This is a genomic window from Bacteroidales bacterium (assembly GCA_021157585.1).
Lineage (GTDB): Bacteria > Bacteroidota > Bacteroidia > Bacteroidales > UBA12170 > UBA12170.
In genome coordinates this window covers 1-57,671 of sequence record JAGGWH010000103.1, presented here as the reverse complement: position 1 = coordinate 57,671, position 57,671 = coordinate 1, and the positions used below count along the sequence as shown (strand labels likewise).

The 57,671-nt window shown below is 34.0% G+C and carries 44 protein-coding genes and 3 tRNA genes (1 of these 47 running past the window's edge); 42 read left to right on the top strand and 5 right to left on the bottom strand.

Annotated features, from left to right (window positions below; all coding sequences use genetic code 11):
- From J7K39_07175 to J7K39_07110, 14 genes are all read left to right on the top strand, one after another.
- A protein-coding gene (locus tag J7K39_07175; protein ID MCD6179668.1) for a transpeptidase family protein crosses the window boundary here: on the top strand, positions 1 to 1,278 show its 3' portion. 822 nt of this gene lie to the left of the window's left edge; the window shows 1,278 of its 2,100 coding nt (coding positions 823-2,100); the start codon falls outside the window, past its left edge; its stop codon occupies positions 1,276 to 1,278.
- 1 nt (position 1,279) lies between these two features.
- Complete coding sequence (locus J7K39_07170; protein MCD6179667.1) at positions 1,280 to 2,740, top strand: UDP-N-acetylmuramoyl-L-alanyl-D-glutamate--2,6-diaminopimelate ligase; 1,461 nt, start codon at positions 1,280 to 1,282, stop codon at positions 2,738 to 2,740.
- A 3-nt stretch (positions 2,741 to 2,743) separates the two neighbouring features.
- Positions 2,744 to 4,000 (top strand): phospho-N-acetylmuramoyl-pentapeptide-transferase, encoded by a 1,257-nt coding sequence (locus J7K39_07165; GenBank protein MCD6179666.1) that lies wholly within the window; start codon positions 2,744 to 2,746, stop codon positions 3,998 to 4,000.
- Positions 4,001 to 5,338 carry a UDP-N-acetylmuramoyl-L-alanine--D-glutamate ligase gene (gene murD, locus J7K39_07160; GenBank protein ID MCD6179665.1) on the top strand — a complete coding sequence of 446 codons (1,338 nt, stop codon included), beginning with the start codon at positions 4,001 to 4,003 and terminating at the stop codon, positions 5,336 to 5,338. It abuts the gene before it with no gap.
- Between the two features lie 3 nt (positions 5,339 to 5,341).
- Entirely contained in the window at positions 5,342 to 6,520 is a 1,179-nt protein-coding gene (locus J7K39_07155; protein MCD6179664.1) for an FtsW/RodA/SpoVE family cell cycle protein, read from the top strand.
- Positions 6,517 to 7,629: an undecaprenyldiphospho-muramoylpentapeptide beta-N-acetylglucosaminyltransferase gene (gene murG / locus J7K39_07150; GenBank protein MCD6179663.1), complete on the top strand. Its 1,113-nt coding sequence runs from the start codon at positions 6,517 to 6,519 to the stop codon at positions 7,627 to 7,629. The genes J7K39_07155 and murG overlap by 4 nt, the downstream gene beginning before the upstream one ends.
- Positions 7,626 to 8,993, top strand: a complete 1,368-nt coding sequence (locus J7K39_07145; protein ID MCD6179662.1) for a UDP-N-acetylmuramate--L-alanine ligase — start codon at positions 7,626 to 7,628, stop codon at positions 8,991 to 8,993. Before murG ends, J7K39_07145 begins: the two co-directional genes overlap by 4 nt.
- Positions 8,990 to 9,775, top strand: a complete 786-nt coding sequence (locus J7K39_07140) for a hypothetical protein (GenBank protein MCD6179661.1) — start codon at positions 8,990 to 8,992, stop codon at positions 9,773 to 9,775. The genes J7K39_07145 and J7K39_07140 overlap by 4 nt, the downstream gene beginning before the upstream one ends.
- A gap of 4 nt (positions 9,776 to 9,779) precedes the next feature.
- The gene (ftsA, locus tag J7K39_07135; protein ID MCD6179660.1) at positions 9,780 to 11,066 is read left to right on the top strand and encodes a cell division protein FtsA; all 1,287 of its coding nucleotides are present in this window, start codon (positions 9,780 to 9,782) and stop codon (positions 11,064 to 11,066) included.
- A gap of 148 nt (positions 11,067 to 11,214) precedes the next feature.
- On the top strand, positions 11,215 to 12,765 hold the full coding sequence (gene ftsZ, locus J7K39_07130) for a cell division protein FtsZ (GenBank protein ID MCD6179659.1): 1,551 nt from the start codon (positions 11,215 to 11,217) through the stop codon (positions 12,763 to 12,765).
- Between the two features lie 75 nt (positions 12,766 to 12,840).
- Positions 12,841 to 13,290, top strand: coding sequence for a GatB/YqeY domain-containing protein (locus tag J7K39_07125; protein ID MCD6179658.1), 450 nt, complete (start codon positions 12,841 to 12,843; stop codon positions 13,288 to 13,290).
- Between the two features lie 73 nt (positions 13,291 to 13,363).
- Positions 13,364 to 13,436, top strand: a tRNA-Pro gene (locus J7K39_07120).
- A 111-nt stretch (positions 13,437 to 13,547) separates the two neighbouring features.
- Complete coding sequence (locus tag J7K39_07115) at positions 13,548 to 14,996, top strand: sodium/proline symporter (GenBank protein MCD6179657.1); 1,449 nt, start codon at positions 13,548 to 13,550, stop codon at positions 14,994 to 14,996.
- A 10-nt stretch (positions 14,997 to 15,006) separates the two neighbouring features.
- The gene (locus J7K39_07110; GenBank protein ID MCD6179656.1) at positions 15,007 to 16,620 is read left to right on the top strand and encodes a hypothetical protein; all 1,614 of its coding nucleotides are present in this window, start codon (positions 15,007 to 15,009) and stop codon (positions 16,618 to 16,620) included.
- A 148-nt stretch (positions 16,621 to 16,768) separates the two neighbouring features.
- On the opposite strand, the gene J7K39_07105 is transcribed toward J7K39_07110, so the two are convergent.
- Together J7K39_07105 and J7K39_07100 are read right to left on the bottom strand one after the other, a co-directional pair.
- A complete protein-coding gene (locus tag J7K39_07105) occupies positions 16,769 to 17,716 on the bottom strand; it encodes an MCE family protein (GenBank protein ID MCD6179655.1) in 948 nt (315 codons plus the stop codon).
- A gap of 125 nt (positions 17,717 to 17,841) precedes the next feature.
- A complete protein-coding gene (locus J7K39_07100) occupies positions 17,842 to 18,942 on the bottom strand; it encodes an N-acetylmuramoyl-L-alanine amidase (GenBank protein MCD6179654.1) in 1,101 nt (366 codons plus the stop codon).
- Positions 18,943 to 19,080: 138 nt separating this feature from the next.
- Here J7K39_07100 and J7K39_07095 point away from each other — a divergent pair, with 138 nt between their 5' ends.
- From J7K39_07095 to J7K39_07085, 3 genes are all read left to right on the top strand, one after another.
- Positions 19,081 to 21,789, top strand: a complete 2,709-nt coding sequence (locus J7K39_07095) for an LPS-assembly protein LptD (protein ID MCD6179653.1) — start codon at positions 19,081 to 19,083, stop codon at positions 21,787 to 21,789.
- A 76-nt stretch (positions 21,790 to 21,865) separates the two neighbouring features.
- Positions 21,866 to 22,255, top strand: a complete 390-nt coding sequence (locus J7K39_07090) for a RidA family protein (protein ID MCD6179652.1) — start codon at positions 21,866 to 21,868, stop codon at positions 22,253 to 22,255.
- A 169-nt stretch (positions 22,256 to 22,424) separates the two neighbouring features.
- Positions 22,425 to 24,587, top strand: a complete 2,163-nt coding sequence (locus J7K39_07085; GenBank protein MCD6179651.1) for a S46 family peptidase — start codon at positions 22,425 to 22,427, stop codon at positions 24,585 to 24,587.
- Between the two features lie 116 nt (positions 24,588 to 24,703).
- Here the strand turns inward: J7K39_07085 and J7K39_07080 are convergent, their stop codons facing one another.
- Positions 24,704 to 25,591 carry a YitT family protein gene (locus J7K39_07080; GenBank protein MCD6179650.1) on the bottom strand — a complete coding sequence of 296 codons (888 nt, stop codon included), beginning with the start codon at positions 25,589 to 25,591 and terminating at the stop codon, positions 24,704 to 24,706.
- A 317-nt stretch (positions 25,592 to 25,908) separates the two neighbouring features.
- Here J7K39_07080 and J7K39_07075 point away from each other — a divergent pair, with 317 nt between their 5' ends.
- The 21 genes from J7K39_07075 to J7K39_06975 all read left to right on the top strand — a co-directional run bounded on the left by J7K39_07075 (position 25,909) and on the right by J7K39_06975 (position 51,388).
- A complete protein-coding gene (locus J7K39_07075) occupies positions 25,909 to 26,835 on the top strand; it encodes a type IX secretion system membrane protein PorP/SprF (GenBank protein ID MCD6179649.1) in 927 nt (308 codons plus the stop codon).
- Positions 26,836 to 26,907: 72 nt separating this feature from the next.
- On the top strand, positions 26,908 to 28,347 hold the full coding sequence (locus tag J7K39_07070) for an SUMF1/EgtB/PvdO family nonheme iron enzyme (protein MCD6179648.1): 1,440 nt from the start codon (positions 26,908 to 26,910) through the stop codon (positions 28,345 to 28,347).
- A gap of 35 nt (positions 28,348 to 28,382) precedes the next feature.
- On the top strand, positions 28,383 to 29,444 hold the full coding sequence (gene gldL / locus J7K39_07065; protein ID MCD6179647.1) for a gliding motility protein GldL: 1,062 nt from the start codon (positions 28,383 to 28,385) through the stop codon (positions 29,442 to 29,444).
- A 36-nt stretch (positions 29,445 to 29,480) separates the two neighbouring features.
- Entirely contained in the window at positions 29,481 to 31,124 is a 1,644-nt protein-coding gene (gene gldM, locus J7K39_07060) for a gliding motility protein GldM (GenBank protein MCD6179646.1), read from the top strand.
- An 8-nt stretch (positions 31,125 to 31,132) separates the two neighbouring features.
- Complete coding sequence (gene gldN, locus J7K39_07055; GenBank protein ID MCD6179645.1) at positions 31,133 to 32,008, top strand: gliding motility protein GldN; 876 nt, start codon at positions 31,133 to 31,135, stop codon at positions 32,006 to 32,008.
- 79 nt (positions 32,009 to 32,087) lie between these two features.
- Positions 32,088 to 34,193, top strand: a complete 2,106-nt coding sequence (recG, locus tag J7K39_07050) for an ATP-dependent DNA helicase RecG (protein MCD6179644.1) — start codon at positions 32,088 to 32,090, stop codon at positions 34,191 to 34,193.
- 163 nt (positions 34,194 to 34,356) lie between these two features.
- On the top strand, positions 34,357 to 36,816 hold the full coding sequence (locus J7K39_07045; GenBank protein MCD6179643.1) for a phenylalanine--tRNA ligase subunit beta: 2,460 nt from the start codon (positions 34,357 to 34,359) through the stop codon (positions 36,814 to 36,816).
- Between the two features lie 66 nt (positions 36,817 to 36,882).
- A complete protein-coding gene (locus J7K39_07040; GenBank protein MCD6179642.1) occupies positions 36,883 to 38,136 on the top strand; it encodes a sigma-54-dependent Fis family transcriptional regulator in 1,254 nt (417 codons plus the stop codon).
- 5 nt (positions 38,137 to 38,141) lie between these two features.
- Positions 38,142 to 38,648: an LptE family protein gene (locus tag J7K39_07035; protein MCD6179641.1), complete on the top strand. Its 507-nt coding sequence runs from the start codon at positions 38,142 to 38,144 to the stop codon at positions 38,646 to 38,648.
- A gap of 2 nt (positions 38,649 to 38,650) precedes the next feature.
- Positions 38,651 to 39,514 carry a hypothetical protein gene (locus J7K39_07030; GenBank protein MCD6179640.1) on the top strand — a complete coding sequence of 288 codons (864 nt, stop codon included), beginning with the start codon at positions 38,651 to 38,653 and terminating at the stop codon, positions 39,512 to 39,514.
- A gap of 18 nt (positions 39,515 to 39,532) precedes the next feature.
- Positions 39,533 to 39,859 carry a preprotein translocase subunit SecG gene (secG, locus tag J7K39_07025; GenBank protein ID MCD6179639.1) on the top strand — a complete coding sequence of 109 codons (327 nt, stop codon included), beginning with the start codon at positions 39,533 to 39,535 and terminating at the stop codon, positions 39,857 to 39,859.
- A 120-nt stretch (positions 39,860 to 39,979) separates the two neighbouring features.
- Positions 39,980 to 40,249 carry a co-chaperone GroES gene (locus tag J7K39_07020; GenBank protein ID MCD6179638.1) on the top strand — a complete coding sequence of 90 codons (270 nt, stop codon included), beginning with the start codon at positions 39,980 to 39,982 and terminating at the stop codon, positions 40,247 to 40,249.
- Positions 40,250 to 40,285: 36 nt separating this feature from the next.
- Positions 40,286 to 41,932 (top strand): chaperonin GroEL, encoded by a 1,647-nt coding sequence (gene groL / locus J7K39_07015; GenBank protein MCD6179637.1) that lies wholly within the window; start codon positions 40,286 to 40,288, stop codon positions 41,930 to 41,932.
- 259 nt (positions 41,933 to 42,191) lie between these two features.
- Complete coding sequence (locus J7K39_07010; GenBank protein MCD6179636.1) at positions 42,192 to 43,181, top strand: type 2 isopentenyl-diphosphate Delta-isomerase; 990 nt, start codon at positions 42,192 to 42,194, stop codon at positions 43,179 to 43,181.
- On the top strand, positions 43,181 to 44,497 hold the full coding sequence (locus tag J7K39_07005; GenBank protein ID MCD6179635.1) for a hydroxymethylglutaryl-CoA reductase, degradative: 1,317 nt from the start codon (positions 43,181 to 43,183) through the stop codon (positions 44,495 to 44,497). The genes J7K39_07010 and J7K39_07005 overlap by 1 nt, the downstream gene beginning before the upstream one ends.
- Before the next feature lie 5 nt (positions 44,498 to 44,502).
- Entirely contained in the window at positions 44,503 to 45,423 is a 921-nt protein-coding gene (locus J7K39_07000; protein MCD6179634.1) for a hypothetical protein, read from the top strand.
- A gap of 229 nt (positions 45,424 to 45,652) precedes the next feature.
- Positions 45,653 to 46,390 (top strand): dipeptidase PepE, encoded by a 738-nt coding sequence (pepE, locus tag J7K39_06995; protein ID MCD6179633.1) that lies wholly within the window; start codon positions 45,653 to 45,655, stop codon positions 46,388 to 46,390.
- Positions 46,391 to 46,475: 85 nt separating this feature from the next.
- Positions 46,476 to 46,567, top strand: a tRNA-Ser gene (locus J7K39_06990).
- Positions 46,568 to 46,599: 32 nt separating this feature from the next.
- A tRNA-Pro gene (locus J7K39_06985) sits at positions 46,600 to 46,674 on the top strand.
- A 715-nt stretch (positions 46,675 to 47,389) separates the two neighbouring features.
- A complete protein-coding gene (locus J7K39_06980; protein ID MCD6179632.1) occupies positions 47,390 to 49,384 on the top strand; it encodes a hypothetical protein in 1,995 nt (664 codons plus the stop codon).
- A 39-nt stretch (positions 49,385 to 49,423) separates the two neighbouring features.
- Positions 49,424 to 51,388, top strand: coding sequence for a glycoside hydrolase family 97 protein (locus J7K39_06975; protein MCD6179631.1), 1,965 nt, complete (start codon positions 49,424 to 49,426; stop codon positions 51,386 to 51,388).
- A 35-nt stretch (positions 51,389 to 51,423) separates the two neighbouring features.
- Here the strand turns inward: J7K39_06975 and J7K39_06970 are convergent, their stop codons facing one another.
- Together J7K39_06970 and J7K39_06965 are read right to left on the bottom strand one after the other, a co-directional pair.
- A complete protein-coding gene (locus J7K39_06970; GenBank protein ID MCD6179630.1) occupies positions 51,424 to 52,428 on the bottom strand; it encodes a 4Fe-4S binding protein in 1,005 nt (334 codons plus the stop codon).
- Positions 52,429 to 52,470: 42 nt separating this feature from the next.
- On the bottom strand, positions 52,471 to 54,483 hold the full coding sequence (locus J7K39_06965) for a tetratricopeptide repeat protein (protein ID MCD6179629.1): 2,013 nt from the start codon (positions 54,481 to 54,483) through the stop codon (positions 52,471 to 52,473).
- A 29-nt stretch (positions 54,484 to 54,512) separates the two neighbouring features.
- On the opposite strand from J7K39_06965, the gene J7K39_06960 reads away from it, so the two are divergent.
- The 4 genes from J7K39_06960 to J7K39_06945 form a co-directional block, all read left to right on the top strand.
- Positions 54,513 to 55,472 (top strand): DMT family transporter, encoded by a 960-nt coding sequence (locus J7K39_06960; protein ID MCD6179628.1) that lies wholly within the window; start codon positions 54,513 to 54,515, stop codon positions 55,470 to 55,472.
- Positions 55,469 to 56,746 carry a hypothetical protein gene (locus tag J7K39_06955; protein ID MCD6179627.1) on the top strand — a complete coding sequence of 426 codons (1,278 nt, stop codon included), beginning with the start codon at positions 55,469 to 55,471 and terminating at the stop codon, positions 56,744 to 56,746. The genes J7K39_06960 and J7K39_06955 overlap by 4 nt, the downstream gene beginning before the upstream one ends.
- 132 nt (positions 56,747 to 56,878) lie before the next feature.
- Positions 56,879 to 57,277 (top strand): thioesterase family protein, encoded by a 399-nt coding sequence (locus tag J7K39_06950; GenBank protein ID MCD6179626.1) that lies wholly within the window; start codon positions 56,879 to 56,881, stop codon positions 57,275 to 57,277.
- Between the two features lie 6 nt (positions 57,278 to 57,283).
- Positions 57,284 to 57,671: hypothetical protein (locus J7K39_06945; GenBank protein ID MCD6179625.1), on the top strand; the 388-nt coding region annotated here is incomplete at its 3' end.

The following is a 57,671-nucleotide window of genomic DNA, read 5'->3' as shown; positions in this document are numbered from 1 at the left end:
CTTGCTATTGCCAATTTAGGTGTAGATGCTAATGGGAATTATTATGAGGATTATAATTATGCTATTGGAGAAAGCTCTGAGCCGGGATCAACATTTAAGCTTGCTTCAATATTAGTTGCTTTAGAAGACGGTGTTATAGATGTTAATGATACCATAGATACCGAAAATGGAATAATCCATTATTATAATCAAACAATTCGTGATGCGCATAGAATTAAAGACGGAGTTATTAGTGTTAAAGAAGTAATTGAAGAGTCGTCAAATGTAGGAATGGCTAAAATAATTACCGAAAATTATCAAAAAAATCCACAGAAATTTATTGACGGATTATATAAAATTGGTTTAAACAAACCTTTAGGCATTCCAATTAAAGGCGAAGGCAAACCCTATATAAAAAATACTAGTGATAAATCTTGGTCTGGGGTAACATTGCCTTGGATGGCTCACGGATACGAGTTACAAATAACTCCTTTACAAACACTTGCGTTTTATAATGCCATTGCTAATGATGGAAAAATGATGAAGCCGATGTTCATCAAGGAGATAAGAAACCTAAACCAAAGTATAAAAGAATTCCCTCCGGAAGTATTAAACGAAAAAATAGCATCGAAAGAAACTATTGATATTCTTCAAGAAATGTTAGAAGGAGTTGTTCTTCGTGGAACGGCAAGAAATATTCGGAATAACTCATACACTATCGCCGGAAAAACAGGGACGGCACAGATTGCTCAAAATAATCAAGGCTATAATAAAAGTAATTATAAAGCTTCTTTTGCAGGATATTTTCCGGCATCTAATCCTAAGTTTTCTTGTATAGTTGTAATTAACGATCCCAAAGAAAAAAGTTATTACGGTAGTGCTGTTGCTGCACCAGTTTTTAAAGAAATTTCCGATAAAATTTTTGCTTCTAATATTGATTTAGTCGAGGATGTTGATGTCGCTAAAAACGTAACGCTTCCTCGTCCTCATACCGGATATAAAACAGATTATAACACCATTTTTAAGGAAATGAGTGTGGCAACTAATAACAATCTTGATGCGGAATGGGTTGTTTGTCTATCTGCTCAAGATACTATCAAGTTTGGTCGTAGAATTATACGTCAGAAAACCGTTCCTCGCCTTATTGGAATGACAGCCAAAGACGCCTTATTTATTCTTGATAATATCGGTTTGAATTGTCAGATTAAAGGTAAAGGCTTTGTTGTAGAACAGTCGGTTAAAGCCGGAACAAAGGTTAATAAAAAAGATATTATCACACTCACTTTATCAGCTTCATAATATGAAAAATCTAAAAAACATATTATCGGGAATAAAGCCAATAAAAGTGATAGGAGATAAAAATTTATCCCTTTTAGGTTTAGCCTTCGATTCAAGAAAAGTTGAAAAAGACTTTTTATTTGTTGCCATGCGGGGGACTCAGGTTGATGGGCATAATTTTATTTTAAAGGCTATTGAAAGAGGGGCTAATAGTATTGTTTGCGAAGAAGTACCCCAAAAAATAAATCCTGATATATGCTATATCCTGGTAAATGATAGTCAGGAAAGTTTAGGACTATTAGCTTCAAAATGGTATAATAATCCTTCTAAGAAATTAAAGTTGGTTGGCGTTACCGGTACTAATGGTAAAACCACTACTGCCAGCCTTTTACATAGTCTTTTTACTGATTTGGGTTATGGTTGCGGACTTTTATCAACCATAGAAAATAAAATCGAGAATAAGATTTTTAAAGCTACTCACACTACGGCAGATGCTCTTCAGATAAATGCTTTGTTAGCCAAAATGGTAGATGCAAACTGTTCTCATTGTTTTATGGAGGTTAGTAGTCATGCTTTAGCACAAAAACGTATTGCAGGTTTAGAATTTGATGGAGGAATTTTCACTAATCTAACTCACGACCATCTCGATTTTCATAAAACTGTTGCCGAATATATAAAAGCCAAGAAATCATTTTTTGATGGTTTAGCAAAATCTGCTTTTGCATTGACTAATGTCGATGATAAGAATGGAATGATAATGCTTCAGAATTGTAAGGCACAAAAGCGAACTTATAGTATAAAACAGCTTGCCGATTTTAAAGCTAGGATAATAGAAAATCAGATTAGTGGTTTGCATATGCAAATAGATGGGCAGGATATTTATTGCCGTTTGGTTGGTAAATTCAATGCTTATAATCTTTTAGCCATTTACGGTACGGCACGTCTTTTAGGCGAAAGTGAAGAAGAAATCCTCCCTGCCTTATCTAATTTAGAATCCGTAGCAGGACGCTTTGACTATCAACAATCTCCTGAAGGGATTATTGCAATAGTAGATTATGCACATACTCCTGATGCTTTAGAAAATGTACTCGAAACCATTAATCAATTACAAAGCGAGGATGGTAAAATAATAACCGTTGTTGGTGCCGGTGGCGATCGTGATAAAAGTAAAAGACCGGAAATGGCAAGAATAGCAGCTCAGTTGAGCAATCGCTTGATTCTGACTTCGGACAATCCGCGTTCTGAAAATCCTGAAACAATATTGGCAGATATGCAAACAGGATTAAATGAAGAGCAAAAAAAACGAAGCCTTCAAATAACAAATCGTGAGGAAGCCATTAAAACAGCATTTTTTCTATCACAAAAAGGAGACGTCATTCTAATAGCAGGTAAAGGACACGAGAATTACCAAGAAATAAACGGCGTTCGCCATCATTTTGACGATAAAGAAATTATAAACAAACTATTTAAAAAAACGCACTAAGTTATGTTGTATTATTTATTTGAATATCTGAATAGTGAGTTTAATTTACCTGGAGCCGGAGTTTTCCAATATATCTCTTTCCGAGCTGCTATGTCTGCCATAACTTCTCTGATAATTACCATCATATTTGGCAGAAGCCTGATAGATTATTTGCAAAAAAAACAAGTTGGCGAAAGTATTCGCGATTTGGGATTAGATGGGCAGATGGAGAAAAAAGGCACTCCAACTATGGGTGGTCTTATAATTATTGCAGCCATTTTAATTCCCGTATTACTTTTTACTAAACTCGACAATATCTATATCATTTTAATGATATTTTCTACTGTTTGGCTTGGATTTATTGGCTTTCTCGACGATTACATCAAAGTATTTAAGAAAAATAAAGAAGGTCTTGCCGGAAGATTCAAAATTATTGGTCAAGTAAGTTTAGGGATAGTTATTGGATTAACTATGTTTTTCCATCCCGATATTACTATTAGAGAACAGCTTCCTGCTTCATCAATAGAAGATAGACTTGTAGTTCAGAATCAGGTAAATGCCTATAATATTAACACGACTAAAATAACTACAAAGCCCATACATTCCACTCAAACAACTATTCCGTTTTTTAAAAATAATAATTTCGATTACGCTTTACTTATTGCTTGGGTAGGAGAAAAAGCAAATAAATGGGCTTGGTTAATTTTTATTCCAATCGTAATTTTAATAATAACCGCAGTTTCTAATGGTGCAAATCTTACCGATGGTATAGATGGATTAGCAACGGGAACTTCTGCCATTGTAGGATCAACATTGGGCTTGTTGGCTTGGGTAAGCGGTAATGTGATTTTCTCTAATTATCTCGACATAATGTATATCCCAAATGTGGGAGAACTTACAATTTTCATTAGTGCTTTTGTTGGTGCTACTATTGGCTTTTTGTGGTATAACACTTACCCCGCACAAGTTTTTATGGGTGATACCGGAAGCCTGACTATCGGAGGAATAATTGCTGTTTTTGCCATTCTGATACGCAAGGAATTTCTTATCCCAATAATGGCCGGCATTTTCTTAATGGAGAATTTGTCTGTTATGATTCAGGTGGCTTATTTCAAATATACAAGGAAAAGATTTGGTGAAGGAAAGAGAGTCTTTCTAATGTCTCCACTTCATCATCATTATCAAAAAAAGGGTTATGCAGAGCCCAAAATAGTTATGCGATTTTTCATCATAGGAATGCTGTTAGCCTTGATGAGTATAATCACATTAAAACTGAGGTAGATGAAAAGAGTTGTTGTTCTAGGCGGAGGCGAAAGCGGAACAGGAGCAGCAATATTAGCAGCAAAACAAGGCTATGAAGTCTTTTTAAGTGATAAAAACTTAATTGGCGATAGTTACAAAAAAGTTCTTAAAAATCATGAAATCAGATTCGAAGAGGAGCAACATACTCTTTCGGAGATATTAAGTGCCGATGAGGTGATAAAAAGCCCGGGCATAGCAGATCATATTTCGTTGATTAAAATAATTCGCGAAAATAAGATTCCGATTATCTCTGAAATTGAATTTGCAGCTCGTTTTACTAATGCTAAATTGATTTGTATTACAGGAAGTAACGGAAAAACAACTACTACACTTTTAATCCATCACATCCTAAAGAATGCAGGTAAAAATGTAGGTTTAGCAGGGAATATTGGAAAAAGCTTTGCTTGGCAAGTAGCTGAAAACGATTTCGATACTTACGTATTGGAAATCAGTAGTTTTCAACTCGATGGAATGTTTGAATTTAAAGCCGACATAGCCGTACTTACCAATATCACACCCGATCATTTGGATAGATACAATAATAGTTTTGAAAACTATACACAATCTAAATTCCGAATAATTCAAAATATGACATCCTCTGATTTTCTGATATACAATGCTGACGATACTGTGATTATGCAGGAGTTAGCAAAACGAAAATTGAATATTAAGCTTATCCCATTTACACTTCGGGAAAAGGTGTTTGATGAAGGAGCTTATTTAAAAAATGAGAAAGTAAATATTAACATAACTAAGGACAAATTGACTATGACATTAAAAGAACTAGCATTACAGGGAAAACACAACATCTATAATTCCATGGCGGCAGGTGTTGTTGGGAAATTGCAAGACATTAGAAATAAAAGCATTAAGGATTCTTTGAGCGAATTCCAAAATGTTGGTCACCGCATGCAATCAGTTGCTACCATTGGCGGAGTTGAATATATTAACGATTCAAAGGCTACTAATGTAAACAGTACTTATTTTGCGCTCGACAGCATTAGAAGACCTATAATTTGGATTGCAGGAGGTAAAGACAAAGGCAATGATTATAGCTCTCTTGATGAGTTGGTGCAAAATCGTGTAAAAGCCATTATCTGCTTAGGGTTGGATAATCAGAAGATTATGCAACATTTTGGAAAATTTGTTCCAAATATTATCCAAACGTATAGCGCATCGGAAGCCGTTGAAGAAGCACAAAAGATTGCTGAAGTCGGAGAGGTTGTTCTTCTTTCTCCAGCCTGTGCCAGCTTCGATCTTTTTGAAGATTATGAAGAGCGTGGAAACAGATTTATTGATGCGGTAAACGAACTGTAAAAGATGAGTAAATTAAGCCTACAGCTTAAAGGTGATAAGGTTATATGGGGAATATATATAGCCCTCTCTATGATCTCACTTGCTGTTGTTTATAGTGCTTCGGGTAACCTTGCTTATAAACAAACAGAAGGTAATGCCTTGCATTATTTGTTTAAACAAGTAGGCATTATTGTAATAGGTTTTGTAGTTATGTATCTGATGCATAAGATAAAATATTCCTTTTTCAGCATTGGAAGTAAATTAGGAATTTGGTTAGTGATTCCAATTTTATTTCTCACTATTATCTTGGGAACCAATATCAATAATGCCAGTCGTTGGCTAATGATTCCGGGTATAAATATAAGCTTTCAAAGTTCTGACTTTGCTAAAATTGTATTGCTTACGTATTTAGCAAGAACATTGAGTAAACTCCCTGAAAAATATCGTGAAAATAAAAATATCCTTAATTATGTGTTGTTTCAGGTATTTGCCCCTACACTCATTGTTAGTTTACTCATTTTACAATCTAACCTTTCAACTGCCGCATTAATTTTTGTATCTGCTTTTTTTATGATGATTTTAGGCAGTGTTAAAGTAAAATATCTTTTAACTCTTGCCGGAAGTGGAATAATTATTGCAGCTTTTCTATTTCTTCTTGTTAAATATAATTCCAATATATTACCCAGATTTGACACTTGGGTAAGCAGAATAGAAAATTTTAGAACAGATGATCCTGATGCCGATTATCAAGTTATTCAAGCAAAAATTGCAATTGCTTCTAACCCCATTGTTGGAAAACTTCCCGGAAAAAGTAGTCAGCGTGCTTTTTTGCCTTCGGCACAGTCTGATTTTATTTATGCTATAGTTATAGAAGAGTATGGTACTTTTGTGGGGTTTTTTATAATTATTCTATATGTATCGCTTTTTTTCAGAGCCTTGGTTATTGCAAAACATAGTCAAACAATATTTGGTTCTTTATTAGCCGTTGGTTTAATGTTTAGTATTGTTTTTCAGGCACTTGTGAATATGGGCGTTGCGGTAAATCTACTTCCTGTAACTGGCCAACCCTTGCCTCTCTTAAGTTCGGGAGGAACTTCGTTTGTGTTTACTTCCATGGCTTTAGGAATGATTCAGAGTGTGAAAGCTAATGCAGATATGAAACTTGTTGAGCCGACTCCAATTAATACTATTGAAGAAAAATGATAGCGGAAAATAAAAATATAAAAGTCTTGATTAGTGGTGGCGGAACAGGCGGTCATATATTTCCTGCTATCGCGATAGCTCAAGCTATAAAAAAAATACATCCGCAAAGCGAATTCTTGTTTATTGGAGCAAAAGACAAGATGGAAATGGAAAAAGTTCCTGCTGCCGGATTTGAAATTAAAGGATTATGGATTAGTGGCTTTCAGCGTAGTCTAAGTCTTAAAAACTTAATGTTTCCTTTTAAATTAATTAGTAGTCTATGGAAAGCTGCACGGATAATTAAAAAATTTAAACCCGATGTAACTGTCGGAGTTGGTGGCTTTGCTAGCGGCCCAACATTATATATGTCCAGTCGCTTTGGTATTCCGGCACTTATTCAAGAGCAAAATTCTTATCCGGGTATTACCAACAAATTATTAGCAAATAAAGCTAAAAGTATTTGTGTAGCTTACCCTCAGATGGAACGTTTCTTTCCTGCTGATAAAATTATTGAAACAGGCAATCCTATTCGTAAGCATATTATTCAGATTGAAGGTAAAAAAGAAAAGGCTTTAACTCATTTTGACCTTTCGACCGATAAAAAAACTATTCTGCTTGTAGGTGGTAGTTTAGGAGCACGCTCGGTTAATCAAGCCATTTTATTAAATTTTGATTTATGGGCAAAAGCCGATTTTCAGTTGATTTGGCAAACAGGGATTACCGGTATTGACGATGCGCAGAATAAAATATCAGAAACAGCTGTTAAACATATTAAAGCATATAAATTCATAAGCGAAATGGATTTAGCTTATGCCGCTGCCGATTTGGTAATTTCACGTGCAGGAGCTATTGCCATTTCAGAATTATGTGCTACCGCAAAAGCAAGCATTTTTATTCCGCTTCCTTCGGCTGCGGAAGACCATCAAACAAAAAATGCAAGGAGTTTAGCCGATAAAAAGGCAGCAATTTTAATTCCTAATGATGAGGCTGAAGATAAGCTTTTTGAAAGCTGTAAAGCTTTGCTGAAAAATGAAGGAGAATTAAAATCTTTGAGTAATAACATAAAGCAGTTTGCCAAACCGGAGGCAGATATTGAAATTGCTAATGAAGTTTTGAAATTAATACAATGAATCTAAATAGGTTTACACATATCTACCTTATTGGTATCGGTGGCATAGGAATGAGTGCTCTATCAAGGTATTTTATGGCAAACAATAAAGTTGTAGCCGGTTATGATCGTATGCCTTCTCCTTTAACAGAAAAGCTTGAAGAAGAGGGTGCTGAGATTCATTTTGAAGATGATATTAATCAAATACTACCAAGCTTTTTAAACAAAGAGAACACCTTAGTTATCTTCACTCCTGCAATTCCTGCTGAGCATAAAGAGCTGAACTTTTTCAGGGAACAAGAATATGTTTTGCTTAAACGTAGTCAGGTTTTAGGCTTAATTAGTCGTGATAAATATTGCCTTGCTATTGCCGGAACTCATGGTAAAACTACTGTAAGTAGTATGACAGCACATATTTTACATCAAGGAGAAATGGGATGCAATGCTTTTCTGGGAGGAATTGCAAGCAACTACAATAGTAACTTAATTATAAATGAAGATAGTGAGAATTTAGTCGTAGAAGCCGATGAATTTGATCGTTCATTTTTACAGCTTTCTCCGGATCTGGCAGTAATAACCTCTATGGATGCCGATCATTTGGATATTTACTCTAATCATCAGGCTTTGCAGAAAAGCTTTCAGGAATTTGTAAATCTACTTCCTCCTAAAGGAAAGCTTTTAGTGAAATTAGGCTTAGAAAAAGATATTCAAACAGAAGTAGATGTTTATACCTATTCTTTAGAAGATGATAGAGCTGATTTTAGAATAGCTGATCTTTGGTTAAAAGAAGGGCGTTACAATTTTACAATTATAGGACCGGATTTGAAAATTGAGAATGTACAATTAGAAATGCCCGGAAAACTAAATGTTGAAAACGCTTTGGCAGCATCGGCTTTAGCTTATTTGTGCGATGAGAATCCAGAGATAATTAAGAATGCACTCTATAACTTCCGAGGTGTTAAGAGAAGAATGGAGTATATTATTAAACGAGAAGATTTAATATATTTAGATGATTATGCCCATCATCCTACAGAACTTAAAGCAAGTATTCAGTCGGTTAAAGCATTGTTCCCCGACAAAAAAATAACAGGTATTTTTCAGCCTCATTTATATAGCAGAACGCGCGACTTCTTAGATGATTTTGCAAAAAGTCTTGCTTTGCTCGATCAATTGATTTTACTCGAAATTTATCCCGCAAGGGAAAAAGCTATTCCTGGTATTAATAGTCAACTTTTACTTGAAAAGATTCCAATGAAGAATAAAATTCTTCTACAAAGAAATGCGCTTATTCCCTATTTGAAAAGTATTTCTCCACAAGTGATTATAAGTTTGGGAGCCGGAGATATAGATCGTTTGGTTAATAAGATAAAAGAGAATTTTAAATGATTAAACGTATATTAAATATTGGCCTTTGGATTATTGCTGTATTAGCAGTAGCTGCATTTGCAATATATGCTCTTTATCAGAATGGAGAAACTACTTGTAATGAGTTGAAAATAGAATTAGAGGACGAGAACAATGATTTTCAGTTAACATCAGTTGAAGAATTACGCACAGAATTATTACAAAATTATCTCCCTATTGAAGGTCAAAAGATAAAAAATCTCAACTTAAAAGAAATTGAAAAAAATGCAAGTCAGATTTCATATTTGCAAAATCAAGATGCTTACTTTGATATTAATGGAGATGTGTTTATTATTGCTAATCAGCGAAAAGCTGTAGTACGTGTTTACAATAGAGTAAAGCAGCACTTTTATTTGGGTACAGACACAGTAGTAATGCCTTTATCATCTCAGCATAGTTTGCGTTTGTTGTTGGCTAGTGGTGCTTTACCAAGACTCAGCAATGTCTACTTTACTCAAAGTAAGAATGATCTCCCCGATTTGCCCGATATCTATAAAAAAATATATATCTTGGCTGCAAAAATTCAAAAAGACAAATTTTTAAATGCATTGATTGACCAAATTTATGTAAAACAAAATATGGAGTTTGAGCTAATTCCTAAAGTAGGCATTGGTATTGTTGAGTTTGGGAATATTGAAAATGCAGATGATAAATTAAAACGTTTGAAGATTTTTTACATCGAAGGAAAAGAAAAAATAAATTGGAATATTTACAAATCGATTAATCTAAAATACAAGAACCAAGTAGTTTGTACAAAAAAATAAAATCATGGAAGCCTCTGACATAATAATTGTAGGATTAGATATAGGAACAACAAAAATTGCTGCTATTGTAGGTCGTCGTAACGAATACGGTAAGATTGAAATTCTAGGATCCGGCAAAACCGAATCTATTGGTGTAAAACGTGGAGTTGTTTCAAATATAGAAAATACTGTTCAATCAATAAAAAAAGCCATTGAAGAAGCAGAATCAAAATCTAACGTAAAAATCGACTATGTAAATGTTGGAATAGCCGGACAGCATATCAAAAGTCTTCAGCATCGCGGTATAATTATTCGTAAGAATATTGATGACGAAATAAATCAGAAAGACGTTGATGATCTCTTAGAAAGTATGCGCAACTTAAATATGAGTCCGGGCGAAGAAATAATAGACGTTATTCCTCAGGAATATATTATCGATGGCGAAGCGGGAATACGTGAGCCGGTAGGAATGTTAGGAAATTCTTTGGAAGCTAATTTTCATATTATTATTGGACAAACTACTGCTGCCAAAAATATTTTTAAGTGTGTTCGTAAAAGCAATTTAGATATAGTAGATCTTATTCTTGAACCTATTGCTTCGGCAAAAGCTGTTTTAAGTGAGGAAGAAAAAGAAGCGGGTGTAGCTTTGGTTGATATTGGTGGAGGTACTACGGATGTTGCAATATTTCATGACGGTATTATTCGCCATACTGCTGTAATCCCTTTTGGTGGCGATGTAGTTACCGAAGATGTTAAAGAAGGTTGTTCTATTATTAAGAAGCATGCAGAAGAATTAAAAGTTAAATTTGGTTCTGCTTTAGCAAGCGAAAATAAAGAAGAAGAAGTAGTGGCAATACCGGGTTTACGTGGTCGTCCACCAAAGGAAATAACCCTAAAAAACTTAGCAAGCATTATTCAGGCTAGAATAGAAGAAATTATTGAACATGTTTATTTTGAAATAAAAAATTCCGGTTACGAAAATAAACTAATTGCAGGTATTGTTTTAACCGGAGGTGGAGCATTATTAAAACATTTTGCACAACTTACTGAGTTTATGACCGGTATGGACACGAGAATAGGATATCCTAATGAGCATTTAGCCGAAGGAACTCCCGAAGAATTAGCCAGTCCAACATATTCAACCGGTATAGGTCTTGTAATTGAAGGTTTTGAACGTTACGATTTTGAGAATCGTGATACTTCAAATAATGAGCAGCAGCAAGAACAAACAAAGCCGCTTCATAAAAATGACAAAAGTTTCTTTCAGAAAATACAAGATTTTTTCGATAACGAAAACGAAGATTTAAAATAAAAGAATATAATATATAAGTTAAAAAACGGAGTTTTTACTCCGTTTTTTTTTGCTCAGATATCAACACTAGATTTGTTAATAAATACGCTTGTATCCCTTAAAGAAAGTACCTTTAAGAACTAAATTAGTACTTTAAAAGAACCTTACTATGTTAAAATTCGATTCGCCTAAAAATCAATCAAATATCATCAAAGTCCTTGGCGTTGGTGGTGGTGGTGGAAATGCCGTAAACCATATGTTTAAACAAGGAATTAAAGATGTCGATTTTCTTTTGTGTAATACGGATAATCAGCATTTGGAAGATAGTCCTATTCCAACAAAAATTCAATTAGGTTCAAGCTTAACCGAAGGTAGAGGCGCAGGATCAAAACCTGCTGTTGGACGAAATGCTGCTATAGAAAATATTGAAGATATTAAAGAGTTGTTAAGCGATAATACTAAAATGCTTTTCATAACTGCCGGAATGGGTGGTGGAACAGGTACAGGAGCAGCTCCTGTTATTGCAAAAGCAGCTAAAGAGTTGGATATACTAACTGTTGCCATTGTTACTTTGCCATTTGCTTTTGAAGGTAGAAAACGTACAGAATTAGCAAAAGAAGGAATAGAAGAACTGAAAAAATATGTAGATACCATTCTTATTATAAATAATGATAAACTACGCGAGTTGTTTGGTAACCTTTCACTTTCTGAAGCCTTTAGTCAGGCCGATGATGTGTTAACAACAGCCGCCAAAGGAATTGCAGAGATTATTACTGTTACAGGATATATTAACGTTGATTTTGAGGATGTTAAAACAGTGATGAAAAATAGTGGAGTAGCTATAATGGGTGCGGGTAAAGCCGAAGGCGAAAATAGGGCTACATTAGCAACAGAAGAAGCTTTATCATCTCCATTACTTAACGATAATGATATTGAAGGTGCTAAAAATATGTTGCTGTATATTTCGTCCGGTGATGAAGAAATTTCTATGGATGAAGTTTCGGAAATTACAGAAATTATTCAAGATCAGGTGGGTAGCGAATGCGAAATTATTTGGGGTAGTGGAAGAGATTCATCTCTCGAAAAAAGTATTAGTATAACATTGATTGCTACCGGTTTTGATCGTCCATCATCCGTAGAGAAAGTCTCTTTAGTAAAAAAAGTGACTCAGCTAAATGGAGAAACAGTAAGTCCGAAAGCGGTAGTAAATACAGAAACTGCTGTTGAAACTGTTAATGAGATTGAGCTAATAGATAGATCTAAAAGTTCTGAAACAACAGCATCAGCAGAAAAAAAGATATTTAATTTAGAAGATACTAAAGAAAATGTTAAAGATGTTAGTAGTTTCGACTTTGAACCTAGTAAGGAACTTATAATCCGCGAAATAGAAAGTCAGCCGGAAACATTTATTAATGATGATATAAAAGCCGAAGCTATTGATAAAGAGGTAAAAGTAGAAAATATAATTCCCGAAGTAAAAAAACCGATTCAAGATAATAAACATAAAGAGAGACTAAGAAAGTTGCGTGAGTTATCCTATACCGGTAAGCAAAACATTGATGAAATGGAAAATATACCTGCGTATAAGAGAAAAAATATCAGCCTCTCCAAAAATATTCCGTCTGAAGACTCTGAAGTTGCGCGTTTTACGCTTTCAGACGGGAAGGATGGACTAGAAATAAAATCTAATAATAAGTTTCTCCACGACAATGTAGACTAGTATTTACCCATAATTAAAGAAAACCCGGGAAACCGGGTTTTTTTGTACTTTTGTAATTCAAGAAAAATAAAGGTTATGAGTTTAGAAATACAAATAAATACCGACATAAAAACAGCTATGTTGGCTAAAGATAAAAAGACTTTGGAAGCTTTACGTGCTATTAAAGCAGGGCTTTTGCTTATTAAAACAGGTGGAGATATTAATTCTGAAGAAATCCCAAAAAGTCTTGAGATTCAACTTTTACAGAAATTAGTAAAGCAACGTAAAGAATCTGCTCAAATGTATGCCAAAGAGCGTCCGGAAATGGCCGAAGATGAACTATTTCAAGCAAGCATTATCGAAAAATATTTACCTGAGCAAATGAGTTTGGAAGAAATAAAATCTAAGGTAGAAGCAATAGTTTCGGAAATTGGTGCTTCTTCAATGAAAGATATGGGTCGCGTTATGGGAATGGCTTCTAAAGCATTAGCAGGCAAAGCCGATAATAAAACTGTTTCTTCAATTGTTAAAGAACTTTTGGGATAAATAAGCTCTTATTTTTTAATTGGCTATTTACAAATTTTCATAAATTTGCAGTCTTAATTAGTATTAAATAAAGCGGGGTGTGGCGCAGTTGGTAGCGCACTTGACTGGGGGTCAAGGGGTCGCAAGTTCAAGTCTTGTCACTCCGACAAAAAGGCAACTGTTAATTAACAGTTGCCTTTTTTTTGATAAAAACGTTTCATCTTTTATCTAAATTCATAATTATTTTACCTTTGTTTCTATTCTCAAAATAAACACTTATGCTTGTAGTATTCGTACTTTACTTAACAGTTTTAACGGCGATAGTTATTTACTCGGCAAAAAAATCAAAATCTAATGCCGATTTTGTTTTAGGTGGAAACAAGATTTCAGGAGTTTCTTTGGCAATTTCCGAAAGGGCTACCGGAGAATCGTCTTGGTTGCTACTTGGCTTAACCGGTCATGCTTTTATAGATGGTTATAGTACTTTATGGGTAGCTCTTGGTTGTGTTATCGGTATTGTTTTTATTTGGGCATTTATGGCAGAACCTCTACGAAAACTTACCGAAGAAACAGGAGCTCTGACAATAACATCGCTTTTTACTAAAAAATTTCCCGGCTCAGAAAAATCAATAGGTGTTTTGTCGGCATCAATAATTGGATTTTTCTTTCTCTTTTATATTGCTGCTCAATATAGTGGAGCAGGAAAAGTGTTTCAAGAAGCTTTTGGTATGGATCCGTTATGGGGTATGATTCTTGGATCGGCTATGGTGACATTGTATACTATGTTAGGTGGATTTATCACGGTAGTTGCAACAGATGTTTTTCAGGGTATTTTAATGATTGTCACATTGATAGTTCTTCCAATAGTTGCCTTGTTTTTTATTACCTCAAATAATATTGATATTGCAAATGCCTTTTCTCAAGCTAGTCCGGAATATGTTAGTTTAACTGCCGGGAAAAGTGGCTTTGCGGCTGTTATTTTAATTGTAAGTGGAATGAGTTGGGCATTTGGATATACCGGTCAACCACAGCTTTTAGCACGAATGATGGCTCTTAAAGATTCTAAAGACGCCGTTACTGCTAAGTGGGTAGCTATTGTGTGGACTCTATTGGCTTATGTTGGTGCTTTTGGAATAGGGATTATTGGTTTTGCCTTGGTAAAAGATGGTGTTTTGGGAAATAGTGCAGCCGTTCTTGCTAAAGATGCAGAACAAATATTACCTGTAATGGTAATGTTTTTATTAACTCCCATTTTAGCTGGAATTCTCCTTTCAGGTGCTGTTTCGGCAATGATGTCAACAGCATCTTCGCAGTTAATGGTTTGCTCGTCAGCCGTTAGTGAGGATTTATTTCAAGATCTTTCTAAAAAGAAACGTAGCCAAAAGCAGATGCTCTGGATAAATAGGTTATTGGTAGTTACTGTTGGTATAGTTGCTTTTTTTATTGCGCTTTGGTTTTCCGATACCGTTTATGGTTTAGTTTCATATGCTTGGGCCGGCATTGGTTCTTCTTTTGGACCGGCTGTATTATTGCTTTTATTTTGGAAACGCTTTTCTAAAGCCGGAGTTTTTGCTTCTCTGATAGGAGGGACTACTTCTGCTATTATTTGGAAGAATTTTTTAGCAGAACCTAGTGGAATATCTGAAAGATTAGGTAGTTTTGTCGTTGCTTTTACATTGGCTGTTCTTTTCTCGCTATTATTTCCGAAAAAAGAAACTGTCGTTTAGCTTTTCGATAATGATAAAAACAAATCGTATACTCTTTATTTTACTTATCTCATTCGTGTTTCTGACTCAAGGTGTTGCTCAGGAAGAAGCTCCTACCAAGAAAATAGATATCCGTAAGGCTACTGTTGGAATTTATGATAAAACATTGGGTGATAATGTACAACGACTAATAGGTGATGTGGAAGTAGAACACGAAGGCTCTGTTTTATGGTGTGATAGCGCATATCTTTACGGAGATAAAAATAGTATTGATGCTTTTGGTCACGTACATATTCAAATGAATGACACACTTCATTTGTATGGCGATAAATTATATTATGATGGGAATACTCGTATTGCTGAAGTACATCAAAATGTAAAATTGCTTGATACTAAGCTTACACTTTATACCGATGAGTTAAAATATAGTCGTAACGAAAAAGTAGGGGAGTACTTTGTTTGGGGAAAAGTAGTGGATTCGGCAAATGTATTAACTAGTAAAAGAGGGTTTTATTATACCGAGGCTAAAGAAATTGTTTTTCGTGACAGCGTGGTATTGGTAAATAAGGATTATGTCTTAAATACCGATTCATTAAATTATCATACTCAGTTTAAAACTTTGGATTTTAGTGGTCCAACAACTATAGTTGGCGACAGTTCGTATATGTATGCCGAATCGGGTTTTCATAATACTCAAAATGATTTTACTCGTTTGATTAAGAATGCTTTTATGCAAGATAAAGCCAATACTTTGCAGGGCGATAGTTTGTATTATGATAAAGTTACAGGAATTGCAGAAGTGTTTGAAAATGTACAGATTACCGATACTGTTCAGCATATGGTAATAAAAGGAAATTATGCAAACTATAGAAAGAAAGAGCAATTTGCTTTTGTGGTGGATAGTGCTTTAGCTATTTTAATTGATAATCTTGATTCTTTATTTATTCATGCCGATACATTAAAAGTTTTGCTCGATTCTACTAATAAAGTAGAACGATTGTTGGCTTATCGTCATATGAAATTCTTTCGCGATGATTTTCAAGGGATGAGCGATTCTCTTGTGTATCAAATGAAAGATTCTACCGTATATTTTTATAATGAGCCTGTTCTTTGGTATGAGGGTAATCAGTTTAAAGCTGATGAGATTCAGTTGGTGACTCACGAGGGAGAGATGGACTCGGTCGTGTTTAAGAAAAATGTTTTTCTCGTTTCTCAAGATACTATCGATCCTAAATATTTCAATCAGATTAAGGGAAATACTATGGTGGGTTGGTTTATTGATAATGATCTACGTAAGTTGCGCATTGAAGGTAATTCAGAAACAATATATTTTCTTTGGGAGGAAGACCAAACGCCTATTGGCATGACTAGAATTGCTGCAAAAGACATGCTTATTTATATGAAAAATAATCAGTTGGAAACCATTACTTATAAGGAAGAACCAAAAGCTAAACTCTATCCTCCCGATGAAATTCCAGCTGATCAGTTTAAGCTCAATGGTTTTTTGTGGTTAATGGATAAGCGCCCTTTGACGAAAGAAGATATTTTTATTTGGGAAGGGAATGGAGGTGAAAACTCAGAAAAGAAAAAGCCGGAAAATCCTTTGGTTGAAAAAATTCAAATCCCTGAAAACTTGGAAAAGTAAAGGTCTGAAGGTCAGGGGACTGAAAGTCAAGAGCTTAAAAATTTAAAATAGACGTTCTGACATTAGATGTTCCGACATTCCGCTATTAAGACATTAGACATTGAGACATTCGACGCTCGACATTGAGACATTCAACATTTCGGCCGTCTTAAAACAAACTCAACTTCACATATTTCTTAGGATGTAAGCGAATATCTTCTAAAAGAAGATTTAAATCACGTGAAGACTTTTCTAATTCGATATAAAGACTATCATTATTAATAAGCATTCCCATACTTCCCTCGCCTTTATTTATTTTCTCCATAATTTGGCTGAAGTCACTCATCGATTTATTTACGCTACTTAAAGTTTCGGCAATATTAGCTTTTACCAAATCATCACTTAAACTGTTGAAATTAGTAATTATACTTGTAAGCCTTTCGTTATTGTTTTTAAAATTACTGGTGATAGATTCCAGATTTATCATAATTTTTGAGGCTCTCGATTTTTCATCGCTAATAAAACCATCTACATTCTGAATTAAGCTATCAGTACCTTGTAATGTCGATTGTAAATGAGTGATACTGTTTTTCAGGTTTCCCACTTGCTCCTTATTTAGAACGTCATTCAGGCTTGTTAAAACGTCTTCAATACTGGATAAAACAATTTCTGCTCTTTTTTTGAGTGGTCCTACCGTTCCTTCAACTTGCTCAGATAATGTTGCTGCTAATTTGGAAATAAGTGTATCTCCGTTTTGTGCCAGTTCTGTCGAAGATCCTAGATTCAAATTAATGGCTTTAGTTCCCATTAAATCAGTACTTAAAATTTCGGCACAACTGTTTTTGGGAATAGGAAAGTCGTGATTTAGGGTTAATTCAACAATGATATTTCCATTTAGAGAAGGGTCGAAACTTATTTCTGTTACTTGTCCAACTTGCATGCCGTTAATGTAAACAGGATTAGCTTTTCCTAATCCGCTAATATTCTGGTAAACAGCATAAAATATATGGTTGTTAGATAAAATATCCTTACCCTTTAAAAAACTATAACCCCAAATTAACAGGACAGCTCCTAAAATAAAAATGGCTCCTGTTTTTGTTTCTTTAGAAATTTTCATATTCAGTCTTAGACTTTTTATTACTGCAAAGATGCAAAATAATTAAGCTAATAATGCTCACCATGATTAAACTTTTAGTTAAAAAAAGCTAATGAAGGGTTAGTTTAGCTTATTTTTTTATAAATCTATTGTCCACTTAATTTTCTTCCTTTAGCAATACTTATTCTCTGGCCATTGTAAAGTGCAATAACAAAAGCGTCTTTAAAGCCGGCTTTTCTTATTTCGGTTTGAAGGTTTATAATTTCATTATAATTGTGAGTGTCGCCACTGGTGTAACGGTACATTCCTTTGTAGAAATATGTTTTTATATCAGGAAGCTTGTTATATTTTTTGCCTGTAAGTTTTTTTTCGGTAGCTAAACTTAAGAATTGTACTCTAAATGATACTTTTTCGTTCTTTTTGCTATTAATATTTGTATTAAGTGTTCTATCTGTAGTTTTGCTTAGTTTTTGCAGTTCTAAAGCATCATGTTTTGTTTTGTAATCTTTTATAGCATTATAAATGGCTTTTGCCATTTGATTTTGTCCCTTTTTTGATAATAAATATGCTTCATCGATAGGATTACTCAAAAAACCTAACTCTATTAAAATTCCAGGCATTGTAGTTTTATATAAAACCCAAAAGCCGGCAGATTTAACTCCTCGGTCTCTTACAGCAGTATTTCTTTTAAATTGTGACTGAACAGTAGTTGCTAAATCTAAGTTTTGTGATTGGAAACTGTTTTGGAAAAAGTTAAAAATAATATGATTTTCCGTTGAGCTGGGGTCAAAGCCTTCATAATTAATCTTATAGTCATCTTCCAGTAAAATAGCTGAGTTTTCTAACATAGCTACTTCTAAATTTGCTTCGCTTTTATGCATTCCCATAACATATGTTTCTGAACCTTTTGGTTGAGAAGATGTGTTACTATTGCAATGTATAGAAATAAATAAATCGGCTTTACTGTTATTAGCAATTTTTGCACGAGTATTTAAAGGAATAAAAACGTCGGTTTTACGTGTGTAAATAACATTTACGTCTTTTAAGTTCTCATTGATTAGTTTCCCTGTTTTTAATGCAATAGATAGTACAATATCTTTTTCTCTACTATGTTTTCCTGAGGCTCCGGGATCTTTTCCACCGTGTCCGGCATCAATTACTATACGATCAACTAGATTTTGACTTTGAGTGTCAACGCTATAGAGTGTAAGAAAAATGATAAGAATGAGAGGTAAATCACTAAAAATAGAGAAATAACGATTATTTTTTTTTAAAATGTCTTTCATTTTTTTAACGCTTTCTTTAGCTTAGGTTTGTTTATTTTCCTTAGTTTTGGTGCTAAAATTATTGAATAAGAAGCTTCTCCTAAATAGATATAGAACAAATTGTTAACGTTTTTATCAACAAGATATTTTAAAACCTGGTTTTGTGCATTTGCATTTATACTAAGTTTAACTGCAAACATTGCGTTTGGAGAGTCATTATTATCTTTTGATAATGATAATCTATTATCTGATTATCAGAATATTCAATCTGACAGTTTAATTGAAAAAGCTGCTTTTAATAATAAGGAGGTGTTAGCAGATAGTTTGAATGTTTCCTCAAATATAATCCAAAGTGACAGCCTTTTATCCGATAGTCTGAACGGCTCTCCTAAGTCATCGTCTTTAGACGGTATAGTGGAATATAATTCAAATGACTCTTTACGATTCGATATAAAAAACCATAAAGTTTACCTTTTTAAAAAGGGAGTTATTGATTATGGAAAAATTAATCTAAAAGGAGATTATGTTGAGATTGATTTTAATAAGAGTGAGATTTTTTCGGAAGGAGTTGAAAATGAAAAAGGAAAAATAGAGGGGGCTCCTATATTTAAGGAAAATGATAAATCGTTTGAATCCAAGAAATTAAGATATAATTTTGATACTAAAGTAGGTATAATTACCGGGGTTAAAACAGAAGAGGGTGATGGCTTTCTTTTAGGTGATAAGATTAAGAAAATGGCCGATGATGTCACTTATATACAAGGCGGAAGATATACAACCTGCCAACTTCCACAACCTCATTATGCTTTTCGCTTTAAGAAATCGAAGGTAATACCGGGGAATATGATTATTACCGGTCCGGTTGTTTTTGAAATAGAGGGCGTTCCTACTCCCTTAATTTTGCCGTTTGGTTTATTTCCTAATCAAAGTGGGAAAAGATCAGGTGTATTGGTTCCAACATACGGACAGTCTACCAAACAAGGGTATTACCTTATGAATGGAGGATACTATTGGTCTATAAGTGATTATTTTGACCTTAGTTTAAAGGGAAGTATATATACAAGAGGGAGTTGGTCTTTAAATCCTAATGTTAGATATGTGAAAAAGTATGCCTATTCAGGATCGTTTAATTTTAAATATGCTATTAATATTTTGGGAACTGAAGGCTCTCCTGATTATAAACGTTCTCGTGATTTTAAAATACAATGGTCACATAATCAAGATGCAAAGGCAAGACCTAATAGTAAATTCTCTGCTAATGTAAATATTGTAACCAGTACATTTAACCAGTTTGAAATAAAAAATACATTTGAAAGTAAGCTTACCAATACTTTTCAATCCAGTATAAACTATTCTACTAACTTTAATAAAAAGTGGTTTTTAAATGTCAACTTAGGTCATAGACAAAACACAAGAAACAAAAGTTTTGAATTAACTCTGCCTGAAATTTCTCTTTCGGGAACACAATTTTACCCTTTCCGTAAAAAAGGAAAAGTGGGTAATTTAAAATGGTACGACAATATTTCATTAAAGTACAGTATGTCGGCTCGTAATACAGCACTTATGCCTGATAGTATGTTGTTTCAACCTAAAATGATGGCTTATTTTAAAAATGGAATGCAACACAAAATTCCAATTTCAAGTACTATTAAACTGTTGAAATATTTTACCTGGACAAATAGTGCATCGCTAACATCGCGATGGTATATGCAATCTTATCATAAATCATTTGAAATAGAAAATATTACTGAAGATGGAACCGTAGAGGGAATAGTTGTTTCGGATACTATTAATGGATTTAAAGCGGCAAATGATTATAGCATATCCTCAAGTCTTAATACTCGTTTGTACGGAATGTATTCCTTTGGGGAAAATTTCCCTGTTCGAGCCATCCGTCATGTTCTAACACCTTCGGTATCGTTTACTTATCGTCCGGATTTTAGCGATGAGAAGTATGGCTATTATAAGTCGTATTATGATGCAGCAAGAAAGGATTCTATTCAATATTCCATTTTTGATGGTGCTATTTACGGAGGACCTATGGCAGGAAGGTCAGGGAGTATAAACTTTAACATTTCAAATAATTTTGAGATGAAAGTTAGAGATAGAAATGATACCATTACGGGTACAAAAAAAGTTGTTTTGATTGATAATCTGACATTATCTACCAATTATAATATGGCTAAAGACAGTTTGCGTTGGGCTCCTTTAATTATTAGTGCCAGAACAAAACTATTTAAGAATTTGGATTTACGCTATTCCAGTGCTCTTGACCCATACATTTTAGACTCTGCAGGAACACAAAATTTAAACCGGTTTGAGTGGGATGTAAACAAAAGAATTTTCCGTTTGGATAATGCCAATTGGAGAGCGGGTATAAATCTGCGCTTAAATAATGAAACTTTTACTAAAAAAGATAAAACACAAAAGGGAGGAAAATCAGAAAAGGGAGACAAGAAGAAAGCTGCTGCTAAGCCAATAATGCCATGGAATATGTCGATTAGCTATACATTTCAATATGTAAGTAATCATAATTATGTGGCTTATGTTTTAGATAAGGAGACTAAAATTATTCAAACACTCGGCTTTAACGGGAGTGTGCAATTAACACCTACTTGGAAAGTAAGTGTTCGTTCGGGTTATGATTTTCAAAATAAAAAGCTGTCTTATACTTCTTTAGATATTTATCGCGATTTGCACTGTTGGGAAATGCGTTTTAGTTGGATACCTCTTGGAACTTGGAAGAGTTGGAATTTTGGTATAAATATTAAATCGTCGATGTTTAAAGATTTAAAATTAGAAAAGAAAAAATCGCATTTGGATAACTAGGCTTTTCCGACTTGCTCAATTTTTATTTTCGTATTCTTTTGATAATTTCGCATATTCATAAACTAAATATTTTACCATGAAAAAAATTATTTATACAGAAAAAGCACCAAAAGCTTTAGGTCCGTACAGTCAAGCTGTAGAGGCAAACGGAACCTTATATATTTCGGGTCAAGTACCTATCGATCCGTCTACAAATAAATTAGTCGAAGGTGGCATTACAGAACAAACTATTCAAGTAATGAAGAATATTGCTGCAATTTTAGATGAAGCAGGTTATAGTTTTACGGATGTTGTTAAATCAACTTGCTTATTAAGCGATATGGCAAATTTTGCTGCTATGAATGAAGTTTATGGTTCTTATTATACTGAAAATTATCCTGCAAGAGCAGCATTTGCTGTTAAAGAATTGCCTTTGAGTGTGATGATTGAAATAGAAACTATAGCTGTTAAGTCAGTGAAACTATGATTTTAATTTTAAAATCATTTAGCTGAACTGATCCCGAGCTAAAGTCGAGGGATCTCAAAAGTTTATTCCTTTTATCCTTGTCGCACAACGGAAATAAAAAATATATTGTGTACCTGATAATCAAACTGTTAGGTGCTTAATTAAAGTGTTTAAATAAAATCTTTTGATTATGAAAAAAATAATAATTGTTCTTTTTGTATTTCTCAGTCTAGCAAAAATAGATTTATATGCAAAAGAAGGGATGTGGGTTCCTCTGTTTTTGCAGCAGCTGAACGAAGCTGAAATGAAAAAGATGGGCTTAAACATTACTGCCGAAGATATTTTTAGTATTTCGAAGGCTAGTCTGAAAGATGCCGTTGTAATTTTTGGTAGAGGTTGTACGGGCGAGGTAGTTTCGGATCAAGGCTTGGTTTTAACCAATCACCATTGTGGTTACGGTGCTATACAAAATCATAGTTCTATAGATCATGATTATTTAACAGATGGTTTTTGGGCTATGAATAGAGAGGAAGAATTAGCCAATCCGGGTTTAACAGTAACTTTTTTAGTGCAAATGCGCGAAGTAACCGATTCCGTTTTGATTGGTGTTACTGAGGATATGAAAGAAGCCGATCGTCAAAAGCAAATCAATAAGAATATCAAGCAAATGATTGCTGACGAACCTATTGTTGAGGGAAATAGAGTCATTATTAAGCCGTTTTTTAGCGGTAATCGTTATATTCTATTTGTATACGATGTGTTTACCGATGTTCGTTTGGTAGGTGCTCCTCCTTCTGATATTGGGAAATTTGGTGGCGATACCGATAATTGGATGTGGCCACGACATACAGGTGATTTTTCTGTTTTTAGAATTTATGCTGATAAGAATAATCGTCCTGCAAAATATTCTAAAGATAATGTACCTTATAAACCTAAAAAGCATTTAAGCATTTCTTTAAAAGGAGTAAAAAAAGACGACTTTACTTTTATTTTTGGCTATCCGGGAACCACTAAAGAATACCTTCCTTCTGATGAAATAAAACTAATCACGGAAGTAGAAAATCCTGTTCGTATAAAGATGCGTGGTTTACGATTAAATACAATGAAAGCCGCTCAGAATGCCGATCCAAAAGTGCGTATTCAGTATGCGAGAAAAGTAGCATCTATTGCAAATGGTTGGAAAAAATGGCAAGGAGAGAATAAAGGAATTAAACGTTTAGATGCTATCGCTGTCAAGCAAAATCTTGAAGAGAATATTCAGTCTTGGGTTGATGCTGATACAGATAGGAAAAGTAAATATGGTGATTTAATTCCGTCGTTCCGAAAACTGTATGCCGATATGACCCCGCTCCGTTTAAAATATCAATATTATCGCGAAGCAGGTATGGGAATAGAAATAGTAAGTTTTGCCAATCAGTTTAGAGGCTTAGTTAATCTAGTAAATGAAGATAATCCCAATGCGGAAAAAATAAAAAAGGCAAGTGAAAGATTAAAGGCATACACCAAATCTTTTTATAAGAATTATGTTGTGGCTATTGATGAACAAATAGCTGCAGATTTGTTAAAAGAATTTGCAGCCGCTTATCCAAGTACTGAACTTCCTCAAGCTTTACAAGATATTCAGCTGAAATATAAAAGTGATTTCACTGCCTTTTCTGCTAAAATGATGAAGAAGACTTTGTTTGTTAATCAAAGTATTGTGGAGGATTTTTTAAATAATCCAACAAAAAAAGGAGCAAAGAAAATGACCAAAGATCCAGTTTTTGTTTTGGCTAAGTCTTTTAGTGATTATGGACGTAAAATTAGTGAAGAAATTAGAGATTTGGAGTATCAATCCATTGCCTTACGTAGAAACTATATGAAACTACAAATGGAATACGATACTGAAAAGGTTTTTTATCCGGATGCAAATTTTACTATGCGTATTGCCTATGGTTTTGTTGATGATTATAAACCCAGAGATGCGGTTAAATATGAATTTTTTACAACTTTAGATGGGATTTTAGATAAAGAAGACCCCGATATTTATGATTATGTTGTAGAGGATAAATTAAAAGAATTGCATAAAAATAAAGATTATGGTCGCTATGCAGATGCAGATGGAAGTATTCATGTTGGATTTACTGCTTCTAATCATACGACTGGTGGAAATTCAGGAAGTCCTGTTTTTAATGCCGATGGACAATTAATAGGTATTAATTTCGATAGAAACTGGGAAGGAACTATGAGTGATTTAATGTACGATCCTGATCAATGTCGTAATATTTCGCTCGATATTCGCTATTGTTTATTTATTATAGACAAGTTTGCCGGAGCAGGTCATTTGGTTGATGAAATGACTTTGGTGGAATAAAAAAAAGAGCTGTAAAATAATTTGCTTCTATCCTGATCATGTTGAGCGCAGTCGAAACATCTCTTGCTACTATTGGAGAGATTCTTCTCCGTCAGTCGACGGATCGGAATGACTTTTTATTCGGTATCCTTAAGTGGTTTAAAACCTTCGCCTAAAATCTCGTTTGCATTAAGGACTGTAAGAAAGGCATTGGGATCAACATTATGAATAAAATCCTTCAATATAGCCAGTTCACGGCGGTTAACTACCGTAAAAATGATGGATTTATCAGAGCCGTTATACATGCCTTCACCGTTTAAAATAGTTCCTCCTCTATTTAAATCGGTCAGTATTTTATTTCTTATGGCTTCATGTTGCTCAGAAACTATAAAAAGTGTTTTATCATAATCTAATCCTTGAAGAACCACATCAATTAGTTTTCCGCTAATAAAAATAACAATCCAGGAATAAAGTGGAATCTCCCATTTCCCAAATGCGGCAAGTCCAAGCAATACAATAGCCGAATCTACCATAATCATCAATTGCCCAATAGGTAAATGTATATATTTAGCAAATATCATGGCTATGATATCTGATCCTCCGGAAGTAGCTCGCGATTTAAAAACAAGTCCCAAACCAAGACCAATTAATACTCCCCCAAATATTGCCGACAGTAAGGCGTCGTTTTCAACTAAAGGTTCGTAACCATAAGTCCACTCTAATAGAGAAACCCAAATAGAAGTGGCTAAAAAACCAACTATTGTTTTGATACCAAAACGAGGCCCTAAAATCTTGATGCCTAGTATAGTGAGTGGAATATCCATTGCTAGAGCCGTTAAGCCAATTGGAAAACCAAAAAGGTGATGCAAGATAATGGCAATACCATAAACGCCACCTGGAGCAAGTTTATAAGGGCTTATAAAAAGCACGAATCCTGCAGCCATAATAAAGGTGCCAATCAAGATTAAAGAGTAGACTTTGAACCACTCTTTTGATAAGAATTTTTCTTTTGTTATAAAGGCCATTTTGATGTTAATTTAAAAATGGCTGCAAAAGTAAAAAAATAGAATAGCTTGCTTAACACTAAACAATAAAAAATAACGTTAATTCAATGTTAAAAACAAAGTAAAAATTGATACGATATAAAAGTGAATTTTTTTCCCCAATTATTCAAAGAGTTATTTTGATCTGCCAATAGTTGAAACTATATTCTGTAAAAAGAGTATATATGTATATAAAATTGCATTTAAGAACTTCTTGAAGCCAAAAAAGGCATAAACAACAAGGGAAAAAATGTTACATTTACGGCTTTTAAATCGTGTATAAAATTTCTTATGAATATATGACTAAAAGGCTGAAAATAATTGCTTTTTTCATTGGTGTGATTTTTTTGGCTGGAGAAGCGAAAGCTCAACAGGAACAGACTTTTACGCATTTTATGTTTCAGCAAGCAGTATATAATCCTGCTTTTGTTGGAAGTAAGCCGGATATTCAGTTAAACGGATTGATGAGGCAGCAGTGGGTAGGAATGTCCGGTGCTCCCGAAACGTTCTTTGTAAATATACATGCTCCATTAAGCTTTTTAAAAGGAGGTGTTGGTGCCACTATTATTAACGATCAAATAGGACCTTTTTCATCAACGGGTTTGAAATTGGCTTACGCTTATAGAACTAACTTTTGGCAAGGTAAATTAAGTATAGGGCTTAGTGTAGGTTTAATTAATAAGGCAATTAATTATTCTTATTTTAATGTGCAAGACGATCCTCTGCTTATTGGGACTGACGATGAAAGCGGTATGATTTTTAATATGGACTTTGGTCTTTATTATGAGGAAAAAGGTCGATATTATATTGGCTTGTCAACTACCCAGTTAAATCAAGGGACTATGGTTTTAGAAGGAGGGAAAATATCTCTAACACGCAATATTTATCTTCATGGAGGCTATTTTTTCGCTTTACGTCAACTTCCTCGAATTACCTTTCATTCTTCTGCAATGGCTGTTTATACAGCCGGAGTTCCTATTCAAATAAATCTTGGAATAATAGGAGAATACAATAAAAAGTTTTGGGGTGGCGTTACCTATAGGAGTCAAAGTGCCATTGGTTTATTGGCAGGGTTATTTTATAGGCAATTTAGTGTTGGTTATGGATACGAAATTAATCTTACGCCACTAAAAAATGGGGGTTCACATGAGTTAATGATTGGGTATCGTTTTTTAATTGAAATAGAAAAAGGAAATAAGAGTTATAAAAATACAAGGTATTTATAGAAAATTAATATATTTGTGTTAGATTTGCTATGTTTTCTGGTATTAATCTAAGACCAATAAGACTACTTAAATATGAAAAAATTATTTGTTTATTTGTTTGTGATACTTGCTTTCTCGGCTTGTAAAAATTCAGGCAAAGGAGAATTAATTGGCGTTCAGAAAAGAACATCTTTTTATCAATCAGCACCTTATGGGATGGCTTTTGTACCCTTAGGTTCTTTTACAATGGGTGCCAGTGATCAAGATGTTCCCTACGCACAAGTTCACGAGCCAAAAACTGTTTCTGTGCAATCATTTTATATTGATGAAACGGAAATTACTAATAATGAGTACCGCCAGTTTGTAAACTGGGTGCGCGATTCAATAGCTCGAACAATGATAGCCGAGAAAAGTCCTGAGTTAGCAAAAGAGTACAGAACTCTGTATAAAGACGATGATCCTGAAACAATTACTGAGGATGAGTTGAAAACACGACCAATTAATTGGGATACTAAACTCGATTGGGAAGTAACTGATGCTGTTGATCCCGCTAATCCGGATCCTAATGCTCAGGCTTTGTTGGAAGAAATGTTTATTCCCGATAATGAACGCTTTTATCGACAAAAACAAATTGATTCTCGAAAATTGGTGTATGAATATTTTTGGATTGACCTTTTAGCGGCTTCTAAAAAAGAATACCATCAAGATAATAGAGGATATGCCATTTATGGTTCTGATCTTCCAAGTGATAGGGGTGGTTTTGCGAATCGCCCAACCGGTTTTAAGGATAGAAGTGTATATATTCGAACAGAAAAAATTAACATTTATCCTGATACCTTAGCTTGGATTCATGATTTTGCATATTCATACAACGATCCGATGGCAAAAAATTATTTTTGGCATCCAACTTACGATAATTATCCCGTAGTTGGAGTTAACTGGAAACAAGCAAAAGCTTTTTCATATTGGCGTACAGAATTAATGAATGCTCATCTTTCCAAAAAAGGTCGAGTTGCCGTTAATGAATTCCGTTTACCCACTGAAGTTGAATGGGAATGGGCTGCTCGTGGAGGTTGGGATATGAATCCTTATCCTTGGGGAGGTCCTTATTTAACTAATGATAGAGGTTGCTTCCTTGCAAATTTTAAACCGCAACGTGGTAATTACGTTGCTGATGGTGGTATTCAGACTGTTATTGTTGCCCATTATCCTGCAAACGACTGGGGATTATATGATATGTCCGGTAATGTTGCAGAGTGGACTTTAAGTGCTTATGATGAATCATCTTTTAACTTTTCTTGGGATATGAATCCGAATTACGAATATAATGCTCGTGAAGAAGATCCTCCTCAAATGAAGAAAAAAGTTATTCGTGGTGGTAGTTGGAAAGATATTGGTTACTTTTTGCAAGTAACTGCTCGTCAGTATGAATATCAAGATACTGCAAAATCGTATATCGGTTTTAGATGTATGCAAACTTATCTTGGCCGAATGTCCGGTGATTCAAAACATGCTTCGGAAGTATATAGATAATAAATCCATTTAAAAATTAACAAAACCATTGAATTATGAATTTAGAGGAATTAACTAGAAGTAAAGGCTTTAAAAATTTTATGGCAAAGCTTTACGGTATAGGTGCAGCTGTAGTTATTATTGGGGCTTTATTTAAAATTACTCATATCCCTGGAGCTAACGAAATGCTATTTGTTGGGTTATCCACAGAAGCTGTAATCTTTTTCTTCTCTGCATTTGAACCTCCACATGTTGAACCTGATTGGAGTCTGGTATATCCTGAATTGGCTGGTATGTACCATGGTATGGATGTTATGGGCGATGATGATTTTCCTAGTTTTCTGGATGATGAGGAAGAAGAAGATTTATCTGTTTCGCAACAACTCGATGGTTTGCTTTCGGAAGCCAATATTGATGGTGCCCTTATTGAAAGTTTAGGCGAAGGGTTAAGGAATTTAAGTCAAACAGCCAGTAATATTAATCAAATGGCCGATGCTGCTGAAGCTAATACTGTTTTTGTAGAAAATGTTAAAACAGCTAGTTCATCTGTAAGCAACTTAACTTCATCTTATGAAAAAGCTAGTGAAGTATTAGGTCAAGATATTGAAGCTTCGGAACAATATCATGCTAATATTTTGGGAGCAAGTGAAGCCGCTTCTTCTTTATCATCAGCTTATGGTAAAGCCGCTGAAACAATGAATAATGATTTGGCCTCTTCAAGTGAATTTTCTAATAAAGTTCAAGAAGCAGCTAGTTCAGCTAGTACCTTAGCAGAAGAATATAAAAAATCAATCGATATTATGCGTCAATCGGCAGAAGCATTAAATTTTACTGCTGTTGATGGTATTAATTATAACGAGGAATTACAAAAGATATCAAGTAATTTGTCAGCATTAAATGCCGTTTATGAATTACAACTACAATCGTCTAACGAGCAAGTTGAGTCAACAACAAAAATTCAAGAATCTATGACACAATTTTTAGATAACTTGAATCGTTCAATTGAAACAACAGCTCAATATCAAGAAGGCGTACAATCATTAACGAAAAATGTGGAAGCGATGAATAAGGTATATGGCAATATGTTGTCTGCCATGACTGTTACACCACAGGTTTAATTATTATTTACGCACTTGAGAAAAACAAAATAGCTTATGGCAGGATTTAAAGAAACGCCGCGGCAGAAAATGATTGGAATGATGTATTTGGTACTAACAGCTATGTTAGCACTAAATGTATCTAAAGAAATTTTAGAAGCCTTTAGAATCGTAAATGAAAGTTTGGTAATTACAAATGAAAATTTCACATCTAAAGTAAATTCAACATATCAAGAATTTGAAAAACAATACAGTCTTAATCCGGATAAAGTAGCACCTTATTGGGAAAATGCCCAGAAGGTTCGTACAATTTCAAATGCTTTTATGAGCTATCTTGATAGTGTTAAGTATAATACCATTATTCACTCTGAAGGAATAAAAGTTGGAGGAGAAGATGGTATTACTTATGATTCTCTTAAGAAGATAACTCTCAGAGATATTAAAAAGATTGATGACTATTCTAGCCCAACACACTACCTAGTTGGTAGTTCTGACCTTGATAAAGGCGAAGGCTATACTTTGGAAAAAAGAATTAACCAATATCGTGAGGACTTGCTTTCTTTTGTTCCGGAAGATAGACGTGCTTCATTTAATATAGGTCTTATTACAGAAGGTAAATTTATACAAGCTGATAAATCGACTACAACTGATTGGGTATATTATAATTTTAATCATACAATTTTAGCTGCTGATATTACAATTTTTAATAAAATAGCAGCAGAAGCAAGAAATGCCGAATTTGATATTGTAAATTATTTGGCTCAGGATATTACTGCTAAAGATTTTAAGTTTAGCAAAATAGAAGCAAAAATAGTAGCTCCCTCTGCTTACGTTTTTCAAGGTGATGAATATAAAGCAGAAATATTTGTGGCTGCCGTTGATGAAAAGAATAATCCAACAGTTGAGTATAAAATGGGGGCATCCGAATGGCATGATGATTTTGCGTCAAACGCAAAGCTTATTGTGGGCGATAGTGGAATAGTACATATGAGTATTCCAACTCGTGGTTTGTCTCCCAAAGAATATGCTTTTGCCGGTAGGATTATTATTTTAGATCCAACCGGAGAAAAGCAATATTACACTTTTTCCAATAAGTTTACTGTTGCTCAACCTTCAGCAAATGTATCTGCTACTAAAATGAATGTATTTTATCGTGGTGTAGATAACCCTATTAAAATATCTGCAGCAGGTATTCCGGAAAATAGGATTGATTATAAAATTAGTGTTGGGAAAATAAAGAGAACCCCCAAAGGTTTTATTGTTGATGTAAGCAATACATCTTCTCATAGTGAAACAACTATTACTATCTATGCTAAAGGCGAAAAAAATACCCGTACTAAGTTAGGGGAACAAGTATTTAGATTAAAGAACTTACCTCTACCTATCACATACATAAGAGGAATGACAAAAGATCAGAAGATTACTAGGGGAGATATTATTGCCGGCCCTTATCTTTTGTGTGATCTTCCTGAAGATGTTAATTTTGAATATAAGTATGAAGTTCTGAGCTTTAGCATGAGAGCCTTTAAACCGAATGGGGAGGTTTATAATCTTGCAGGGAATGGTTTTAGGTTAACAAGAGAAATGATAGATTATATACAAAAAGCACGTAGAGGTACTGATTTAGTTTTTAAGAATATACAAGTTAAAGGTCCGGAGAAGAATAGTACAGTTCCTTCAATGGTTATAACGCTAAAATAATTTTTATAATGGAAAAAAATATATTAAAATATCTATGGATTTTTGTTTTCAGCTTTAGTATATCTGTTTCTGCTCAGGTTATTGGGGGAAGCTCGCAGAACGCTGTAAATACACCAAGAGATAATGTGTTTGATGAGATTCATGTAGAATTTAAAAAACCCGTCCCTTATCCTCCATTGCGTCAAGCTGATGTGATTTATAAAAAGCGTATTTGGCAAGTTATCGATTTTCGTGAGAAAATGAACCAGCCTTTTTATTACCCTATTAAAGCACATATTGGATGGAAAAGTTTTATAGCAACTATACTGGATGCGTTAAAAGCAGGAGAGTTAACAGCTTATGATGATCGTGTTGATGATGAATTTACGGTTCCTCTTACTTGGGATGATATAAATTATAGACTTAATGGTTCTATGGTTTTAAAAGATTCAACAGATCCTGCCGGAAATGTAATTAAACAATTAGAAACATACCCTGAAAAATATCAGGATGGTGAAGTTGTTAAGTTAAAAGTTAAGGAAGTATGGTATTTTGATAAGCAACGCTCTCAAATGATGGTTCGTATTTTGGGCTTAGGTCCTGTTAGAGAATATATTGATGCTTCCGATGGAAAAAAAGTATCGAGTCAGTTATTTTGGATTTACTTCCCCGATGCCAGACCTGTATTGGCTAAGTCGGTAGTATTTAATCGTAAAAATGGTGGTGCTCGCTTAACTTATGATGATGTATTCTGGAAAAGACTTTTTTCTTCTTTTGTATATAAAGAGGAAAATGTTTACGATCGTGAAATTTCTAAATATGTAAGAGGAAAAGATGCTCTATTAGAGTCTAATAGAATTAAAAGCGAAATATTTGAAATGGAACAAGAAATGTGGGAATATTAGTCTGCTCAATATAAACTTAAAAGAACTCCGCATCTGTGGAGTTTTTTTTTGCCTTTTATTTATTATTTTTGTTTTGTAAATGGATCAATTTTTGAACACTCCCATAAAATTTGTAAAAGGTGTTGGACCTGCAAAAGAAAGTAGTTTCAAAACAGAATTGGGTATTCATACTCTGGGAGATTTACTCTATTATTTCCCTTTTCGTTATATAGATAGAAGCAAAATATATACTATTCGCGAGATACGCGAGGATATGCCATTTGTCCAGATTAAAGGAAAACTTTTTAATCTTCAGACTTTAGGTAGTGGGAGGTCGACACGTCTAAGTGTTACTCTTAAAGACGAAAGCGGTCAGATTGAATTAGTGTGGTTTGCCGGAATTAAATGGATTAGAGAGAAATTGATATACGGTAAGGAGTATCTCGTTTTTGGGCGACCTACGTTATTTAATAAACGTTTTAATATTACTCATCCCGAAATAGAACTTATTGATACTGAGAAAAAAAATGTTGTTAACATTAAGCTTCAGCCATTTTATAATTCATCTGAGAAATTAAGTCGTCGTGGTCTCGATTCTAAGGGTATTGCTAAGATAATTTACTCTGCTTTGAAATTAAAAAGTGGAGTAATTACAGAAAATTTACCTCCATCATTACTCAATAAGTATCGTTTTGTTTCTCGCGAACAAGCAATATATGCAATTCATTATCCCGAAAATCTTAAGCAACTCGAATCTGCAAGAAAACGCCTTAAACTTGAAGAATTATTTTTTCTTCAGCTCCGATTGTTAAAGCAAAAGTTGATTAGAACAGAAAAAATAAAAGGACACATATTTACAAAAGTTGGTGAAAAATTTAACCGATTTTATTCTGAGAACCTACCTTTTGAATTGACTAATGCTCAAAAAAAAGTGATGCGTGAGATAAGAGTAGATATGAGTTCCGGCAAGCAAATGAACCGGTTGTTGCAAGGTGATGTAGGAAGCGGCAAAACATTAGTTGCTTTGTTGGGGATGCTTTTGGCTGTTGATAATGGGTTTCAAGCTTGTATGATGGCCCCAACAGAAATTCTTGCTTATCAGCATTATAACGGTATTTCAGAGTTCCTAGATGGTTTAGGTATTGAGATTGAATTGTTAACGGGTTCCACAAAAACAAAAAAGCGTCGGGAAATACGTGAGGGTTTGTTAAGTGGAAAATTGAATCTGCTAATCGGTACCCATGCTTTAATTGAAGATGCTGTACAATTTAAAGAATTGGGCTTTGTGGTTATTGATGAACAGCATCGTTTTGGCGTTGCTCAACGGGCAAAACTTTGGCGTAAAAGCATTATTCCTCCTCATATTTTGGTAATGACTGCTACTCCTATTCCTCGTACTCTGGCAATGACTTTATACGGCGATTTGGATTATTCTGTAATTGATGAGCTGCCTCCCGGAAGAAAAGCAATTAAAACACATCATTTTTATGATAAGGACAGATTGAAAGTTTTTGGATTTATGCGTCAGCAGATTAAGGAGGGAAGACAAGTTTATGTTGTTTATCCTCTGATTAAAGAGTCAGAAAAGCTTGATTTAAAAGATTTAGAGGATGGCTATGAAAGCATAGTTCGCGACTTCCCGCGTCCAAAATATCAGGTCAGCATATTGCATGGAAAAATGAAGCCTGCCGATAAAGATTTTGAAATGGCACGTTTTGTAAATGGCGAAACTCAGATAATGGTCTCAACTACAGTAATTGAAGTAGGAGTTGATGTGCCTAATGCTTCGGTTATGGTTATAGAAAATGCAGAGCGTTTTGGGCTTTCGCAATTACATCAGTTGAGAGGTAGGGTAGGACGTGGTGCGGAGCAGTCGTATTGCATTTTAATGTCGACTTATAAATTAACAGCAGACGGTAAAAAGCGTTTGCAAACAATGGTTGATACAACAGATGGATTTGAGATAGCTGACGTTGATTTAAAATTGCGTGGTCCCGGAGATATGCACGGCACACAACAAAGCGGAATACTTGATCTTAAAATTGTCGACTTAGTTAAAGATGAGAAAATACTTAAGTTTGCAAGAGAGAAAGCCATTGAATTACTTCAAGCAGATCCACATCTTGAATTGCCGGAAAATAAACAAACAGCTTTAGAACTTCAGAAAGTAGAAAATAAAGGTAGAAACTGGATAGAAATTAGCTAGTATTTCCTGGTTTTTTAGTAATCGAACTTACTCAAGTAACTTCCATTGTAATCCTTATTTGGTCTCGAAAAAATTACTAATTTTGCAGTCGAAATCTGTAAAAATTGAATTCTAAATTTAGAGCTCAATTTGCTGCTAATCATATTAAAAAAAGAAAATACAAATGAACTTATCCTATAATTGGTTAAAAAAATATATTGCATTTGATGTAACACCGGAAAAATTAGACGAAATATTAACAGATTGTGGTTTGGAAGTAGAAAAGATGGAGCGCGTGCAATCTATTAAAGGTGGACTAGAAGGCATTATAATTGGAAAAGTAATGAGCTGTGAGAAGCATCCAAATGCAGATACACTCAGCATTACAACTGTTGATATAGGTAACGGTACTATTTTGCCAATTGTTTGTGGTGCTCCTAATGTTGCTGCCGGACAAAAAGTCCCTGTTGCAACTGTAGGAACAACTTTATACGATGGAGATAATACATTTAAAATAAAAAAATCTAAAATTCGTGGAGAGGTTTCCGAAGGAATGATTTGTGCTGAAGATGAGCTTGGATTGGGAAGTATGCACGATGGAATTATGGTTTTGGATGATAGTGCTGAGATAGGTTCATATGCTAAGGATTATTTTAAAGTTGAAGACGACTATCGCTTTGAAATTGGTCTAACTCCCAACCGTTCCGATGCTACTTCTCACATTGGATCTGCTCGCGATTTAGTGGCTGTTTTTAATCAATTATACGGGAATCGCGATAGCAAATTAATTCTTCCGGATGTAACTGATTTTAAAATTGATAATACCAATCTCGATATTGATGTTATTGTAGAAGATACCGAGGCTTGTCCTCGTTATTCAGGACTCACTCTTTCTAATATTGAAGTTAAAGAATCGCCAGAATGGCTTAAAAATGCTCTAAAAACTATCGATATTCGTCCAATTAATAATATAGTTGATATTACAAATTTTGTAATGTATGAAACCGGACAGCCTTTGCATGCCTTTGATGCAGATGCTGTTACAGGAAACAAAGTAATAGTTAAGAAGTTAGATAAAGGAAGTAAATTTGTTACTTTAGATGAAGTTGAGCGTGAGCTTTCTGCTAATGACTTAATGATTTGCAATGCTCAAGAAGGAATGTGTATTGCCGGCGTTTTTGGAGGATTAAGTTCCGGCATTACTAAGAAAACAAAACGAATGTTCCTCGAGAGTGCTTATTTTGAGCCAACAGGAATTCGTAAAACGGCTAAATTTCACGGATTAAAAACTGACGCTTCTTTTCGTTACGAAAGAGGTGCCGATCCAAATATTACCACTTATGCACTTAAAAGAGCGGCTATTTTAATTAAAGAATTAGCAAATGCTGATATTAGCAGTGAGATTAAAGATGTTTATCCAAACAAAATTGAACCTTGGCAGGTAAGTATTAAATATTCAAATGTTAGTCGTTTAATTGGAAAAGAGATTCCGGTAGCAACAATAAAGACAATATTAACAGATTTAGATATTAAAATTCTTGAAGAAACAGAAAACGGATTACTTCTTGAAATACCAACATTTAAAGTTGACGTTACTCGCGAAGCAGATATTATTGAAGAAATTTTGAGAATTTACGGATATAATAATATCGATTTCTCCGAAAGTGTTCATTCAGCACTTTCCTATGGTAAGAAACCGGATAAAGAAAAGCTTCAAAACCTGATTTCCGATTATTTGTCTAATAATGGTTTTGCCGAAACCATGAATAACTCTTTAACAAAGAGCGTTTATTATGAAAATAATCCTGACTTTGATGCTCTTCAAAGTGTTAAAATGTTAAATCCTCTCAGTAGCGACTTAAACATTCTTCGTCAATCATTAATGTATGGAGGTTTAGAAGTTGTTCTTTACAATATTAATCGTAAAAATCCCGATCTAAAGATTTATGAATTTGGTAAGTCTTATAAGTTGGTAAGCCCTGATGCAGAGAAAGTCGAGAAGCGCTATTCAGAAGAAAAACATCTGTCTTTACTAATGACGGGTAAAAAAGCTCCTGAATCTTGGTCAAATAAAGCCGATAAAGTTAATTTTTATGATTTAAAACAAGCTGTTCAGCATATTCTTAAAAAGCTTCAATTCAACCTGTTAGCATTGTCGGTGGATACGGAGATTAAAGAATACTTTTCTGAAGGTTTACGTTTTTCGTTTAATAATAAGCCATTGGTTGAATTTGGCGAACTTAGTCCGAAAACATTAAAATCATTTGGAATAAAACAAGCCGTTTTTTATGCCGATTTTAATTGGCAAAATATTTTGAAGGCGGTTAAGCAATATGATATTCAATTTAAGGAAGTCCCTAAATTTCCTGTTGTTCGTCGAGATTTAGCTCTCGTTTTGGATAAAACAGTTAAATTTGAATCTATCGAAGCTTTAGCTTATAAAGCAGAGAAGAGAATTTTAAAATCGGTAAATTTATTTGATATTTACGAAGGGAAAGAATTAGGTGAAGGGAAAAAATCGTATTCTATAAGCTTTTTGCTGCAAAATTCCGAAAAAACATTGAATGATAAACAAATTGATAAGATGATGAAAAGGTTTATCCAGATGTTTGAAAAAGATTTAGGAGCAATTATTCGGCGATAGTCATAAAATATTTAAGATTCTTTGTAATTTAAGGGTCGGAAAAATCCAAAATTAAAATATATAAAAATGGATTTGCAAACTATAAAACAACGCTTTGGTGTTATTGGGAATTCAAGTTCTCTTGAGCGTGCTTTGGATATCGCTGTGCAAGTTGCTACAACGGATTTAACAGTATTAATTACCGGTGAAAGTGGAGTGGGAAAGGAAGTGTTTCCAAAAATTATACACAGCCTGAGCAGTAGAAAACATGGTAATTATATAGCCGTAAACTGTGGTGCTATTCCCGAAGGAACTATCGATTCAGAACTATTTGGTCACGAAAAGGGTTCGTTTACAGGAGCTCACGATGCTCGTAAGGGGTATTTTGAAGTTGCAGATGGAGGAACTATTTTCTTAGATGAAGTAGCAGAACTTCCTCTTGGTACTCAGGTACGCCTTTTGCGTGTGTTAGAAAGTGGAGAATTTATGAAAGTAGGTTCTTCAAAAGGACAAAGAACAGATGTAAGAGTTGTTGCCGCTACTAATGTTAATATTCCGGAAGCAATTGCAAAAGGTAAATTCCGACAAGATCTCTATTATAGATTAAACACAGTTCCAATTCAGGTTCCATCCTTACGCGAGCGTAAAGATGATATTCATTTATTATTCAGAAAATTCGCAAGCGATTTTGCCGAGAAATATCGTATGCCAAGCATTCACCTTGATGCCGAAGCAAAAAAAATATTGTTACGTTACAGATGGGACGGAAATATTAGACAGCTAAAAAATATTGCAGAACAAATCTCTATTATTGAGCAAAATAAATCTATTGATGCAGCAACATTGTCAAAGTATTTGCCCGATACTTATAATCGCGATTTACCTATTCTTTATGATAAGGCAGAGCATGAAAATATTTCTGAACGAGACTTATTGTATAAAGTGTTTTTTGATATGAAACGTGATATGAATGATCTTAAAAAGATTGTTCTTGAGATGTTACAACGTGAAGGAAAATCAGGGAGTTTAAAAGATGCTGAGCCCGATTTGATGGGGAAGTTTCAGTCCGGTTATGAAATTATTCAGAATGCTAATGAACAGAATTCCCAAGCCGTTAAAACTGACGAATTTGGGGTTGAGAATTTTGATGATCAGGTATTTGACTCTGTAAATTCTCCTGTTGAAGTGATAGAAGAATCTCTATCTATTCAGAAAAAAGAAGAAGATTTAATACGCAGAGCTTTAGAAAAACATAAGGGAAAACGTAAAGATGCTGCTAAGGATTTGGGAATTTCTGAGCGTACACTGTATCGTAAAATTAAGGAATATAATATTATTTAAAAAAAATGAGAAAGCTAATAATTATTTTTTCTTTGCTAGTTAGTGCTTTAGGTTTTAATTCCTGCATAACCTATTCATTTACCGGAGCATCTATACCCGTTTCGGCAAAGACAATAAGTATTGGCTATATAGAAAATAATGCCGATTTTATAAATCCTACACTTAGCGAAACATTAACTCAGGCTTTGCGCGATAGGTTTAGCTCACAATCTTCCCTAACATTAATACCTAGTGGTGGCGACCTGCAATTTGAAGGAGAAATTACTAACTATAAAACTAGTCCGCAAGCTATTCAAAGTGACGATTTTGCCGCCTTAACACGATTAACGGTAACAGTTAAAATAAAATATACTAATATTATCGAACCGGAAAATAACTTTAATACTAGTTTTACAGCCTATGAGGATTATGATAGCTCTATGGATTTAGTTAGTGTTCAGGATGGTTTAATAGAGGTGATAAAGGAAATGTTAATCGATGATATTTTTAATAAGGCAGTGGTAAACTGGTAATAATGAATACAGAAAAACTTTTGGAATATATCACTAGGCCGGAATCTCTTAATCAAGATTCGCTTGCTGATATTCAAAAGTTAGTACAAATGTTTCCTTATTCTCAAAATATTCAACTGCTCTATTTATTTAATCTCTCTAATACACAAGATATCCGTTTTGGTAAACAATTGCAAAAGACTGCCACTTATGCGGCAGACAGATCCTTGTTAAAAAAACAAATAGAAGGACTAAAAGCGATTGATTCTAAAAGTATTAATATACAAGATGAATCATTTATTGAAAAAGAAAAAAGTATTTCGGAAACTGTTCCTCTTTCAGAAAAAGAAATAATAGTAAAAGAAAGTGTTACTGATGATGATACAAATAAAATTATTCCTTCATTAAATAAATCGGTAAAACTTGAATATGATAAAAAGCCTGAGGCTAAACCATCCGACAACCTTATTATTGAAAGAAATAAGATACGCTCAAAAGCGGAGCTGCTTCAATTAGTTAAAAAACGCTTGGCTGAGATTGAAGAAAATAAGGCAGAAAAGCAAATAAAAACGACTTCAGGAAAACCTTATTCAGAAGATAAAGAAATGCCTCTTCAAAATAAATTAGATTTAATAGATAAATTTATTAGTGTAGAACCTAGTATTTCACGACCTGATAAAGTGGCTTTTTTTGATCCTGATGTGGCTGCACAAGAAAGCTTATTTGAAGATGGAGCTTTTGTAACAGAAACACTTGCAAAAATATATTCCGATCAAGCTAATTATCAAAAAGCCAAAGAAATTTATCAGTTTTTAAGTTTGAATAATCCAGAAAAAAGTAGTTACTTTGCAGCCCTAATTCAGGAATTAGAAAATAAAATAAATTAATTAAAAAAATACAAAGCAATGGGTGCTTATATAATTGTTTCAGTTTTAATTTTGATAACTAGTGTTTTACTAATGTTGGTTGTTTTGGTGCAGAATTCAAAAGGTGGAGGTTTAGCTTCCAATTTTTCCGGTAACAATCAATATATGGGTGTTCGTAAAACTGCTGACTTTCTTGAAAAATCAACTTGGACATTAGCAATTATTTTACTTGTTTTAAGTTTATTTTCAATATTTGTAATCCCTCGTTCAAATAATGTTGAAGGTACTATTGATACCGAATTGCGTGATCAGATTGAAAATACACAACCTATCGATTTTCAAGCTCCTCCTGCTGATAAAAAATAATCAAGATAAAGAAATTTATAAAATGTCAGATTGTCACACAATCTGACATTTTTTTTTGCTTTTTCCTTTGGCACAATATTAGATAAATTCCGTTCTGTTAACTATTAAAAGAAACTAGAAATGAAAATACAACCACTAGGAAATAGAGTTTTAGTAAAGCCATTAGATGCTGAAGAAATAACAGCAGGAGGCATTATTATTCCGGATACTGCAAAAGAAAAACCTTTAAAAGGAAAGGTTATTGCTGTTGGAAAGGGAACTGATGACAAAGGACTAACAGTTAAGATTGACGATACTGTTCTTTATGGTAAATTTGTTGGTACTGAAGTGAATTTAGAAGGTGCTGATTATTTAATAATAGAAGAATCTGAAATTTTAGCAATTATTTAATAATAAAAATATAATAAATAGATAAAATTTATAATTATGGCAAAAGATATCATATTTGATTACGAAGCACGTGAAGCATTAAAAAAAGGCGTTGATGCTTTGGCTGACGCTGTTAAAGTGACTTTAGGACCTAAAGGTCGAAATGTAATTATTGAAAAATCATTTGGTGGTCCATCAATTACTAAAGATGGTGTTACTGTAGCAAAAGAAATTGAACTGACCGACCCTGTTGAAAATATGGGTGCTCAATTGGTTAAAGAAGTAGCTTCTAAAACAAACGATTTGGCTGGTGATGGTACTACTACAGCTACTGTTTTGGCTCAGTCTATTGTTGATACCGGTTTGAGAAATGTTACTGCCGGAGCAAATCCAATGGATTTGAAACGCGGTATTGATAAAGCTGTTGCTACAGTTGTTGCTGACATTAAGCGTCAAGCAGTTGAAGTTGGTGATAGTAACGAAAAAATTCGCCAAATTGCTTCTGTATCTGCAAATAACGAAACTTCTATCGGAGATATGATTGCAAATGCTATGGCTAAAGTGAAAAAAGAAGGTGTTATTACAATTGAAGAAGCTAAAGGAATTGAAACCAGCGTTGATGTTGTTGAAGGTATGCAGTTTGATAGAGGATATATTTCTCCTTATTTTGTTACCGATACCGAAAAAATGGAAGTCGTTTACGAAAATCCTTACATTTTAATTTTTGATAAAAAGATATCTATTATGAAAGAGTTACTTCCAGCTTTGGAAAAAGTAGCTCAAACAGGTCGCGCACTAATTATTATTTCTGAAGATGTTGAATCTGAAGCCTTAGCTACCCTTGTGGTTAATCGTTTAAGAGGATCTTTAAAAATTGCGGCTGTTAAAGCTCCCGGTTTTGGCGATCGTAGAAAAGAAATGTTAGAAGATATTGCCATTTTAACAGGAGGTACAGTTATATCCGAAGAAAAAGGATATAAGTTAGAAGATGTAACACTTGAACAATTAGGCGAAGCTGAAAAAGTAGTTATCGACAAAGACAATACAACTATTGTAAGCGGAAAAGGCGAAAGCGATCAAATTAAAGCTCGTGTAAATCAAATTAAAGCTCAAATTGAAACAACAACTTCTGATTACGACAAGGAAAAATTACAAGAGCGTTTAGCTAAATTGGCTGGTGGTGTTGCTGTAATTTATGTTGGTGCTGCTTCTGAGGTTGAAATGAAAGAAAAGAAAGATCGTTTTGATGACGCTTTAGCTGCAACTCGTGCTGCTATAGAAGAAGGAATTATCCCTGGTGGTGGTGTTGCTCTGATTCGTGCTATAGATGCTTTAGATGATTGCAAGAGCGAAAATGTTGATGAAAAAACAGGTATTGCTATTATCCGTCGTGCTTTAGAAGAACCATTACGTCAGATTGTAGAAAATGCCGGTATGGAAGGTAGTGTTGTAGTAAACGCTGTTAAAGAAGGCAAAAACGATTTTGGATTTAATGCACGTACAGAAAAATACGAGAATCTTTTAGAAGCCGGTGTTGTTGATCCTGCAAAAGTAACTCGTGTTGCATTAGAAAATGCTGCTTCAATTGCCGGTATGTTACTAACAACAGGTGTTGTTTTATCAGAACATAAAGAAGAAAACGAGCCTGCTATTAATCCTGCCGCTATGGGCGGAATGGGTGGTGGAATGCCTGGAATGATGTAACATTAAGAACACATTAAAATTCCATATATATTTCCAAAAGCTCCAGTTTATCGCTGGGGCTTTTCTTTTTTATTCGTTTCTTCAGCTTAAGATTTCTCTGTGAATCTTAGTGGTTTCTCTGTGTTTCTTTGTGTAATAGCTATAGCACAAAGTTTCTCAAAGAAAACGCAGAGTTTCTCAGAGTTTATAAAGTCATTAGCTCAAATTATTATTATGTCTGATTGATACTTTCCTGAATTCCGTATATTTGTCGATAATTATGGAATCAAGAAAAAAAGATCATATTGATTTAGCTTTACGCTCACAATTCAGTAAAGAATTATTAAATAAAAGATTTTATTACGAGCCTGCTTTAAGTGCACATCCCGCAGAGGAGTTGCAAGTGCAAGATTTTCTTAATAAAAAGCTAAGGTTGCCTATTTGGGTTTCCAGTATGACCGGAGGAACAGCTAAAGCAAAACATATAAATACCAATTTAGCAAAAGTTTGTCGCGAATATGGAATGGGAATGGGATTAGGCTCTTGTCGTCCTCTCTTGGAAGACGATTCCCGTCTATCCGATTTTAACATGCGTTCCATAATTGGTGACGATTTACCTCTTGTAGCTAATTTGGGTATTGCACAAATAGAAGAGTTACTTGAAAAAGATGAAATAGAAAAGCTGCAGCAAATGGTTAAGCTATTAGATGCTGATGGTCTTTTTGTTCATCTTAACCCAATTCAAGAATATCTTCAACCGGAAGGTGATCGATTTCGACTTTCGCCAATTGAAATAATGGAAAGATTATTAGAGAAAGTGGATTTTCCTGTTTTAGTAAAAGAAGTAGGTCAGGGTATGGGACCCAAAAGTATAGAAGCTTTAATGGATTTGGACTTAGCAGGAATAGAGTTCGGAGCCTTTGGAGGAACAAATTTTGCTCAGATGGAATTATATCGTTCAGATGAGCTTAAACAAGAAATATTAAATCCATTATCTACTGTTGGTCATACTGCCGAAGAAATGGTAGATTATTTAAACGGATTACCTTATTCCATAATGCATGAGAAAAATATTATTATTTCCGGAGGTATAAGCAATTGGTTAGAAGGTTATTATTTAATAGAAAAAATAAAATATCCGGCTGTATTCGGTCAAGCTTCAGCCTTTTTAAAATATGCTCAAGGCGACTATAAACAATTAAGCGACTATGTTTTAAACCTAAAAAAAGGTTTATTACTAGCTAACTCCTATTTAACAATTAGACAGTAATGCAAGAAAAAAAGGAAATAAAAGGTTTTTATAAACTTTCCAAATCAGATAAAATAAAAGAAGTAACCCAGTATTTCGAGAACCCAAAAGAGATTAGTGATTTGCTATCTTCTTTTTGGTTTAAAGATGAAGCACTGCAAGATTTATTTGATGAATTTAGCGAGAATACAATTTCGAATTTTCATTTTCCTTTTGGTATTGCTCCAAATGCCGTTATTAACGGGAAGAATTATTTAATTCCGATGGTTATTGAAGAAAGTTCTGTTGTGGCTGCTGCATCTAATAGTGCAAAATTCTGGTCAACACGCGGAGGCTTTCATACACGTATTATATCAACAACTAAAATCGGACAAGTTCATTTCTTATGGAAGGGGAAAAAAGAAGAATTAGAAGCTAATTTCTCCGAATTAAAACAAGAACTTATAAAAGGGACTAATGAGATCACTAAAAATATGCGTGAGCGTGGTGGTGGAATTTTAGATATTGAATTGGTAGATATGAGGAATGAAATTCCGGATTATTATCAATTAAAAGCTAAATTTAACACCCTTGATGCTATGGGTGCTAATTTTATTAATTCTTGTCTGGAAGAATTTGCCGATATTTTAAGGACCTTTATCGCTCGAAAAAAAGAAATATCCGAAAAGGAAGTCAATGTAATTATGTCTATCCTTTCTAACTATACTCCCGAATGTTTGGTAGAAGCCTGGGTAGAATGCCCTGTTGAAGAGTTTGAAGTTATGGATGCAGATATGACAGCAGAAGAATTTGTGTGGAAATTTGAAAAAGCCGTGCAAATTGCTACCGTTGATCCTCACAGAGCAACCACTCATAATAAAGGAATTTTTAACGGAATAGATGCAGTAGTCTTAGCTACCGGAAACGACTTTAGAGCCGTTGAAGCTTGTGGTCATACTTTTGCGGCTCGCGATGGCCAATATCGAAGTTTAACTCAACTTAAAGTCGAAAATGGAATTTTTAGATACTCTTTATTACTCCCAATTTCATTAGGAACAGTAGGTGGTTTAACCAGTTTACATCCTCTCGCGAAATTTACTCTTGAATTACTTGGAGATCCTTCTGCTGAAGATTTAATGCAGATATCTGCAGTTGCCGGACTAGCTAATAATTTTGGCGCTCTAAGGTCTTTAACAACTAAAGGGATACAAAAAGGGCATATGAAGATGCATTTGTTAAATATTTTAAATACCTTTGGCGCGACAGAGGAAGAGAAAGATGCTGCTGTTGAATATTTTAAAACTGAAAAGGTGTCGTTTAATGCTGTAGAAACATTTTTGAAAACAGTACGAAAATAAACAAAGTGAATATATCCGCTTTTCATTCCAACGGAAAATTACTAATCTCAGGTGAATATTTGGTACTTGACGGAGCATTGGCTATGGCCGTACCCACAAAGTATGGTCAGCGTCTTGATGTTAGTTTACACGAAGATTTCTCGGGAATCAGATGGGAATCATATGTGCTAAATAAAGGTTGGTTACACGTAAGTTTTGGTTCTCGACTTTTTAATATTATTCATACTAACGATCAAAAACTTGCTCTACATTTAAAGAAAATACTTAAAAAAGCTTTTGAGTTAGGAAATATAGATGTCGATAATCAAAAAGGAATACTTATTCGTACCAATCTCGATTTCGATAAAAATTGGGGTCTTGGAAGCAGTTCAACATTACTTTCCAATATTGGATATTGGTTAGATGTAGACCCTATAAGCCTTTCTAAAGAAACCTCCAACGGCTCCGGTTTTGATGTTGCTACTGCACGCTCAGATAGTCCGATATTTTATCAGTTAGTCGATGGACAACCCGAAATTTCTACTGTCGATTTTCAACCTCAATTTAAAGATCAGCTTTATTTTGTGCATCTAAACCGCAAGAAAAATTCTGAAGAGAGCGTTACTGACTATAAATCGAAAGTAAAAGCTAAGCAAAGCGATGTTAATGAAATTTCAAATCTCAGTAGAATAATTGCAGGAGCAAAAAATCTTATCGATTTTGAAAAAGCATTGCTTGAACACGAAAATATAATTTCAAAAATTTTGGGAATAGATCGTATTAAAAAACAATTCTTTTCCGACTTCCCCGGTGAAATTAAGTCGCTGGGTGCTTGGGGTGGCGATTTTGTTATGGCTACTTATAATGGACCAGAAAGTCGTTTGCGCGATTATTTTAAATCGAAAGGCAAAAGTACCATTTTGCGTTATGATGATATGGTTCTTTGAGCTTAGAGTTTAAAGTTCAAAGTTTAAAGTTCAGAGTTTAAAGTTTTATCCATTATTTTACTTTTTCATCCCATTATCCTATCATCTCATTATCACATCATCACATTTCAAACTGAGCTTGTCGAAGTTCAGCACATCATTTCAAAATTCTTCCTTTTTTTAAAAATAAATCCAGTCAAAAGCTGTACTTTTATTGCAGATACAAACACTGTACTTAAAGAAAAATATTATGAAGAGAAATCTTTTATTAATCAGTAATTCAACAAATTATGGCGAAGCTTATTTGAGTTGGCCACGCGAATATATTAAATCGTTTTTAAAAGAAACAACAGCTAAGAGAGTTTTGTTTATTCCTTATGCAGGCGTTAATCTTTCTGATGACGGACTAATGGCAAGTTTTGATGCTTATGAAATTAGAGTAAAGGAAGTATTTGCTGAATTAGGTTACGATTTGTATTCTATACATCGCGAAGCAGATGCAGTTAAAGCTGTTCAGGAAGCTGAAGCTATTGCTGTAGGCGGAGGAAACACTTTTCATTTGGTTTATATGATGCATAAAATGAATATTATGGATGCTATTCGCGAAAGAGTGCTTGAAGGTTTACCATATATGGGTTGGAGTGCAGGTTCTAATGTTGCTTGTCCAACATTACGTACTACCAACGATATGCCAATTATTGAGCCCGAAAGTTTTGAATGTTTGAATATTATTCCTTTTCAAATTAATCCGCATTATTTAGATGCTAATCCTGAAGGACATGGAGGAGAGACACGTGAGCAGAGAATAAATGAATTTTTAGCTGTTAATCCTGATATTTATGTTGCCGGACTGCGTGAAGCTTGTTTATTACGAGTTGAAGGAAATACAATTAAACATATTGGAAGTCGTAATTTGAGAGTGTTTAAACAAGGAGAACAAACAAAAGAATACAGCAGTTCTGACAATATTCAATTTCTTTTAAATTAAATGTTGGAATTGCTTGTGTGATTAAAAATAATCTTTATTTTTGCAATCGCAAATGCAAAGAGCATTTTGGTTCATTGAAACCTCTGGAGAGGTGGGTGAGTGGCTGAAACCACATGTTTGCTAAACATGCGTACTTTGAAAAGGGTACCGGGGGTTCGAATCCCCCTCTCTCCGCCATTTGAAATGATGGCAAAATGTTCTTGAAATTTCGGGGTGTAGCGTAGCCCGGTTAGCGCGCCTGCTTTGGGAGCAGGAGGTCGCAGGTTCGAATCCTGCCACCCCGACCCTTAGGGAATCAGTTTACTGATTCCCTTTTTTTATGCCTAAGCTTCAGGTTTTAGTCTTGATTATTAATGACGAAATATCAAAATACTATCACTTTTCGTCATTAAGCTATTTTTGCTTGGGCATAACGGAAGTTCCCCCCGGCTATGCAAAAACTCCAATTTTATTTTGACTTTACGCTCACAAATTGCATTTAACTAAAAAACGAATTTGTTGTTAAGTGTTTTGAAAATAAAAAATGCTCATTATCTTATATAAACCCATGCTAAGATTAATCTAATTTACACACATTTTGATAAAAATTAGACCGAACCTAGGGATTTGAGTCAGGGCTTCACTTAAAGTGAAACCCTAGTTTATTGCTCCTAAGCAAAACACTGCTAAGCTTAATCTTCTGATTAAGCTTCTTTGTTTATCACATACAAATCACAAATATGGTTTAATTTCCAGATTAAGCCGAGCAGAGGAAAAAGTCCAAATTCTCTATCAACAACGTATCAAACAAATCAACTATGTATGCACAAGAGTCGGATGCTACATTAGCCTTAAAATAAATCAAGACTAAAACAGGAAACATTTAAAAATATCAAATATATTATATTCAAATTGTTAAGTATATTGGTTTGTCTCGTTCTGTTAAGAAATAACTTTTCTCAGAAATATAGGATAAAGCATTTAGATATAGTAATTTTAACCATTAAATAAAATATTTGTATGCTAAATGGAATCAAAATAATTATACTATTTACATTTTTTATATGCTTTAGTCCTTATGTGAAATCACAAGGGGCTTCCCGATGGTTTTTAAAAGATGATGGAAGTATAGAATGGTATGTTAAAGCCAATGATTCGCATATGGATCATATAGAAATGAGCGGTTTGCATATTTCTGCAATAGTACACTATGGTGTACGAGAAGGTGAGCTTAAGCAAAAAGTTCAGTTGGTTTTCCCTATGCTAAGAACTATTCCAAATGATACTCATGCCAGTCTGATATACGAAATAGGCAATAGCGAATTTGCTTCAATAAAGATTAATGCTAAAGATGTAGTTGAAAAGCCAAACATTTTTAATATAAAGGGAGTTTTAAGTTATCGTTCAGAGACAGCAGACGGAATTTTAATAGAACACTGTTTATTTCCATCTGTTAATCAAGCTCTGTTTTTTGATAAGGTCAAAATAGTTAATTCTACTGATAAATCAATTAATATTGAGCTTCCGAAGATTGAGCTTTCTCATATAACTGAAGCTGATAAAGGTGTTTATGGATCTTATATTGTTAAAGTTGTGTCAAATAAACATGGCAACTATACTCTAAATCCAAATGAATATTTAGAATATGCATTGATATATTCAGGACGAAAGCTAGGAACTGAAGAACCATATATTTCTCCCGACTACGAATTTAAGAAACGTGAAAAACTTATAGATGAAACTTTTTCAAACTTAATTTTTGAATCTCCTGATAAGGTTATAAACACCACTTTTTCATTTGCTAAGTTAAGAGCAGTAGAGAGTATTTATCAGACTAAAGGAGGATTGATGCATGGTCCGGGTGGTGGAAGATATTATGCGGCCATTTGGGCAAATGATCAGGCAGAATATGCAAATCCATTTTTTCCATTTTTAGGTAATTTAGAGGGAAATGAATCGGCAATTAATTCATTTAGACATTTTGCAAGCTATATTAATCCGGAGTACAAACCAATTCCGAGCTCTATTATTGCTGAAGGAACTGATTTTTGGAATGGTGCCGGAGACAGAGGCGATATGGCAATGATTGCCTATGGTGCTTCTCGTTTTGCTATGGCGTATGGCAATGAAAGTACAGCAAGAGAACTTTGGCCTTTAATTGAGTGGTGTCTTGAATATTCCAAAAGAAAGCTTAATAAAAATGGTGTAGTAGCCTCTGATAGTGATGAGCTTGAAGGCCGATTTCCTGCAGGTGATGCTAACTTAAATACTTCATCATTATATTACGATGCATTAACTTCTGCTATAATGTTGGGGAATGAGTTAAATATAAATCCCTCTGTTTTAAAAGAATACAGTAAACAGGCTAAGGATATTAAAAAATCAATTGAAGATTTTTTTGGATATAATATTGCCGGATTTGAAACTTATAGATATTATGAAGGGAATAATACTTTAAGGGCCTGGATATGTACTCCTCTCACCGTTAATATTTTTACAAGGAGTAAAGAAACTGTAGATGCTTTGTTTTCAGATAAACTTTGGACTTCAGATGGTTTGGCTTCTGAATCGGGAAGTACTACTTTTTGGGACAGAGCTACTTTATATGCTTTAAGAGGAGTATTTGCAGCCGGAGAAACTGAACGCGCAATAGATTTTTTTCAATATTATTCTAAAAGACGTTTATTAGGTGAACATGTTCCATATCCGGTTGAAGCATACCCCGAAGGAAATCAGAGACATTTATCAGCCGAAAGTGCTTTATATTGCAGAGTAGTAACCGAGGGTGTATTTGGAATACGGCCAAGAGGTCTTAATACATTTTCCTTATCGCCAAGATTACCAAAACAATGGGATTCAATGGCATTACGAAATGTAAAATCGTTTAATCAGACTTTTGATATTGAAGTGAAAAGGGAAAAAGATAAGTTGATAATAAAGGTGTTAAACGAAAACAAAATATTTTTAGAAACTAAGGTAGAAACAGGAGAAGTAGTAGAAGTTCAATTTAAATAAGACTTTATTTCTCTCTTCTTCTATAAATATAATCTTATCATGAAAGTATTAACCATTTTATCATTATTTCTCATTTTTCAAATGAGTTCAAATGCGCAAAATTTAACTATTAGTTCACCTAATGGGCAAATTAAAATGTCTATTAATCTTACAGATGAAATTTCATTTTCTATAAGTTTAAAAGATCAGTTAGTTGTTGATAATGCCGTGATAGCCATGAATATGGGGAATAGCAGAATACTTGGAAAAAACCCAGAACTCAAGAGCAGTAAAAATGAGACTTATAAAGGTGAAATTATTCCGCAAGTTCCTTATAAAGATTCTAAAATTATTGACGAATATAATAGGTTAACATTAAATTTTAGTAATAACTATAAAATCATAATCAGGGCTTATGATGATGGACTTGCATACCGATTTGTTGATAATAATAAGAAAACAGAAATTGTTATTGATGAGAAAATGACACTTAGATTTCCGGAAAATACTTTTTCTTATTTTCCAAAAGAAGAGTCAATGTACACACATAATGAACGAAAATATCTTTATAAATCATTGTCGGAATTAGAAACAGGAGATTTTTGCAGTCTTCCGGTAATGTTCAATACCGCTAATGCTAAAGTGCTTTTTACAGAAGCTTCACTTCATAATTATCCCGGAATGTTCCTTAAAAAAGATGGCGATAGCTTTCTTAGTGCTAGCTTTCCTAAATATGTTATCAAAGCTATCCCAAATCAAGAGCACTCTCCCGATCGTAACCAAATTATTACAGAAGAGGCTGATTTTATTGCCAAAGTTGATGGTAACAAATCTTTTCCTTGGCGTGTTTTTATGATTAGTAGTGATGATAGGCAATTTGTTGAGAGTAACCTGATAACAAAGTTATCAGGATTGTCGAAAATTGAAAATGCCGACTGGATTAGACCCGGGAAAGTGGCATGGGATTGGTATAATGCTAACAATATTTTTGGAGTTGATTTTGTGGCTGGACTTAATACAGCTACATATAAATACTATATTGATTTTGCCTCAAAAAATAACATTGAATATGTAATTCTTGATGAGGGATGGACCAAGTCGACAACTGAAATTATGGCTTATAATGACCAAATTGATGTTGCTGAACTGATAGAATATGGTAAATCTAAGAATGTCGGAATAATACTATGGGTTTTGTGGAAACCACTTAGTGAAAATACAAATGAAATATTGAGACTGTATAGTGATTGGGGAGCAAAGGGAGTAAAAGTAGATTTTATGCAGAGAAATGATCAATATATGGTTTCCTCTTATGAGAAAATTGCAAAAATAGCGGCAGGTTATAAGTTGTTAGTTGATTTTCATGGAGCATTTAAACCGGCTGGGATAGAAAGAGTTTGGCCAAATGTTGTCAATTATGAAGGTGTGAAAGGAAATGAAAATAACAAATGGAGTTCTGATATTACTCCCGAGCATAACGTAACAATTCCTTTTATCAGAATGGCGGCAGGACCTATGGATTTTACCCCGGGATCGATGGTAAATACCAACCGCGAAAATTTTAGGATAAGATTTAAAAGACCTATGAGTATGGGTACACGATGTCACCAATTAGCAATGTATACTGTGTATGAAGCACCATTGCAAATGCTGTGTGAATCTCCTTCAATTTATTATAGAGAGCAAGAGTCTGTAGATTTTATTTCTAAAATACCGACTGTATGGGATGAAACTCGTGTATTGAAAGGCGAAGTTTCTAATTATATTTTGGTAGCACGAAGAAAAGGAAATAACTGGTACATAGGAGGGATGACAGACTGGGATGAAAGAGATTTGGAACTGAATTTATCCTTTCTTCCAAAAGCCAATAAGTACAAAATGATAATGTTCCGTGATGGTGTTAATGCAAACGAAATTGCCATTGATTATAAGCGTATCGAACTATCGGTTGATAATACGTATAATGAGAAAATCCATTTGGCAAAAGGCGGAGGTTTGGCTGCAATACTTGAGTTAATAGAATAACTTCAAATAAGAATAACTTCAAATAAAAGATTAACTTATAATCTTGCTAAAGCTAAAAATCCGGCATGTAAACCAACTATTATAGAAATATAAATAACCCAAGCATTTTTATTAGATCCAAAGAAACTGAATCTAATAGATCCTGCATGACAAGAAGTAAGACAATCGCCGCAAAGGGTACAATTCCATCCGGCAGAGCCGCTTTTAACATCTATTGGAGTTAGTGCGTCGTAACGACATTCGGTGCTACAAATACCACAAGAGGTACAGGAATTTTGATCTATTTTTACTCTTAAAGGATATAATTTACCAAGTAAAGTGGTAACGCCTCCAATAGGACAATAAGTTGTACAATGTGTCATATAACCCCTTTTGCGAGAAAAGACTAACATTATAAAAACACCAACTAATCCAAATGCTAAAGCAATTACAAAGGCTATGCTCACCGATACACCAAAATAATTTAATGCTGCTGCAGTTACTGCTACCAAAGCGAGCATCAAATAACGAATAATTATTGTTTGTTTTCTGCTAAATGATTTTTGCGGGCGCTTTTTATTTATGGCAGCCAAATTATCCCAAGCTCCAATATAACATAAATGAGAACACCATCCCGGTCCGGCAATAGCCAAGGTTGACAGTAGAAGTATTGGCATAAAAAGACCTCCTCCACGATAGATGGGAGCTCCAACAATTAGTGCAGGTATAGGCAAATGTAAATCGCCGGTCATAAGAAACTTATCGTTAACGGTAAGTCCTAAAATAAACTGACCAAAGAAAACTACTGAGAAAAATAACCAATATTTTATACGAATATTTCCAATATTTCCTGTTTTAACCATTATTTGTCCAAGCCAAACAGAATAAATGGTCAATACCATAATTTCTATCCACCAACTCCCGGGGAAAAATCGTTCTGCGAGCAACATCGACGGCTGCATAATAAAGTGAATAGGTACTAGTATTAATAATGGCAGCAATAAAGTTATAAAAAATGCTGTGAGGTTGAGTTCTTTGAGAGTTTTTAAAAGTGTATTCATATACTGTTTTACCTAAATTAAATCGGGTGCAAATGTATACATTTATTTTGAAATTGAGCAAAAACGCTTTATAACATTATAGGCATTTGAAATCCCCAATTCTCCGGCTTTGCTTAAATCCGGACAGGCGCTTTTGTTATCTTGTAATAGTAATAAAGTTAAACCTCTATTATAGTATGCTTCTGCTAAATTGGGTTGTAAAGCGATAGCCTGATTATAATCGTTAAGGGCTTTCATATATTGTTGCGACTTACTATATAAATTAGCACGATTGTAATAAATAAATCCGAGTTTAGGATTAATTTGCATGGCCATATTGTAATATTTAATGGCTTCTTTTAAATCGGGGACAGCAAATTTATCGACAGGAGTTTTAAAATCTTTAATATCCTTTTGGATTAAATTATTATTGGTTTCCGAAGATTTTTTAAAGTTTTCCATTGCTATAAGATAGGTCACATTAGCTAAGTTTAAATATGCAAAACCAAAAGTAGGATTTAGTTCAATGGCTTTTAAATAAGAACGCTTAGCACTTGTTAAATTAGCTATCCTTTCGTTTAAGATACCTATATACAGGTGGTTATAGGGGTTGTTTGGTTGTTCTTTTAGTGTGCTATTTAAACGTTGAAGAATTTCTTTGGCTTTAGTAGGATGCAAAAGACTTACTTCTTTAGTTAAACCAAATGCCAATTTATATTGTGATAGGTTGGATTCGTTATACTCGGCAATTTCAGGAACAAAATATTGCTTTCTTCTTTCATCAATATAATTATCCTCATCTTTGGAGAGCATAGAAATATTAAAGTTTGATTCCAGTTCGATATAGATATTTTTAAACTGAATATACCCATTATCGGCATTAGCATTATTAAAATCGCTTTCAAAAGCAATTAATTTAGTTAATTGTAAGCTGTCTTTAAACAATTCAGGAATAGAATCGCTATGGTCAAATTTTTCGCGTATTACTTCTGCTTGCAGATAATCGTTATAAGCACCTTTTTTATCGTTTAATTTTTCTTTTAAAGTCGATCTGTTAAGATAAGCACGTGCAAAATCGGGGAAAAGTTCAATGGCTTTATCGTAATCTTTTAAAGCACCTTTTAAATCGCCCATTATACTTTTAACATTGGCCTTATTATAATAGCCGTAAATATTATTGGGGTTTATAGTTGTTACTTTTTCATAATCGAGCAAAGCTCCCAAATAATTTTTGTCTTCTGTTTTTAAAATGGCTCTATTGTAAAGGGTTAGAGCGTTATTGGGATCTAACTCCAATACTTTTGCATAATCTGCATAAGTCTTATCTTTTTCGTCTAAATAATAATATGAAATAGCTCTAAAATAATAAAGTAACGGATCTTCATCATCTAACTTCATCGATAATTCAAAATCAAAAATAGCTTCCTTATATTTTTTCATTCCGAATTTTAAAATGCCTCTACGTAAATAAGCGGTTTTATTTAAATAGTTGAGCTTTATGGCTTTGTTAATTTCCTCTAAAGCTTCGTCCATTTGCTTTAATTCGTAGAGTGCCAAACCTCTGTTTAGATAAGCATTTTCATTTTTAGCATCTAATATTATTGCCGTATCAAAATCGGCGATAGCACTCTGATAAAGTTTTAATTGAAGTTTTGCAGCACCACGATTAACATAAATATCAGGATTGTTAGGTCCGCGATGAATGGCAGATGCATAGTCTTTTAGTGCTTCGTGATATTTTTTCTGCTGTTGCTTGCAAAGGCCGCGATAAAGGTAAGAGTATGAAAAATAGGAATTTATAGAAATAGAATGATTTAGGTCGGCTATAGCTCCATTATAATCGCCTAAAGAATATTTTGCTAAACCTCTGAAAAAATAAGGCTCAAATTTATCGGGGGCGGCATTAATTGCTATTGTAAGATTTTTAATCGATTCGGTATAGTTATCGTTGAATAAATCTGTTCTCCCCATCGCTAAAAAACGTTTGGTATTTACTTGGGAGTATCCGGTTAATTCAAACGAAAAAAGCAAAAGAAAAATAAATAATGTTCGGTATGGTGTTTTTATAGACCTCATAATTGCGCCAAAATTAGCCTAATTTTTTTATGACTCTATTGGTTTTTAGAGTTTTTAACGAAAATAGGCGTTTTAACGAAATTGAAATATCTTCGCAGACTGATTGTATGGAAAAAGGAAATCTTAAATCGAACTTAATTTTATTGCTTACTGCAGCTATTTGGGGCTTTGCTTTTGTTGCTCAAAGAAAAGGGGCGGAATATGTAGGTCCTCATACTTTTAATGCTTTGAGATTTTCTATAGGTGCAATTTCCTTATGGCCTTTGTATTTACTAACGCGTAATAAAAATGGGGGCGAATGTTTTAACTGGCGAAAAGTAATTAAGTCGGGTGTTTTGTTAGGAGCGGTTTTGTTTATCGCCTCTACGGCACAGCAAATAGGAATGAGTTTTACCAATGCCGGTAAAGCAGGTTTTATAACCAGCTTGTATGTAATTTTGGTTCCTGTTTTCGGTTTGTTTTTGGGGAGAAAAGTTAGTAAGACTCTGTGGGCTGGAGTGGTGATAGCTATGTTTGGTCTGTATTTACTTAGTATTCGTAATGGTTTAACTTTAGAGTTGGGTGATAGCTTGATATTTATGAGTGCTGTCTTTTTTGCTTTTCATATGTTGATGATAGGTGCTTTTGCTCCTAAACATAATGTTATCTTACTGTCGGTTTTTCAGTTTGTTATGGCGGCAATTTTTAGTCTATTTGCTGCTGTATTTTACGAGGAAGTTAATATTGAAGGTATAAAAAATGCTTATGGTGCTATTTTGTATAGCGGATTATTTTCTGTGGGTATTGCTTTTACATTGCAATCTTATGCTCAGAAAAAAGCACATCCTACTCATGCTGCAATAATCTTAAGCTTTGAATCTGTTTTTGCCTTAATAGGCGGATGGTTAATTTTGAACGAACAAATTGATTTACGTGCAGGAATTGGGAGTTTACTTATGTTTTCCGGGATAATTATTTCGCAAATAAATTTTAAAAAATTTAAAAGATGAAAAGAACAGCTTTAATTTTTCTTTTTGTAATTATTTTTCAATTTGTGTTTGCCCAAAAAGGGCTGTCGTTTGCAGAACGTTTAAATACATTGGAAGGTGTTGAAGTAGAGGTTATCCCATCTTTTGATTCATTATATCAGACTTTTAAAATAAGTATTGAACAGCCAATAGATCATAATAATCCGGAAGATGGAGTTTTTTTACAAAAAATTTATCTGTCGCATTTTGATTTGAATCAACCTATTGTTTTAGTAACTGAAGGTTATCAAGCAAAGCATAATTATCTCACTGAGCCGGCCCAATTATTAAATGCAAATCAGATAATTGTTGAGCATCGGTTTTTTGGTGAATCGGTTCCCGATAGTTTGGATTGGACAAAGCTAACTACTTTTCAAGCTGCCTCAGATCATCATCGTATTGTAGAATTATTTAAAGAAATATATGCCGGAAAATGGATTAGTACAGGAATTAGTAAAGGTGGACAAACAACTATTTATTATCGTTATTATTTCCCTGACGATGTTACGGTTTCTATTCCTTATGTGGCTCCATTAAATATTGAACAAGAAGATCCGCGTATAAATCTTTTTCTAAGAACTGTTGGTACACCTGAATGTCGTGCAAAATTACTGGGTTTTCAGCGCAAACTTTTGGCTAAGGAAACAGAAATCCTGCCTCTTTTAAAACGATTTAAAGAACAGAATAACATCGGTTTTACTCAAAGTGATGGTTTAGTATTTGAATTTGCTGTTTTGGAACTTCCTTTTACTTTTTGGCAGTGGGCTCCGTTTTCTTGCAAATCTTTGGATGATGTGGAAAATAGCGCAGAAGCTTTGTTTTATAAACTTAAAAAAGCAGGTATTTTAAATGCGTATTCTGTTGAAAGTCAGTCGTATTATTTGCCGTTTTTAGTTCAAGCTTACCAAGAGATTGGCTATTATAATTTTGATGTAGATTCTTTAAGATCACAACTGAATTATGTAACAGATCCGAGTAATGCTGTGTTTCTGCCCGATTCCTTAAGACTTCCTTATCTTGATAATCAAATGGAAAAAGTACATCATTGGTTAGAAAATAATGGAAATAACTTTCTTTATATCTATGGCGAATTAGATCCTTGGCGTTCTACTTCTCCAAATCCCGATTCAAGAACTAATACATTAAAAATGGTTTTGCAAGGTGGCTCGCACGCAACGCGTTTAAAGGATTTTACAGAAGAGGAACAAAAGAGAGCAGTTGATTTGATTAAAAGTTGGTTGGATGAAAAAGAATAAGATATTTTTTTGATTGATAAGTAATACTTAGTGTTTTTGTGCTTTACTTCGTGTTACTTAGTGGTTAGTTTTTTTTACCACAAAGGTGCTCAAAGGAAATCACAAAGGCACTCAAAGGAAATAAATTTAGATATGAGTTTTACAGCAAAATATACCGTTGGCATTGGCGATATCAATTACGGTGGACATTTAGGTAATGACAAAGCATTGATTATTTTTCACGATGCACGTATACAGTTTTTGAATAATTTTGGATTAACGGAGCTAAATATAGGAGAGAGCAAAGGTATTATTATGGTAGATGCCCAAATTAAATACCTTGGTCAGGTGAGTTTACATGACGAATTAGAGGTGGATATTAATATTGAAGTTGAAAATACCAAAAAGTTTGTTGTTAATTATTTAGTGAAAAATGCTAAGACACATAAGGATGTAATTAGCGGAACTACCGGTATGCTATGTTTCGATTATAGCGTTCAAAAAGTTAAGCAATTGCCTGAAACGTTTGTAAGTTTATTTGGTTCTAAATAATAGTATATGGCTGATTTTGAAGGGTATTTAAGAGGCTTTAGCAAACGTTATGCCGATTTGCTTGTCAAGCAGGATTCAAAAAAACTGCATCTGCTTTTAAAAGAGTCTATTCCTGATTTTGATACTGATGAAAGTAGAATGGTAGCATCACTTCATCAGCAAAAAGCCAGGGCATATGCACTCTTTGCCGAAAATACAGAAATGGATAGGCATTTTGAAGCTGCATTAAAACTTATAGACCAACCGGAAAGCTGGAAGCTTTATCTTGATTGGGCAAATCTTTATTTGATGCAATTACGCATACCTTCTCTACAGGGGAACTCGCAACAGATTTTTGAGAATGCATTAAGTATCATTAAAAGAGTTTTGATTGATTCTTTAAAAAGAGATAGGT

What these genes read in the sequence shown, in the direction of transcription:
- J7K39_07035 (MCD6179641.1), top strand. Translation starts at nt 38,142, where the DNA reads ATGAGAAAGCTAATAATTATTTTTTCTTTGCTAGTTAGTGCTTTAGGT.
- gldM (MCD6179646.1), top strand. Translation starts at nt 29,481, where the DNA reads ATGGCAGGATTTAAAGAAACGCCGCGGCAGAAAATGATTGGAATGATG.
- J7K39_07020 (MCD6179638.1), top strand. Translation starts at nt 39,980, where the DNA reads ATGAAAATACAACCACTAGGAAATAGAGTTTTAGTAAAGCCATTAGAT.
- J7K39_07125 (MCD6179658.1), top strand. Translation starts at nt 12,841, where the DNA reads ATGAGTTTAGAAATACAAATAAATACCGACATAAAAACAGCTATGTTG.
- J7K39_06950 (MCD6179626.1), top strand. Translation starts at nt 56,879, where the DNA reads ATGAGTTTTACAGCAAAATATACCGTTGGCATTGGCGATATCAATTAC.
- J7K39_06965 (MCD6179629.1), bottom strand. Translation starts at nt 54,483, where the DNA reads ATGAGGTCTATAAAAACACCATACCGAACATTATTTATTTTTCTTTTG.
- J7K39_06975 (MCD6179631.1), top strand. Translation starts at nt 49,424, where the DNA reads ATGAAAGTATTAACCATTTTATCATTATTTCTCATTTTTCAAATGAGT.
- J7K39_07030 (MCD6179640.1), top strand. Translation starts at nt 38,651, where the DNA reads ATGAATACAGAAAAACTTTTGGAATATATCACTAGGCCGGAATCTCTT.
- J7K39_07085 (MCD6179651.1), top strand. Translation starts at nt 22,425, where the DNA reads ATGAAAAAAATAATAATTGTTCTTTTTGTATTTCTCAGTCTAGCAAAA.
- gldL (MCD6179647.1), top strand. Translation starts at nt 28,383, where the DNA reads ATGAATTTAGAGGAATTAACTAGAAGTAAAGGCTTTAAAAATTTTATG.
- pepE (MCD6179633.1), top strand. Translation starts at nt 45,653, where the DNA reads ATGAAGAGAAATCTTTTATTAATCAGTAATTCAACAAATTATGGCGAA.
- ftsZ (MCD6179659.1), top strand. Translation starts at nt 11,215, where the DNA reads ATGTTAAAATTCGATTCGCCTAAAAATCAATCAAATATCATCAAAGTC.
- murG (MCD6179663.1), top strand. Translation starts at nt 6,517, where the DNA reads ATGATAGCGGAAAATAAAAATATAAAAGTCTTGATTAGTGGTGGCGGA.
- J7K39_06955 (MCD6179627.1), top strand. Translation starts at nt 55,469, where the DNA reads ATGAAAAGAACAGCTTTAATTTTTCTTTTTGTAATTATTTTTCAATTT.
- gldN (MCD6179645.1), top strand. Translation starts at nt 31,133, where the DNA reads ATGGAAAAAAATATATTAAAATATCTATGGATTTTTGTTTTCAGCTTT.
- J7K39_07140 (MCD6179661.1), top strand. Translation starts at nt 8,990, where the DNA reads ATGATTAAACGTATATTAAATATTGGCCTTTGGATTATTGCTGTATTA.
- J7K39_06970 (MCD6179630.1), bottom strand. Translation starts at nt 52,428, where the DNA reads ATGAATACACTTTTAAAAACTCTCAAAGAACTCAACCTCACAGCATTT.
- J7K39_07105 (MCD6179655.1), bottom strand. Translation starts at nt 17,716, where the DNA reads ATGAAAATTTCTAAAGAAACAAAAACAGGAGCCATTTTTATTTTAGGA.
- J7K39_07090 (MCD6179652.1), top strand. Translation starts at nt 21,866, where the DNA reads ATGAAAAAAATTATTTATACAGAAAAAGCACCAAAAGCTTTAGGTCCG.
- J7K39_07080 (MCD6179650.1), bottom strand. Translation starts at nt 25,591, where the DNA reads ATGGCCTTTATAACAAAAGAAAAATTCTTATCAAAAGAGTGGTTCAAA.
- J7K39_07005 (MCD6179635.1), top strand. Translation starts at nt 43,181, where the DNA reads ATGCAAGAAAAAAAGGAAATAAAAGGTTTTTATAAACTTTCCAAATCA.
- recG (MCD6179644.1), top strand. Translation starts at nt 32,088, where the DNA reads ATGGATCAATTTTTGAACACTCCCATAAAATTTGTAAAAGGTGTTGGA.
- secG (MCD6179639.1), top strand. Translation starts at nt 39,533, where the DNA reads ATGGGTGCTTATATAATTGTTTCAGTTTTAATTTTGATAACTAGTGTT.
- J7K39_07010 (MCD6179636.1), top strand. Translation starts at nt 42,192, where the DNA reads ATGGAATCAAGAAAAAAAGATCATATTGATTTAGCTTTACGCTCACAA.
- J7K39_07110 (MCD6179656.1), top strand. Translation starts at nt 15,007, where the DNA reads ATGATAAAAACAAATCGTATACTCTTTATTTTACTTATCTCATTCGTG.
- J7K39_07145 (MCD6179662.1), top strand. Translation starts at nt 7,626, where the DNA reads ATGAATCTAAATAGGTTTACACATATCTACCTTATTGGTATCGGTGGC.
- J7K39_07040 (MCD6179642.1), top strand. Translation starts at nt 36,883, where the DNA reads ATGGATTTGCAAACTATAAAACAACGCTTTGGTGTTATTGGGAATTCA.
- groL (MCD6179637.1), top strand. Translation starts at nt 40,286, where the DNA reads ATGGCAAAAGATATCATATTTGATTACGAAGCACGTGAAGCATTAAAA.
- J7K39_07070 (MCD6179648.1), top strand. Translation starts at nt 26,908, where the DNA reads ATGAAAAAATTATTTGTTTATTTGTTTGTGATACTTGCTTTCTCGGCT.
- ftsA (MCD6179660.1), top strand. Translation starts at nt 9,780, where the DNA reads ATGGAAGCCTCTGACATAATAATTGTAGGATTAGATATAGGAACAACA.
- J7K39_07155 (MCD6179664.1), top strand. Translation starts at nt 5,342, where the DNA reads ATGAGTAAATTAAGCCTACAGCTTAAAGGTGATAAGGTTATATGGGGA.
- murD (MCD6179665.1), top strand. Translation starts at nt 4,001, where the DNA reads ATGAAAAGAGTTGTTGTTCTAGGCGGAGGCGAAAGCGGAACAGGAGCA.
- J7K39_07075 (MCD6179649.1), top strand. Translation starts at nt 25,909, where the DNA reads ATGACTAAAAGGCTGAAAATAATTGCTTTTTTCATTGGTGTGATTTTT.
- J7K39_06960 (MCD6179628.1), top strand. Translation starts at nt 54,513, where the DNA reads ATGACTCTATTGGTTTTTAGAGTTTTTAACGAAAATAGGCGTTTTAAC.
- J7K39_07045 (MCD6179643.1), top strand. Translation starts at nt 34,357, where the DNA reads ATGAACTTATCCTATAATTGGTTAAAAAAATATATTGCATTTGATGTA.
- J7K39_06980 (MCD6179632.1), top strand. Translation starts at nt 47,390, where the DNA reads ATGCTAAATGGAATCAAAATAATTATACTATTTACATTTTTTATATGC.
- J7K39_07170 (MCD6179667.1), top strand. Translation starts at nt 1,280, where the DNA reads ATGAAAAATCTAAAAAACATATTATCGGGAATAAAGCCAATAAAAGTG.
- J7K39_07165 (MCD6179666.1), top strand. Translation starts at nt 2,744, where the DNA reads ATGTTGTATTATTTATTTGAATATCTGAATAGTGAGTTTAATTTACCT.
- J7K39_07115 (MCD6179657.1), top strand. Translation starts at nt 13,548, where the DNA reads ATGCTTGTAGTATTCGTACTTTACTTAACAGTTTTAACGGCGATAGTT.